Origin of the sequence: Paenibacillus sp. GYB003, from assembly GCF_036577625.1 — a bacterium.
GTDB lineage: Bacteria > Bacillota > Bacilli > Paenibacillales > NBRC-103111 > Paenibacillus_AB.
In genome coordinates this window covers 1-57671 of the sequence record NZ_JARBDC010000013.1, presented here as the reverse complement: position 1 = coordinate 57671, position 57671 = coordinate 1, and the positions used below count along the sequence as shown (strand labels likewise).

Below are 57671 nucleotides of genomic sequence, written 5' to 3'. Positions count from 1 at the left end.
TTTTATGTCGTCGCTTTTTTCGCGGCGGCCTCTTCGTACGGGCCCCTTTTTCAAATGCCGGCCGACCAATCGCGCTCCTTCTCGCATTTGTATTACGGCGCGATCGTCAGTCTGCTGCCGTACCTGGCTTTGGGCTTCCTTCTCGGGGCATTGGTTCAGGCGTACGGGGGACGGGCGAAAACGTTTTGGTTGACCGTACACGTCGTCGTGCTGGCTTTTGCGCTTGAAAAGGGCGCGGGGCTCTATTTGGCGAGCCTGATCGCCGATAGCGGATTTCCCGCTTCGTTTTACGGGAGAGGTTATCCGTCAAGCGGGATGAGATTGCTCTGCGAGGAGCTTCCGTATTATTGTCCGCCTTACGCCAACCTGTACGGAATCGGCGGTACGGTCGTTGGCGCGGCATCGTTCGCGGCGGGGGCGTATGCGGGGAAACGGCTGTCGGCAAGGTCGGCGGCTTGAAGCGCTTCGCGCGAAGGACCGATTATGGCAGAGGAGGGTCGCGGATGGCCACGATCGTCATGCACAAAAAGAGCGGGAAGAACGATGTGCTGATCGGTACCGGATACGGCGCCTACAAGTCGCAATTGCCCGGCTTGGTCGGAGGCGCGCTGTTTCCGCGGGAGGACGCGGGGGAAATACCGGCAGCGGCCGTCAGCGACCGCGAAGGAAACATCCTGTGGCTGTTGACGGAGGAGCTTGTCGTTACGGAAGTGGACGGGAAGCCGATCGGCTCCTATTTCGGGCCGGCATCCGCGGACGATCGGATTTCCGAACCGGATGCGTCGGAGGCGGCGGAGCTATGCCCCGGCTGCGGTCACCGGGTCGCGGCCGATACGAAGGAATGCCCGTCTTGCGGACTCGCGCTCATCGTCGAAGAAGTCCGCGACGATTCGTAAAAGGAGGGGGAACAAAATGACGACCCGACAGGACGATATTCGGATGCGCCGGACGGTTCCGATTTTGCGCATGTTCGACGCGGAGCTGACGAAGCAGTTTTATATCGGCTTCCTCGGCTTTCGGCTCGATTGGGAGCACCGGTTCGAGGACGGGCTGCCGCTTTACATGCAGCTGTCGTTCGGCGGCTGTACGCTGCACTTGTCCGAGCATTTCGGGGACGCCACGCCCGGCGCGGCCGTTCGCGTGGAAATATCCGGCATCGCCGCTTATCATGCCAAGCTGCTCGGGCAGTCGTACAAGTATGCGCGACCGGGCTTGGAGAAGACGCCGTGGAATACGACGGAGCTGTCCGTTCAGGACCCGGCGGGCAACCGGATTCATTTTTACGAGACGGACGAAGAACGGTAACCGGCTCGAGGACGTCCGCCGTCCGTAGGTAGGCCAGTCAACGTCCGCCTGCCCGAACGATAAAATCCGCATCGCTGCCGATGCGGATTTTCCGGTTTTCCACTATGCGCCGAAGGCGTTCAAACGATCGTTACGGCTGCACGTTGATAAACGGCGTGGCGCCGCCCGTTACGTTCGGCAGCTTGCCGTCCCACTTCTCGATCGCCTTCAGCTGCGCTTCGATCTGCCGCAGCGAGATGAGCTCCTGCGTCACTTCCTGCTTCTGCAGCCGGAGCGCCTCCGCTTGCGCCTGCGCCCGCGTAATTTCCTGCTCCTTCTCGATTTTGATCCGTTCCAGATCGAGCTTCGACTTGAGCGCCTGCTGCTCGGCGATTTGCTTCTGTTCGATGGCGCGGTCGAACTCCTCGGAAAATTTGAACTCGGTAATGTTGATGTCGTCGAGAATCATGTTGTACATGCCGAGCTTCGCCGCCAGCACTTCCTTCACCTTCGCGCTCACCTCCGAGCGCTTCGAGATCAGGTCTTCCGCCGTATATTGGGCGGTGACCGCCTTGAGCGACTCGCCGATCGCCGGGTCGACGATGCGGCTTCTGTACTCCATGCCGACATTTTGATACAAATTGTTGATCGTCGTTCCGTCCAAATGGTAGTTGACGGCAAGCGTCGTCGTGACCGTCTGCAGGTCGCGGCTGGCCGACACTTGATTCGATTCGGCTTTTTGCACGCGCACCTCGATCGGTACGACGGTTTGAATGAACGGCAGCTTGAAGTGCAGCCCTTCCTCGAGCACCTTCGGCTGTACCGCCCCCAGCTGGAGAATGACGCCGCGATGGCCGGCCTGCACGATCGTGAACGATTGGAAGGCGAGCAGTGCGACGACGATGACGACGACGAGACCGGTTACCCCTTTGGATATCAGCTTCGGATTCGGCGGACGTACGACTTTCGGTTCGGTCATGGGTCACGTTCCTTTCTGTACGATCTGTTCGGGTATGACACGTCTTACAGTACGGGATAAACGGGAAAAAGTTTCAATACGGGGCGAATCGGCGCCCAAACGGCAGAAATCCCGGACCATAAGTCCGGGATTGCCCGATTTCGACCGATTTGTTCGAAAAATTCGCCGATTCGGCCTGCAAAAGGCGCTCGGTTGAGCTCGCCGTCGTTATAGCCGGCAGCTATAGAGGCGATAGCCATCGCATATTTCCCCTATGTCATCCGAACCGATATACTGGCGAAAACGAAGTCAACCGGAGGGATCGCGATGACCGACGAACGCATCATTCAACAATTCGACGCCGCGGCTGCGGACTACGATTCGCAGCGGAGGAAGCTGATTCCATGCTTCGACGACTTTTACGGCATGGCCGTCTCCTGGGCGAGCGCGGCGACGGACGCTCCGCGAATAGCGGATTTGGGGGCGGGAACGGGACTGTTTGCCGGCATGGTCAAACGGAAATACCCCGACGCCCGCATAACGCTAATCGACGTCAGCGACAACATGATCGCGGAAGCGCGCGCCCGGTTCGGCGACGACCCGCTGGTCGATTGCATCGTCGCCGATTACACGAAGCACGAATTCGCCGGTCCGTACGATATCGTCCTTTCGTCGCTGTCGATTCATCATTTGACGCACCGCGACAAAAGAGAGTTGTTTCATGCCGTGCATCGCATGCTGACCGACGGAGGCGTCTTCGTCAACGCCGATCAGGCGGCCGGCGCAAGTCCGTTTTTCGACCGAAAATATGGGGACGACTGGCGGCGAGCCGTTCGCGCAAGCGGGCTGACGGCCGAAGCGGTCGAAGCGGCCGTCGAGCGGAGGAAGCTGGACCGGAACGCGACCGTAAACGATCAGCTTACCTGGCTCAGAGAGGCCGGCTTCGCCGAAACGGACTGCGTCTACAAGTACAACGAATTCGCGGTGTTTTACGCTCGCAAAGGATGTCTGTAGGCGTCCGCTTGCACGGCGTCAGCGCAATTCCATGCCGGTATTGCGCAGCCGGACCTCGTAATTGATCCGAATGTCCGTTTCGGGAAACTGCTTTTTCCAGTCCATCCGTTTCCATTCCGCCGGATGATGCGCCTTAATGTAGGAGCCGATGCCGAGGGTGTCCGTTTTGTATTCCCGCTGCAGCTTGCGGACCAGATTCGCCGTGTTCTCCTCCAAGTAGCGAACGGCGTCCCGCTCCAGCTGGCTGATCGTTTCCGGGTTCATCAAATCGGCGTCGAACGTTTTTTCCAGCAAATTGCTTTCGAGCCGGACCATAATCCGGACGACCGGCTTTCCGTCCCGGAACGTGATGCTTTTGCCGGAGCTGACGAGCTCGGTATTGATCGTCGCCAAATGGTCGGAATTGCCCTTGAACGGGAATACGATGTTTCCTCCGTCTTTTTTTTCCCGTACGCGCATGACCCGCCAAGTGTCCCGTTCGTCCAGCTTGCCGATCATCCGGTCGTCCAAAAACAAAGCGACTCCGCTCCACTTGATATCGTCCTTGTTCACCTGGACGTAGTTCAAGTAAGGCTCCCGCGAGCCTGTCGACAGGTCGATATAAAAGTCGCCGAGATTGACGTCCGGAATGCTGCCTTTCCGGGCTCCGTTTTCGATCAGCGTCATAATGAACACGGTCGGAATTTGCTCCAGCGTGGGAGTCGCTTCCAGCAGCTGACGGCCTTCGCCCTGGACGACGATCGGCCACAGCAAACGGCGAATTTGCGGATCGCGGCGGAACGGGTCGAGAATTTGGCTTACGCCGGATTTCGCGACGTCTTCTCCTATTGCGATAATGCGCGTATGTCCGTAAAACAGCTCCTGGTTGAGCCGTTTTTGCAAGTTTTGAAACGCGTCGACGACGGTCCATCCGGTAGCGGACATCGTCTTCACCGATTTTCCGCCGCCCCCGCCGCCGCCGCTGCCGAGACCCGAGCCGGCGATCCGGATCGGAATCGGAATTTGCACCGTCAGCAAAATCATGCCGGGGTGCTCGGCGGATTTGTCGATCGCGACGGCGACGACCGACGTTCGCTCCTCGATTTCTCTTCGGTCCCAGCAGCCCGCCGAGACAAGCGCCGCGGCGCACAGCAGGGCGACCAGGCGTATCGCCCGCAACGGTTTATTCATGAGGCCGATTCGCTTCCTTTCGGCTTCCGCCGGAATTCCCGCGCTGCTTGCGGAGCAGGGAGATCAGCAGCAGCAGGGCGGGCACGACGAAAGCGAGAATGATGCCGATCTGGCCGGACCATTTCTGGAATTCAAACAGCTTTTGGATGTTCGGAGGGATCAGCGAAAGCCAGTAAATGATCGGGAGCAGGCAGACGGCGATCCACCGGTGCGTCCGCAGCTTGAACGCCTGCCGGGCGACGATGGCCGTGGCGAAATACATGTTGCCGACGCTCGTAAATACGGCCGCGACCCATACGCCGAGAAAAGCCGACTCGAGTCTTTCCAGTATAAGCCCGGGCACTTCCGTCGTTTTGACGAGCTCGAGCGTAGGCCAGGCGAGCAGCTGCATTTCTTCGACGCCGAAGACGGATATGCCGGATACGACGATCAGGACGTAGATGAAGCTCGGAATCGCGATGCCGACCAGGCTCCCGGACATCCGCTTGTCGCTCAGCTCGGCTTTGGCGAAAAAGATGGCCATCATCTCGAACCCCAAATATGACGTGGACGTCGTATACATGCTTTTGAGCAGGCCGCCCCAATTGCCGTCGAAAACCGGCAGGAAATTGTCCAGTCTGGCGCTCTGCAGCGAAGACAGCGCGATGACCAGAACGGGAATGACGATGATGGGCAGCAATATTTCGTTGACGCGGGCGAGCACCTCCTCGTCGTACATGACGAACACGAAGGCGGTAATGAGCATCGACGAGATGATGACCTCCAGCGGCGTCTTCGTCAGTACGGTCGTAATGACGACTTCGCCGAACGTGCGCGCGACGAGCGCGGTCGACGTCCCCCAAAACAGAAATAACGCCAAAAAGATCGGAAAGCTGAGCAGCCGGCCGATCAGCGGACGGTTGGCGGGACCGAACACGCTCGCCGCGTATTCGACGATCGATTGGCCGGGATACCGGTTGGACAGCTTGACGATGATCGCCATGCCGACCATCGAAATCAGCCCGCCGCCGAGAGCGGCGAGCCAGGCGCTTTCTCCGGCCGCGTTCGCCGACTCCCGGGGGAGCGTGAGAACGCCTACGCCGATCAGCGTGCTGGCGATAATCGCGCTGGACTGCCGGTTGCTGATGAGAAACGTCTTACCGATCCCCGCCTTCGCCTTGCCGGCCTGCCGGTTGTTCTGCGCGTGCGTTCGATTGCTGTTGTCCGCCATGCTGTTGTCCGCCCTCCTCGTTTCCGGACGCGGGGCTGATGCGCCGCTTGTCCACCGTTTTCAAAAAAGTCGGCCGCTTTTTCATCCAGTGCAGCGGAGCGCGGACGAAGGCGTCCTTCAAATCGCCGAACCGGGACGGGGTCAATGGAGACAAATACGGCACCCCGAACGATTTCAGCGAGCACAAATGGATGATGATCAAAATGAGCAGCAGCATGATGCCGTACAGCCCGAACATCGCCGCCGCCACCATCATCGGAAAACGCAGCATGCGCAAGGCGATCGCGGCGCTGTAGCTCGGCGCGGCGAACGAGCCGATCGTCGTCAGGGCGACGATAATGACCATGATCGGGCTGACGATGCCGGCTTGCACGGCGGCTTGTCCGACGACGAGCGCCCCGACGATGCCGATCGTCGGACCGATCGGTCCGGGCAGCCGTACGCTCGCCTCGCGCAATATTTCCATCGTCACTTCCATCAGAAACGCTTCGACGATCGAAGGAAACGGAACCGTCGATCGTCCCGCCGCCATGGCGATGACGAGCCGGGACGGGATCATCTCCGGATGGAACGAGCTGAAGGCGATATAAAGCGACGGCAGCAGCAGCGCCATGACCATGCTGATGACGCGGATAAGCCGGATGAGCGTGCCGATCAAAAAGCGCTCGTAATAGTCTTCCGGACTATGGTAAAACTGCGAGAAGACGGCCGGGGCGATCAGCGCAAACGGCGTCCCGTCGCACAGAATGACCACTTTGCCCTCCAGCAGATTGGCGGTCGCCTTGTCGGGCCGTTCCGTATTTTGGATCAGCGGAAACGGCGTCCAATGGCTGTCCTCGATCAGCTGCTCCAAATAGCCGCTTTCCAGCGCCGCGTCGATTTCGATGGCCCGAAGCCGGGACGTCACCTCGTCGACGATTTGCGGATGAGCCACCCCTTCCACATAAGCGACGGCGATGTCGGTGTTCGTCCGCATCCCGACCGTCATATGGCGAATGCGCAGGTTCGGATCTTTCAGCCGTCGGCGAATTTGCGCCGTATTGATACAGAGCGTTTCGGTAAAGCCGTCGCGCGGGCCGCGGACGACCGATTCGGTGCGCGGCTCGTCGATGCCGCGGCGTTCCCAGCCTTTCGTATTCAGCAAGATGGCGGTATTCACGCAGTCGAGCAGCAGCGCGGAGTCGCCGGACAAAACGGTGCGCACGAGTTCGTTCAGCCGGTCGGTGCGGCTCGTCTCGCCTACCGGAATGCCGGTTTTCTCCAGCCACTCGTTTACCGACGTTTGTCCGTCGCCCTTGACCGGCAGCCGCTCCGACGACATGAGCGGCGCGATAATATTTTCATTTTGCGTCTCTTTGTCGCTCAGCCCGTCGAAATAAACGATCGCGGCTTTCATTTCGCCTTGGGCGACCAGAAAGCGGCGAATGACCAAATCGTCGCTGTCCCCGAACGTCGAACGGATGGCGCTCAAGTTCGTTTCCAAATCGGCGGTGAGCGGAAATTGTTCCAGGGCGGATACTTCCTGCTCGAAGCGGCGGTCCAGCTCGTCCTGGACCCGCTTCGCCCGTCTTCGCAGCAAGTCGGTAAGCGTCATCGTTTTGCGGAATTTGGAGCTCATGCCGAAGTCACCTCTGCTCTCTATGTTTCCCACAACAGGTAAAATATACGTAACACGGAAAGCAAAGAAGCCGCCCCGAACGTCGGAACGGCTTTCGATGCCTGTAGGCGAGCGTTTTTCGCGTCAATCGTTTTCGCCCGTTGGAGCGGGCAAAGCCGGCAGCAGCGCGACCAAAATGGCGTTTCCGTCGCGCGCCAGCCGTATCTCGGCGTATTTTGCCGTCAGCTGCGTCTCGGTCCCCGTCCCTTCCGGCACGAAATACGTTTCGATGCCGTATTCGATCCGGCTTCCCCGCCACTTGCCGTTCATGACCGCCTCGCCCGGCGAAAGCGGCTCGTTGCCTGCGTACAGCCGCTTAAACTCCGATGCGCCGGACGGGGAACGGCCCAAGACGACCGCGATCTTCGCGCCCTCACGGAGCGCATTGAATTCCGGCAGCGATGCCGGCGGCTCGGCAATCGCGTAGCGCAGCTCCACGTAATCGCCTTGCAGCAGCGAACGCGGGTCGCGGGGCAGCAGCTCCAGATAAATCGTTTGGCCGCTGGACAGGATCGCTTCGCTTCGCCCGATTTGCGCCGACAGGACGAGCAGCTGGGCGAGCACAATCGCCGTGACGCCCAGAAGCCGAAGGCGGTTGCGGATCGGCCGTTCAAGCGGTACCGTTTCTTTTTTCGTCAACCTGCGCTCCGCGAAAAAGGTGATCAGCAGGAGGAGGCAGCCGATGATCGCGAGGCTCCATGATTTGTGCAGCAGCTTCCAGGCGGTGTCGTAATACTTCCATGCGACGAACAGCCCGGCCAGTACGGCGGCGGCTTTATACGCCCGCGCATCTCCGGTTCGATGCGCCATGAAGATGCAAACGAGCAGAACGATCGCGTATAGGCCGTCGTAAGCGTAATGGCCGGCAACGAACGTCAAGACGAAGAAAACGAGCAGAAAGGCGTAATAGCCGCATTCTTTGATCGAGCGGCTCAACCCGGCGTCGCGGACGTAACGGTGAAGCCAGGAGACGGCCGGCATGACGACGGCAAGCATCGTCAGCGTCGTCTTCGCGTCGTCCGTCAGCATGTACAGCCACGCTCCGGCGATGACCGCGCTTCCCGCGAACCAAACCGCCCTTTCCGCTAAGCTGTTGCCGCAGCCGAAGACGTAAACGGTCGCCGCCGCGTAAATGGGCAGCAGCCACGTAAAATCGGCCGCGACCGCCGTACCGACCCCGACGCAAAGCCCGACGGCCAGCAGCGTGCAGCGGATGACCGGATTCGCCCGTTTCGCCGCGGCCATCCCGATCGTCGCCAGCAAACCGATGACGGTGAGCACGTACTCGAGATGGTCGAACCCGGAAACGAGCAGGACGAAGCCGATCAGCGTCACGGTGCCGATGATCGTGCCGATGGCGATGACGGTTACGGTCAGCGCCCGGACGACCATGCCGCGAACCGCGGTTCCGCCGCTCCCGGCGTCTTCCCGCTTCGCGTCGTCGGGGGCGAGCGAACCGACGTACCGGATCCACCGCGCTCCGCCCCAAACGAACAAGGCGACGAACAGCAGGCCGGAGACAAAAAACGACTCCGTCGCTTCGAAATGAACGAGCAGCTCTACATATTTCATAACCAGAAACGCCGACACGAGCAGCCCGGTCCAGAGCAAGTACGATTGATTCGCCGCGCGGATCAGCCGCCGGACGAGAACATAGACGAGCAGGGCGAAAACGGCGTCGAACAGCCCATAAACCGATTCGAACGCGAACGAGCTCGAAAGGACGATAACCGCGCCCATCATGACCGTATACGACAAAAAGGAAACGAGCGGCGACGAATACCGCTTCGCCTCGGTCAACAGCCAGACGATACCGTTCGCGATCGCCATGGCCGACAAAATGGCGACGACGGCGATTTCCGGATAGTCGCGGACGCCGACCGTCGGGAAAAACGCAAGCCAGTACGCCAAATGCGCCAGCGCGTAAGCGAGCGTATCGAACAGCCGGGAGCGGACCGCCGCCGCGAAAGTAGCCGCCGCCAAAAACCAGAGGACGAACAGGACGTAGCTGTCCGCGTGGGAATTGTACGTTTGTCCGATGACGGCAAGTCCGACTCCGAAAGCGGCGCAGCAGGCGAACAAGCTGAGCCGGCTTACGAATTGCCGGTTCGGGCGAACGGATAAGAGGACGTACAAGCCGTACGACGCCGCGATCAGCAGCATGATCGGACCGAACTTTTGCCATCGGTCCAGAACGCCCCAGTTCGAGGCGAAAAAATAGACGAGGGCGGCCAGCAGCGAACCGCAGCCGAGAGCGTAACCCGTATCGAAGTAAGCGTTTTTCGTCTTCATAGGCTCCTCCCGCCGAACCCGAAAAGTCGCAAAGCTCGGGTTCCATACTGCCATTGTACAGCATCGGCGATGCGCACCAAGTACTAATTTTTCGTAGTACCGTCCGGCTTCGGCGATCGATCGGGCTTGGCGGCGTCAAACGAACGAAGCAGGCCGCCCGAACGGACGCCTGCTACGTTATTTTTGCTCGGAGCCTGCTTCAATCGCCCAGCCAACCGCGCACGGTGCCGATCAGCTCGTGCTGCGAGCGGAAGCCGACGGCCTTGTTCACGGGCTGGCCGCCCCGGAACAGGACGAACGTCGGCGTGCCCATAATGCCGAGCCGTCCGGCCAGGCCGGGGTGGTCGTCGACATTCATGCTGGCGACGGCCAGCCGGTCGCCGAGCTCCCGCTCGAGCTGCTCCAGCGCGGGCTTGGCGGCTCTGCACGGGGGGCAATGCGGGGTGCCGAAATCGACCAGCACCGCTTCCCGTTCCTTTACGATTTGCGTCCAATTGTCATCCGTCATCGTGATCGACGCCATTCGGCAATGCTCCCTTCGCGCGCTCCTGCGCCGCGGCGTCCCGTTCCGTCAAAATCGAGCGGACCCGCTCCTCCAAATTGGACTTGATCCGTTCGAGCAGCCGAATTTGTTCGTCGAGCTCGGCGATTTTGCTTTCGTAAACGGGCAGCACGTCGCGGCAGAACGCTTCCTTGTTTTGCAGCACGCAATGCAAAAAGCCGGATATTTGCTCGGTCGTGAAGCCGAGGTTCAAATACAATTTGATCGTCTCCACCTGCTGGGGCGCAAACGGGCTGTATTCCCGATAGCCGTTGTCGCTCCTGACGGGCGACAGCAGCTTCTGCTGTTCGTAATACCGCAGCGAGCGCAAGCTGACGCCCGTCTTGCGGGACAATTCTCCGATTTTCATTCCCGGCCCTCCGCCATCAAGCTCGATTACGCGCTGTACGATTACTATAAACCGTGACATCAATGTCAGGGTCAAGGGGAAGTTTGCTATCATTGTAACCCGGATTTCGATCGGGCGCCATCGTCGTCGTATTGCTGTCGCCCGTAATCCAAAAGGTGTGGGACGCATAATGGGCCCGCCCGCCTTGACGGGGGAGGGCGAACCCGCTATAATCGGGGTATCCGAAGGCAAGGAGAGATTTTGATGTCGGTGAGCGTTCTTAACTAACAAATTCCATAGCGAGACTTTTTTTGACGACGACTCCAAAATGCCCCGAAACGGGACGTTTGTTTCGTTATGCCCGAAAAGTCTCATGGATTTGAGTTAAGAACAGCGGATATCATCCAACGCCTAGGCTATTATTATCTACGCGCCGAATCCGTGCTGTTTTCAGCACGGTTTTTTGTTTGCTTCGGCATGCGCGGATAATCGGATACGAAGGCAAGGAATGACGTTGTGCTCATTCTTTGCCTTCTTTTTTTTGTTGATTTCGACTTTAAAAGGAGCGATCGAAACGATGAACGAAACGTTGAACGAAACGACTTGGAACAGACTCGACTACGGCCGGATCAAGGCGGCCGTGGCGGAATACGCCGTATCGTACTTGGGGAAACAGCAGGTCGAACGTTTGGCCCCCATGGCGACGGTAAAAGCGGTTCGCGCCGCGCTGGACGAAACGGCGGAGGCGCTCGCGGTGCTGAACACCGGCGCCAGCGTGCCGATTCCGTCGCTGACCGGCATCGAGACGGTGCTGCAGCTGACCGGTACCGGATACGTGTTCGCCGAGCACGATTTCGCGAACATTCGGCTGTTTTTGCAAGGCTGCGCACAATTGAAGGCGTATATGGCGGCGAAAGCGCATGTCGCGCCGCATATCGCGTCCTACGCCGGCTCGATGCACGCGCTGGCCGGGCTTGCGCAGGAGATCGACCGCTGCATACGCAACGGGCAGGTGGCGGACGGAGCGAGCCGGGAGCTGCACAAAGTGCGCCGCAAGCTGGCCGCGAACGCGGAAAAAATCAAATCGCGCATGGACGCCTTGATGAGCAAATACAGGACGATCATGCAGGAACAGCTGTACAGCGTCCGTTCCGACCGGTACGTGCTGCCGATCAAAAAAGAGCACCGCAAACTCGTAAGCGGAACCGTGCTCGACGAATCGTCCAGCGGGCAAACCGTCTATATCGAACCGACCGAAATCGCGCATTTGCAGCACGAAAGCGCGGCGCTGCGGGCGGAGGAGGCGACGGAGGAAGCGAAGGTGCTGGCGATGCTGACGGGGCTGGTGGAGGAAGCCGATTTCGAGCTGCGGGTTAACGTCGAGACGATCGGGACGTACGATTTTATTTTCGCGAAGGCGAAATACGCGCTCGCCACGGGCGCCCGCAACGTCGGCATCAACGATCGCGGCCGCATCCGGCTGCGCAAAGCGTCGCATCCGCTGCTCGGCCCGGGTACGGTCCCGCTCGATTTCACGATCGGCGAGACGTTCAGCTCGCTCATCATCACGGGGCCGAATACCGGCGGCAAAACGATAACGCTGAAAACGGTCGGGCTGCTTACGCTCATGGCCGGGTCCGGACTGCTCGTACCGGCGGGCGAAGGGAGCGAGCTGTCCGTATTCGCGAACGTGGCCGCCGATATCGGCGACGGCCAAAGCATCGAGCAGTCGCTCAGCACGTTTTCGGCGCATATCCGCAACATGGTCGACATTTTGAAGACGGCGGACCGTTCCACGCTCGTGCTGCTCGACGAGCTGGCGTCCGGCACCGATCCCGGCGAAGGCGTCGGATTGTCGATCGCGATTTTGGAGGCGCTGCACGAACGGGGGGCGACCGTGGTGGCGACGACCCATTTCAACGAGATCAAGCATTTCGCCGCGAACGCGAGCGGCTTCGAAAACGCGCGGATGGAATTCGACGCGGAAACGCTGCAGCCGCTTTACCGGCTGCGCATCGGGGAGGCGGGGCAGAGCTATGCCTTGCTGATCGCGACGAAGCTGGGCATATCGCCGGATATTATCGAACGGTCGCGGCAGCTTACGTCGCGGAGAAGCGTTCGGGCCGATCCGGATGCGGAAACGGCCATCCGTGCCGACGGAGCGGAGGAAGCGGCGCATACGGCCGTTCATGCGATTCATGCGAATACGGCGGAAGCCGCGGGGCCGGGAACGGATGAGAGCGGCGAACAAGACTCGCGGGCTGAAGCGGCGGAAGACGGCCGGGAACGGCAGGCGGCAATCCCGGAGCGGCAAGAAGGGGAAAAGCCGGAGAAGGAGCCGGAGCAGACGGCGCGCGACGGGGAAACGGCGGACGTCCGGCCGACGGAGCGGCGGAAACGGTTCGAGCCGGGCGACTGCGTATATATCGCGCATATGGGCATAACCGGAATCGTCTACGCGCCGGAAGACGGCCGCGGGATGGTCGGCGTCATGGTCCGGAAGCAGAAGTGCAAAATCAACCATAAACGGCTTGCGCTTCATATTCCGAAACAGGAGCTGTATCCGGAAAACTACGACTTCGACATCGTGTTCGAAACGAAGAAGGACCGCAAGCTGAAAAAGCAGATGAGCAAGCGGCATGTCCAAGGCGCGCAAATCGTCAAAAAACCCGACTAACGTCCGCACGGCCGCAGGTCGGGCAGAAGGAACGGGCGGGTGCGGTTCGATTCCCGGCTGCGCCCGCCTTGCGGCGCGAAAGCCGGAGGGCAAGCCGACGGGCCGACGGGCCGGCGGGGCGCCGACGGCGACGAAAACGACGAAGCGGCCGGGCGTCACCGCGAGCCGCGCTGCGTGCGCGCTTCGGAGATGCGTGCGCGCTGCCTGTCAGCGAAGCAGCTCCGCCGTCTTTTGCGCCCATTCTTCGACGTAATGGTCGGTCGCCCACTGGGCCATGACGACCGTTTCTTTGGACTTCAGCTTGATCGTCAAGGCCGGCTCGCCGGTCAATCGGCCCGGGCTGCCGAAGACGAGCAGCAGCCCGTCGGTCGAAACGACGGTCATGTCTTTGTCCGGCGAAGAAAACGTGTCCGTCGCCCCCGGGAACCGGGTGCCGATATCGCTCCAGGTGCAGCACGGCTCGTCATGGTTGATAACCGATTTCGGCAGCTGGACGTCCAGCCGGCGGTAGCTTTCTTCAAGCCCGGCGGCGGGCGCTGCCCGGACGGCGCCGGCTTCGGCCGCCATCGCCACCCAGCGGCCTTCGCTTCGCGCGACGAACCAATCGCTCGAGCCGTATTCGGAAGGCAGAAGCTTCGTGCCGAGCGCCTCGTTCAGCGTCACCGGCCTGCGCTTCGCCGCCAGGTTCGGGATCGTCGTCGTCCAGGCGCGGGTTTTCGCGCTGGAACCGTTTCCGGCGAGAACCTCGCTCGTTTCTCCGATCGAGACGTATTCGTTGGCCGCAAACAATATTTTTTCGGCGTGAATCACCTTTTCGTTCGGATTGTCCTTGAACAGCCCCGGCCCGATCGTTCTCGCTTCGGCGGCCCGCTGCGCCGCGGGATGGGAGACGAAAAATTCGTAACGGTCCGTAACCGTTTCATAATGAAGCGGCTCGATTTTCCAAAAATCGCGCTTGTACGGCACGAGTATGCCGCTGCCTTGGGCGACCAGCGCCGGCCGCTCCTTGCGCGGGGCGATATACAGCGTCCGATACGACGTTTCCTTGTCGTCGGTGCGCAGGCCGATCAGCAGCCCGGAGGTGAACGACTGCTGATCGCCTTCGTCGGCGAAAGCGAGCGGCTGGGCGAGCTGGTTGGCCGGCTCGAGCTTCTCTTCCGGCAGCGCCGTCTTGGACGCCTCGTCGCCGACGAACAGAAATGCCGCGAAGGCGGCGATAACGACCGATACCGACAAGAAGGAACCGGCTACGTGAAGCCACGGCCTCGCGCATTTCGTTTGCATGTCCGCCCGTTCCTCGATCCGTTTGCGCAGCTCGTCCGTAAAGCCTCTGCGCTTCAACGGAGCGGAGGAAAGCTCGCGATCCAGTTCCGCTTCGAATTCGGCGTCAATCCGTTTCATCTCTCCCGCGCTCCTTCGCCTTCAAAATGTTGAGCCGAGCATGATGCAATCTCGACTTGACCGTTCCGACGCTAATGCCGAGCACGTCGGCGATTTCCTTCATCGACAGCTGGTGATGAGCGAACAAGATGAGAACTTCCCGATATTTCGGCGGCAGCTGCAGCACCTGCGTCCAGATGCTGCTTACGGTCATGTTTTCCATCGCTTCGTTTTCGGCGGAGCGATACGATCCGGCCGGCGATATCATGTCCATCAGGGTGACCTTGCGCCAAAACGCCGATCTTTTGTAATCGAATGCCGTATTGCGGGTTATCGTAAGAAGCCACGTTTTCACGGACGATTCGCCGCGAAACGACGTAAGCCTGCGGTATACTTTCAAAAAGACGTCCTGCGTAATGTCGTCCGCCAAATCCGGCTTGCGGCATATGCTGAACGCGTAATTCCATACGTCTTCGCCGTAAGCGGTCATCAGCTCGCGCAAAATCGCTTTCTGATCGGTCGTCTCGGCTATGTAACGCAAATAGTCGAATTTCTCGCTGGCGCCGGTTTCCACTTGTTTCACCTCTTTCATTAGACGGAACCTCCCCTTCGCCGGTTCAAAATCCGACCGATACCAATTTTATGCACTTTTTTATTATAACAGGGGGACACCGCCGTCGCATCGGAAAATGATGGTTTGCGTCGAAAATTTGCGGCCGCGCCCGATCCGCGTTGACGCGTTAAAGCTTCCCAGCGGCCTATTGCGCGAATCGCGCGAATCTTCTATAATCTCCCTAACATGCAAAAGCGATGACGGAGAAAAGTAAGCGGGAAACAGCCGAAACAGGGACGGGACGCCGACAGACTGAGAGCGCCCCGACGGCGAGTTCCGCCGAAGTTCGCTCCGGAGCAGGGCTTTGAAAGACGGACGACGCCCGGAACTTCCCGCGTCCGGTCCGTCCGCGTAGAGTGTCCCCGGCCGCACGCCGTTAACGTGCCTAGAGCGAGAACGACGTTCGGCCTGCCGGCGGCCGGCGTTATTCTAATAAGGGTGGTACCGCGGTTCCCCGTCCCTTCAAGGACGAGGAGCCTTTTTTGTCGTTGCTTGGCAAGACGACCATACGGATAATCGACGAGGAGAGAACATACGATGAGCGAAAACCGATTGGAGCAGCTTCGAGGGAAAATCGACGAACTGAACGACAAACTGCTGGAGCTTTTGACCGAAAGGGCGGAAGTCGGCCGACAAATCGGCCAAATCAAACGGAGTCAAGGATTGCCGCTGCACGATCCGGCCCGCGAAGAGGAGATGCTCGCCCGGCTTGCCGCCCGCGGCGAAGGGCTGCTGAGCGCGTCCGCCATCCGGCGGCTGTTCAAGGAAATTTTCCGGGCGACGCTCGAGGTGCAGCAGCCGGAGAAACAGAAGCAGCTGCTCGTCGCGCGCCGTAGCGGGCAGCCCGACACCGTCATCCGGATCGGCGGCACGGCGATCGGCGGGGCGGATTCCGTGCTCGTCGCCGGACCGTGCTCCGTGGAAAGCCCGGAGCAGGTCATGGAGGTCGCCGCCGCCTTGAAGCGGGCCGGCGTACCGGTCATCCGCGGCGGCGCGTTCAAGCCGCGCACGTCGCCGTACGATTTTCAGGGACTCGGCTTCGAAGGGCTGAAGCTGCTGAAGGAAGCCGCCGACGAGCACGGCCTGCTGACGGTCAGCGAAATCGTCACGCCGGCGCATCTCGAGGAAGCGGCCCGTTACGTCGATATTATCCAGATCGGCGCGCGCAACATGCAAAATTTCGAGCTGCTGAAGGCGGCCGGCGACATGCGCAAGCCGGTGCTGCTCAAGCGCGGGCTGGCGGCGACGATGGACGAATTTTTGAATGCGGCGGAGTACGTCGTCTCCCGCGGCAACACCCAAGTGATGCTGATCGAGCGGGGCATCCGCACGTACGAGAAATGGACGCGCAATACGCTGGACATATCCGCCGTTCCGCTGCTCAAACGGCTCAGCCATTTGCCGGTGCTGGTCGACGTCAGCCATTCGACCGGACGAAAGGACATTATGGCGCCGTGCGCCAAAGCCGCCTTGGCCGCCGGAGCGGACGGCGTCATGGTCGAGGTGCATCCGAACCCGCCGGCCGCTTTGTCGGACGCGGACCAGCAGCTCGATCTCGGGGAATTCGCGGAATTCGTCCGCGAGGTGAAGCAGTCCGGCGTGTTCCGGCAGACCGTCCCGACGGCGTGACGGCGGGGATTGTCATAGGGCCGGCGGCTTGCGTTGGAACAGGCCGATTTTCACCCATAAAATCGTCGGCTGCCATACGCCGGTTCGACTCAACGGGAAAAGTTCCCGTTAAATCGTCGGGAATCGTTCGCCGGTTCGAATGGGCCGGAAAAGCTCCCGTTAAATCGATGCCGCTCGGCGAAATACGCGATTTCGGCAAACATAGCGGGGAGTTTTCCCGTTAATGCGGCAAAAAGCGGGGAACCCCCGCAAATTAGCGGGAGGTTTTCCTTGAAATCATCGTTAGACTGAGCGGAACGACATCCGAACGGGCGTATGCGGGGCGGAACAAGCGAGTCCGACGTCACAACGTGACGCGGTCTTTCGTCAAAAACGCGGAAACGGCGACGAAAGCCGCTCCCGATACGGTCGAGCGGTCGCCGAGCGAGGCGAAGCGGATTTGCGCCTGCCGTCTGTGAAACGGCAGCGAGCGGGCGGCGACGACGCGCTCGACGGCGCTGCGGATCCACGGCTCGGCGAGCGTCATTTGATTGCCGATCAGGATGAGCTCGGGGTTGAACGTGTTGACGATGCCGGCGATGCCGATTCCGAGACTTTCGCCGACTTGGTGGAACAGCCGGATCGCTTCCGGCGCGTCCGCCCCGGCGAGCTCGACCAGCCTGTCGAACCGGTCGACGCCTAACGGCGCCGCCAGCTCGAGCGCGGCGCTTTCCGACGCGTACTGCTCCCAGCACCCTTTATTGCCGCAGCGGCACTTCTTGCCGTTCGTCTCGATCGTCGTATGTCCGATTTCGCCGGAGAAGCCGCCGGCGCCTTTCGCCAATCGGCCGCCGATGACGATGCCGGCGCCGATCCCGGTGCCGACGCTGAGGTAGACGATATCGGTCGCTTCCTTCCCGGCGCCGAACTGCAGCTCGCCGAGCGCCCCGGCGTTCGCCTCGTTGTCGACCATGACCGGAAAGCCGAGCCGTTCCTCGAGCAGCCGCTTCAGCTCGACGTTTTCCCACTCCAGATTCGGCGCGAACAGGACGGCGCCCCGATCGTCGACGATGCCGGCGACCCCGACTCCGGCGCCGACGACGCCGTACGGGCTGTCCGGCGCCTGCGCCGTCAAGGCGCGGACCGTTTCGACGATCGCGTCCAGCACGCTGTCGGCGTCGCTCCGATCGGGCTCGACCCGACGCTCGGCGATCGTCCGTCCGCCCAGATCGGTCAGCACGGCGAGGACGTACCGGACGCCGATGTCGATGCCGATCGCGTAGCCGGCCGAGCGGTTGAATACGAGCATGACCGGCTTCCGGCCGCCGCTCGACGTGCCGAGGCCGATTTCGTACACGAGCCGTTCGTCGATCAATTCGCTCACGAGCGCGGAGACGGTTCCCTTGTTGAGGCCGGTCATCTCCGACAATTGGGCGCGCGACAGCGGATGGCTCCGGATAATCGAGTCCAGTACGATCGATTTGTTTATTTTTTTGACGAGATGTTGATCCCCTGTCGTTTGCAACGAGAAAACCTCACTTTTTGTACATGCGATAAACTAATGGTTCCAGTGTAGTCGACCGGAACTTTTTTTTCAACTTCGATCGGTCATTGCCGTGCAACGGACGAATCGATTTTTTTTGTCGAAACTTAGTTTAACCGATGTACAAAGTGGCGGGCGTCTGCTATGATGGGGCTATCGAAGCAGTCATTCCATACGAGGAGGTTTGCCCCGTGTCTTATTTTCCCAACGTGCCGCAGATCGAATACGAAGGAGCGCGGTCGAACAACGAATTCGCGTTCAAGCATTACGAGCCCGAGCGGATCGTCGCCGGCAAAACGATGAAGGAGCATTTGCGCTTTGCGGTCGCCTATTGGCATACGCTGACGACGGGCGGCGCCGATCCGTTCGGGACGGGCACGGCGATCCGGAGCTGGGACCGCTTTACCGGCATGGATCTCGCCAAAGCGCGGGTCGAAGCGGCCTTCGAGCTGATCGTCAAGCTGAAGGTGCCGTATTTTTGCTTCCACGACCGCGACATTGCGCCGGAAGGCGATACGCTGCGCGAAACGAACCGCAATCTCGACACGATCGTGGCGCTGATCAAGGAGCATATGAAGTCGACCGGCGTGAAGCTGCTGTGGAATACGGCGAACATGTTCACGCATCCCCGGTTCGTTCATGGGGCGGGAACGACGAACAACGCCGATGTATACGCTTACGCGGCGGCGCAAATCAAGAAAGGGCTGGAGGTCGGCAAAGAGCTCGGCGCGGAAAACTACGTGTTTTGGGGCGGCCGCGAAGGGTACGAGACGCTGCTCAATACCGACATGGCGCTGGAGCTGGACAATTTGGCCCGCCTGTATCGGATGGCGATCGATTACGCCGACGAAATCGGCTTCGACGCCCAGTTTCTGATCGAGCCGAAGCCGAAGGAGCCGACGAAGCATCAGTACGATTTCGACGCCGCCACGACGATCGCCTTCCTGCAGCATTACGGTCTGAAGGACCGGTTCAAGCTGAACCTGGAGGCGAATCACGCCACGCTGGCCGGCCATACGTTCGAGCACGAGCTGCGCGTGGCGCGCATGCACGGACTGCTCGGCTCGCTGGACGCGAACCAGGGCGACATGCTGCTCGGCTGGGACACGGACGAATTCCCGACCGATTTGTACGCCACGACGCTGACGATGTACGAGGTGCTGCAAAACGGCGGGCTCGGCAAAGGCGGCATCAATTTCGACGCGAAGGTGCGGCGCGCTTCGTTCGAGCCGGAAGATTTGTTCCACGCGCATATCGCCGGCATGGACGCATACGCGAAAGGGCTGAAGGTAGCGGCCAGACTGATCGAGGACCGCGTCTTCGAGAATGCGATCGAACGCCGGTACGCGAGCTTCAGGGAAGGCATCGGCAAGGAGATCGTGGAAGGCAAGGCGACACTGGCCGCTCTGGAGCGATATGCGCTGCAAAACGACGCGATCGTCAACGCATCCGGTCGCCAGGAGCGTCTGAAGGCGGTATTGAACGACTATTTGCTGTCGGAGTAAGCGTGCCGGAACGAACGGACGCATAATCGGAAGGAGATTGCGCGCGGATGCAATACGTCATTGGGATCGATTTGGGCACGAGCGCCGTCAAGGCGCTGCTGCTCGACCGGGAAGGCCGCGTTTGCGGCGAAGCGTCGGAGCACTACCCGCTCATTCAGGAGAAGCCCGGCTATAACGAGCAGGACCCCGAGCTGTGGGTGACGGCGACGATCGCCGCTTTGCGCTCGCTCGTACGGGGGGCGGGCGTCGATCCGCGCGAAGTCGGGGGGATCGGCTTCTCCGGCCAAATGCACGGGCTCGTGCTGCTGGACGCGCAGCGAAAGACGCTGCGGAACGCGATATTGTGGAACGATACGCGCACGACGGAGCAGTGCCGCGAAATCGAGGCGAAGCTGGGCGAGCGCTTGCTCGCCGTCGCCCGAAACCGCGCGCTCGAAGGGTTCACGCTGCCGAAGCTGCTTTGGGTGAAGCATTGCGAGCCGGAGCTGTTCGCCAAGGCGGACGTGTTCGTGCTGCCGAAAGATTACGTGCGCTACCGGCTTACGGGCCATATCGCGACCGACTATTCCGACGCGGCGGGCACGCTGCTGCTGGACGTGACGGGCAAGCGGTGGAGCGGCGAAATCGCCGGAGCGTTCGGCCTCGCCGAGTCGCTTTGCCCGCCGCTCGTCGAATCGCACGCGAAGGTCGGCACGCTGCTGCCCGCCGTCGCCGCCGCGACGGGATTGCCGGAGACGGTCGGCGTATTCGCCGGCGGAGCCGACAACGCGTGCGGGGCGATCGGCGCCGGCATATTGTCCGCGGGCGAAACGCTATGCAGCATCGGCACGTCCGGCGTCGTCCTGTCGTACGTGGAAGGCGGCGGCGAAGCCGATTACGGCGGCAGGCTGCATGTTTTCAATCACGGCAAACAAGACGCGTTTTACGCGATGGGCGTGACGCTCGCGGCCGGCTACAGCCTTACGTGGTTTAAGGAAACGTTCGCGCCGGGCGTCCCGTTCGAAGAGCTGTTGAAAGGACTGGAGGAGACGGAACCCGGCGCGGGCGGGCTGCTGTTCGCCCCGTACCTCGTCGGCGAGCGCACGCCGCACGCGGATGCGCTTATTCGCGCCAGCTTCGTCGGCATGGACGCCTCGCACCGGCTGCCGCATTTTACGCGGGCCGTGGTGGAGGGCATTACGTTTTCGCTCAAGCAGTCGCTCGACATTTTGCGAAGCGCCGGCCACGAAGTGCGCTCGCTCGTCTCGATCGGCGGAGGCGCGAAAAACGACCGTTGGCTGCAAATGCAGGCCGACATTTTCGGAGCCGACATTCGCCGGCTCGAAAGCGAGCAGGGCCCGGCGCTCGGCGCGGCGATGCTGGCCGCGTACGGCTGCGGCCTGTTCGCTTCGCTTGCGGAATGCGCGTCGGCGTTTATCAAGCGCAGCGGGACGTACCGTCCGCGCCCCGAGCAATCGGCGCGCTACGCCGGCTTGTTCGACGTGTACGGGCGCGTCTACGAGCAGACGAAGCCGCTGAGCGAATCGCTTTCCGCGTTTCGCGCCCGTTGATCCGCCGCTATCGGTTCCATTTTCCCGAAACAAGGAGGAGGCACCCGCGATGAACGAAGTTCGTATCGGCATGGTCGGCTACAAATTTATGGGGAAAGCGCACAGCCACGCATATCGCGATATTCCGATGTTTTTTCCGGATGCGCCGCGGCCCGTCATGAAACTGATCTGCGGGCGAAACGAGGAAGGCGTACGGCGGGCGGCCCGGCAGTTCGGCTGGGAGGAAGCGGTTACCGACTGGCGGGAGCTCGTCCGCCGCGACGATATCGATCTCGTCGACATTAACGCGCCGAGCGACGCGCACAAAGAAATCGCCCTGGCGGCGGCGGAGGCGGGCAAGCATCTGTTTTGCGAGAAGCCGCTCGCGCTGACGCTGGCGGACGCGAGACAAATGCTCGCGGCGGCGGAAGCGGCCGGGGTGAAGCATATGATCGGCTTCAATTACCGGTTCGCGCCGGCGGTGCGGCTGGCGAAGAAGCTGATCGACGAAGGCCGGCTCGGGCGCATTTACCATTTTCGCGCCGCGTTTTTGCAGGATTGGATCATCGACCCCGACTTTCCGCTCGTCTGGCGGCTGGACAAAAACGTCGCGGGCTCGGGCGCCCACGGCGATCTCGGCGCGCATCTGATCGACATGGCGCGCTATCTCGTCGGAGAGATGACGGAAGTGATCGGGATGAGCGAGACGTTCGTCAAGGAGCGGCCGCTGCCGGGCTCGATGACGGGACTCAGCGCGACCGGCGGGACGGGCGGGGCGAAGGGGCCGGTGACGGTCGACGACGCGACGCTGTTCATGGCCCGGTTCGCGTGCGGCGCGCTCGGCAGCTTCGAGGCGACCCGCTTCGCCGGCGGCCACCGCTGCACGAATTCGTTCGAGGTGAACGGCAGCCTCGGCAGCGTCAAGTTCGACTTCGAGCGGATGAACGAGCTGCACGTTTACTTCGCCGGCGACGACGCCGACGTGCAGGGGTTCCGCCGCGTGCTGGCGACCGACCCCGCCCACGCCTATGCCGACGCGTGGTGGCCCCCGGGCCATACGATCGGCTACGAGCATACGTTCATCCACGAGACGGTGGAATTATTGGAAGCGCTGCAGGAAAATCGTCAGCCTGTGCCGAATTTCCACGACGGCGTTCAATGTCAGGCCGTTTTGGAAGCCGTGGAGCGCTCGATCGAGCAGAAGCGCTGGGTACGGCCGGACGATCTGTGAGGGAGGTGCCGCGTTTATGACGAAAGCGAAGCAGGCGTTGATCGTATGGGGCGGCTGGCTCGGACACGAGCCGGAGCAGGTCGCGGCAATATTTCGCGACGTGCTGGAGAGCGAAGGGTTCGCGGTCGAAGTGTCCGATACGCTGCAATCGTTCGCCGATGCGGAGAAGCTGAAACGTCTCGACCTGATCGTGCCGGTATGGACGATGGGCCAGATCGAGCAGGAGCTGGCGAGAAACGTGTCGGCGGCCGTGCAGAGCGGCGTCGGCCTCGCCGGCTGCCACGGCGGCATGTGCGACGCGTTCCGCACGAACGTCGACTGGCAGTTTATGACCGGCGGGCAGTGGGTCGCCCACCCCGGCAACGACGGCGTCGAGTATACGGTGCGGATCAAGCGCAGCTCCAGCCCGATTTTGCAAGGCATCGACGACTTTACGGTCAAAACCGAGCAGTATTACTTGCACGTCGATCCGGCCGTCGAGGTGCTGGCGACGACCCGCTTTCCGGTCGTGCCCGGACCGCATTCGCTCAACAAGGCGGTCGATATGCCGGTCGTCTGGACGAAGCGGTGGGGCGTCGGCCGCGTCTACTATTGCTCGCTCGGCCACAAAGCCGACATTATCGACATGCCGCAGGTGAAGCTGATGATGCGGCGCGGCTTTTTGTGGGCGGCGGAAGGCAAACGCTTCGCGGAGGCGGAGCAAGCGGCCGCGAACGGCGCCGGAGCCGCGGGCTACACCGGCATGGCGGACAGCCAACAATAAGGGCGGAGGGGACCCGTAATATGGAAAAGGTGAAGGTAGGCATTATCGGCTGCGGCAACATCAGCGCCATCTATTTCAAAAACTGCAAGCTGTACCGCGGACTCGAGGTCGTGGCGTGCGCCGACCTGGACGTCGGCCGCGCGCAGGCGCGCGCCGAGGAATTCGGCGTACCGAAAAGCTGCTCCGTCGACGAGCTGCTCGCCGATCCGGAAATCGCCATGGTCATCAACCTGACGATTCCGGCGGCGCATGCCGAAGTGTGCCGGAAGGCGCTGCTCGCCGGCAAGCACGTCTACGTGGAGAAGCCGCTTTCCGTCACGCGGGAAGACGGGCGGGGCTTGCTCGAGCTGGCGAAGGAGAAAAACCTGCGCGTCGGCTGCGCGCCGGATACGTTTCTCGGCGGCGGCATTCAGACGTGCATCAAGCTGATCCGCGACGGCTGGATCGGCGAGCCGCTGGCGGCGACCGCGTTCATGATGTCGCGCGGGCCGGAAGGATGGCATCCGGACCCGGTCTTTTTCTATAAAACCGGCGGCGGCCCGATGTTCGACATGGGACCGTATTACTTGACCGCCCTCGTCGCCATGCTCGGCCCGATCGCGAAGGTGGCCGGCATGACGAAAACGAGCTTCCCCGAGCGGCGCATTACGAGCCAGGCCAAATACGGCGAAATGATTCAGGTGGACATCCCGACCCATATCGCCGGCCTGCTCGAATTCGAATCCGGCGCCGTCGGAACGATCATCACGAGCTTCGACGTGATGGGCGGCGCCAATTTGCCGCGGATCGAAATATACGGCAGCGCGGGAACGCTCAGCGTCCCGGATCCGAACACGTTCGGCGGTCCGGTGCGGTTCCGGCGCATCGGCGCCAAAGAGTGGGGCGACATTCCGCTGACGCACGGCTTCGCCGAAAACAGCCGCAGCGTCGGGGCGCTCGACATGGCGCTCGCAATCGCCGAAAACCGGCCGCACCGGGCGAGCGGCGAGCTGGCGTTCCATGTGCTCGACGCGATGCACGGCTTCCATGACGCGGCGAACGAAGGGCGGCATTACGAGATGAAGAGCAAATGCGCTTCGCCCGAGCCGATGCCGATGGACGCGGACAGCACCTGGGTGTAAAGCGGACAATTCCATAACAGCGGCAAGCGCGATCCCCGGTCCCGCCATTGCGGAGGAACCGGGGATCGCGCTTGCTTGCGGCGTGCCGCGAGATCTACATCGCGCTTTTCACCGAATAGACGACCATGCCGATTAGATACGAAATGCCGGTTGCGCTCACGAATTCGTTGACGTAATAAGCGTGCCGCAGGGCAAGCCCGAACTGCTTCTCCTTGCCGAGCGACTTCAGCTTGTCCATATACTGCTCCTTGCGTCCTTTGTACGACCGAAGCATGAACGCGCAGAAAAAAACGCCCCATAACAAGGCGGCAACGAATACCATCGACCATGCCGCGTTGAAATATCCGATCAAAATGCCGGCTACGATATGAATTTTCAAAGCTTTGGCTGCCCCCCGGATGCTGGAATACGTTCATTATAGCATGCGCGGCGGACGCTTCGCACGATTGCGCCCGACCGGCGACCTTCGGCATCCGCCTTTATAAATTATCGGTAAAAAAAATGGGCGGCAGGCAGGGATTCGCGCGTTTATGTCTAACTATTGTCACAATGCGACGATTCCTAACAAATAGAGGGATGACGTTCTAATGCCAAAAAGCTCGAGCTATACCGGGAATATGTACAAAGCTCTGTTGGCGTCGTTTATGAGCTGGACGAGCGACGGTATTGTTATCGTCGATTTGGAAGGAAAAGTAATCGATGTCAATCGGGCGTTCGAGACGCTGCACGGCTGGTCGAGGGATGAGATTATCGGCGCGACGATGCCGATGACGCCGCCTCATCTGCTGGAAGAATCGCGAGAGCTGCATCGAAGAGTGCTGTCCGGTAGTTATGTAAACGGTTACGAGACGATGAAGCTGCGGAAGGACGGAAGCCTGTTCCACGCCAGCGTGACGCTGTCGCCCGTGATGGACGACGATGGAAACGTCGTGGCGCTCGTCGGCGTGGAGCGGGACATCACGCGGCAAAAAATAACGGAGAAGCACTTGTCGGAAAGCGAGGAACGGTATCGCCAGCTCGTGCAGTTTTCGCCCGAGCCGATCGTCGCGCTCGACGATTACGACGTATTTTACGCGAATCCCGCCGCTGCCGGGCTGCTCGGCGCGCCGTCGGCCGAGTCGTTGAAGGGGAGATGCTTTCTCGACTTTATCGGGGGAGGGCGCCCGATCGATCTGGCCGCTTATATCGAGCAGCTGCTCGCCGGCGAATCGCCGTCCGATACGATAGTCATGAAGCTGATCCGGCTCGATCGTTCGCTGATCGAGGTCGAAGCGAAAGTCGTTCCGATCGTGACCCGTAGCGGCTCATCCGTGCAGCTGCTGCTGCGCGAAGCGACGAACCCGAGAAGGCAGTCTTTGCCGGAAACGGAGCCGCTGTACGAATGCTTGGTCGAAAACGCCATGACCGGCGTTTACTTGTATCAGGACCATAAAATGGTGTACGCCAATCCGTACTTTACCGCCATGTTCGGCTATACCGGCGAGGAGGCGATGCAGGCGACGCTGGAGACGTTCATCTACGCCGAAGATCAGGCCGGCTTGCAGGAAATCGCTTTGCAAACGTTGGAGGGACGGCTGTCCACGTACCCGTTTTCCGTCAGAGGCGTAAAGAAGAACGGGAGTCTCGTTCACCTGGAAGGTCTTTTCACCTGCACGACGTACCGTGGAAAGCCGTCGCTGCTCGGCACGTTCCAGGACGTCACGTACAAGATCGAGGTCGAGGAAGCGCTTCGCGAAAGCGCCGGGCGGTACCAGAGGCTGATCAAATTTTTGCCGGAGCCGATCGTCGTCAGCGACGAGGGCGTTCTGATCTACGTCAACAAATCGGCGATGAAGCTGTTCCGCGCCGCTTCGGAATCGGATTTGATCGGCAAAAGCCTGTTCCAGTTCATTCACCCGGATCATGGCAAGTCGGCGAAAAAGATGTGGCGGAAAGTGATGCAGACGGACGAGCCGTCCTCGTTCCGGGAGTATCCGATCATTTGCTGCGACGACCAGCTGATCGAGGCGGAAATATCGTGCATCCGCATCCATCATTATATGGGCAAGACGGTCACGCTGACCGTTCTCCGCGACATTACCGACCGCAAGCGGGCCGAGGAAATGATGATCCGCTCGGAAAAGCTGTCGATGCTCGGACAGCTGGCGGCGAGCCTCGCCCACGAAATCCGCAACCCGCTTACGTCGCTCAAAGGATTTACGCAGCTGCTGAAATCCCGAACGAAGGAAGACACGTTTTACTACGATACGATGCTGGCGGAGCTGGAGCGGATCAACCTGATCGTAAGCGACTTTATGACGCTCGCGAAGCCGCAAATGTCGCAATTCGGCTACAGCAGCGTAACCGGCATGCTCGACCACGTTGTCTCGGTGCTGAACCATCAGGCCGTCATGATGAACGTCAACCTCGTGTCGAAAGCGGGCAAGGCGCTGCCGGACATTTACTGCGACGAAAATCAGCTGAAGCAGGTGTTCATCAACCTGATCAAAAACGCGATCGAAGCGATGCCGGGCGGCGGAAACGTCGTCATTACCGCCGAACCGCTCGGCTGCGAGCACGTCAGCATCAAAATCAAAGATCAGGGCGAAGGCATCCCCGAGACGATCGTAAGCAAGCTCGGCGAGCCGTTCTTGACGACGAAGACGAACGGAACGGGACTCGGGCTGATGATCAGCTATCGGATCGTCGAGCAGCATCACGGGACGCTGACGATCAACAGCGCGGAAAAGAAAGGGACGACGATCGAGCTGAAGCTTCCGGTCAAAGGGGAGCAGTCGAATCGGGTGCAAGCCGCATGCATATCGTAAAAAAAATCGTCCGCGATTCGCGGACAAGACAAAAGCTTCCGCTCCGCGGGCCGATTCGGCGCCCCGGGAACGGAAGCTTTTTGGTTTACGCGCAGGCGGCGAGCCCGCGGACGATCGCGGTTACGAATCGACGCTCACGTAAGATCCGGCGATATAGCGCAGCGAGTCGTCGCCGTAATAGTAATACGTGATAAGCACCCGGCCGTCCTCCAGCTGCGCCGCGCTCGTATAGCCGATATCGCCGCCGAGCCCGTCGTCCCGGACGACCGTCTCCTCGGCCGCATCGATGTTCGCGCATTCCGGATCGAGCGCGATGGCGCGCACCCCGAACGGCTGATGCCGGTAGCCGTAAGAGAGCAGGACGCGGTCGTCCTTCAGTCTCAGCAGATGGAACGGGCTCGGCGAGAAAATGTCATGCTTCGCCGGCTCGCTCCACGTCAGCCCGCCGTCGGCCGATTCCGCGGTGAACAGGGGAGACGCTTTCTCGCCGGGCTCCCGCAGCTTTTTCAGGCTGCGCGTAAACAGGACCAGCTTGCCCGACGGCGTCCGGTAAAGGTTCGGCTCGTGAAAATGGTACCCGTCCGCCGCGGGAATCGTCGCCAGCTCCGACCAGGTCGCCCCGCGATCGGTCGTGCGCGCAACGACGACGTCGAACGTGTCGCCTCGTTTGCCGTACAGCGGCGCCAATACCGAGCCGTCCGGAAGCTGGACGCAGTTTCCGCGAATCGCCATATCCGCGATCGGAAACGGGATCGGACGGTCCCACGACCGGCCGTTGTCGGTCGACCGGAGCGAGAAGCAGCCGACATTCCGGGCCGCCCAACGGTCGTACACGTTGTGCCAAATGCCGGTATCCCGGGCGGGGGCATCCTCCTTGTCGTACACCTTCCACATGAAGCAGGTGGCGAGCAGGCTGCCGTCGTTCAATACATTGAGGCACGGGTCCTGGACGCCGTAAAAAAAATCGTCGTACAGCACGCTCGCTTCGCCGCTCCAGCGGTCTCCGTCCGCCGAGCGGATTGTAACCGCTTTCGAGGAAGGGTCGACATGGGTAACGCTGCCCAGGGCGCTCCGGTCCGGCGCCTGCCGGAAGCCGAGCAGGAAGGAGCCGTCCGCGAGGCGGACGATGCTCGGAAACGAGTTGTACCGGCCGTCCTTGTACAGGACGTCGTGCTTCAATACGCGTATCGTCGGCATGAAACGATTTCCCCTTTCGGATGAAACGAATTCGGAACGATTGATTCCAGCGCCCGCGCATCGGGCGGGGCGATAAGTCGTCTTCGTGATTACTATACCATAATTTGTATGGCGGAAGTTCGAATTTTTGAATACAATGTCTCGCATTGCGAGAAATTTTAGCTGCGATATCGCTGCCGTCAAAATCGTCTTACGGCATTTCCGAGCAAGTCCGTCAGCCTATGACGGGTAAACCGGCGCCTTGACCGCGAGTTCGTTCCGGCCGCTTCGTTTCGACACGGTTTCGCCCGATTCGCGCGTTCCTCTCATATTTTTCCGATAAATTGGGAATATTACTCAAATCAGCGATCGTATGATCTATCGGATTAAGGGGGACTCATGATTCCAACAGTCGAGCAATTGGAACAACAAGCGCGTGAGCTGGCTCTTATTCATCATCCCGGTCAACCTTCCGCCCTTTCGACCGCGTCGATGTGGCGGTCGTTTCGCCGCAATCTGGATTCGCTGCGGCAGTTCGCGTCCGAGCTGAAGCGGATCGAGCCGTCCGCCCTGCAGCCGGCCGAGCAATGGCTGCTCGATCACGCCGATTTCATCGAGGCGGAAGCGTTCACGGTGCGGACGGCGCTGGCGAAACGGGCGGCGCGCCGGCTGCCCCGGCTGCTGCCGGGGACGGAGCCGCGGGTCCAGGCGCTCTGCTCGGAATTTTTGACGCTGACGGACGGCGTTTTGGACGAAGAGGCGCTCGTGCGTTTTTTGCTCGCGTACCAGGAGATCGCCGTGCTGACGATCGCGGAGACCGGCGCCGTTCCGCTGACGATGCGCATGGCGGCCGTCGGCAAGCTGGCGCAGCTGATGCGCGATATCCGCGAAAGACGGCGCGCGTTCGCCGAAGTCGACAAGCTGCTGGAGCCGTTCGAGAACGGCGGACGCAAGCCGGACGCCGGCAGGCTGAAGGAGGCGCTGGACGCGGCCGGCCATACGATTCCGCTGTCCGCTCCGGTCATCGTTCATTTGGTCGGCCGGCTGAACGAATGGGCCGACGAGGCGGGCGAGGTTCGCAGCTGGCTGCTGTGCAAGCTCGATAACGGCGCGGAGAGCCTGAACCGGATTACGCTGTACGAACACCAGCTGCAGGCGTCCTACGAATGGATGGCCGGCAATTTGATCCAGGCGCTGCGTACGCTGACCCGCGCCCGGTGGGACGCTTCGTTCGGAAAAGTATGCGTCGTCGAGCGGACGCTGGCCGAAGAGGCCGCGGGCACGTATGCGCGGATGGACCCGACGAGCCGCGGCACGCTTCGCGCGCAAGTCGAACGGCTGTCGCGGAAGTACGGCATGCCGGAAAACGTCGTCGCGGAGCAGGCCGTCCGGCTGGCGGACCGGCATTTCGCCGAACGTCCGGGCGCGGAGGACGGCAGGGGGAGCGAGAACGCCGCCGGTCGGGGCGAGGAGCTGCCGGCGCGTACGTGCTTTGCCGCCTACTACTTGCTTGAGCCCGCCGGACGGCGGCTGCTGCTCCGTACGCTTCGCGAGTGCGGCCGGCCGAAGCGGACGTCGGCGCTGACGATCGCGCGCACCGAGGCCGGGGCGTACGTAACCTTCATGGCGGCGCTGTTCGCCGGTTTGCTCGCGCTGACCGTACTCGGCGCAGCCTCGGCCGGCGGCCTTCCCGGCATCGGCGCATGGATCGCCGCCGCGGCCGCGCTGGCGATACCGGTCAGCGAATGGACGGTGGCGATCGTACACGGCTTGATCGGACGTCTGTTTACGGGGCGGCCGCTGCTTCGCTACGATTATTCGAGCGGCATCGACGCCGACGCGGCGACGATCACGGTCATCCCGGTCATCTGGTCGAATCCCGAAGAAGCGGAGCAGATGGCGGACCGGCTGGAGCTGCATTATTTGGCGACGATGGACCCGAACGTCGCCTACGCGCTGCTCGGCGATTTCCCGGACGCCGCCGCCGAACGCGACGCGGCGGACGGGCCGATCGTCGAGGCGGCGCGACGCCGCATCGAGCGGCTCAACCGGACGTACGGCGATCCGGCTACCGGGAAAGGGCCGTTTTATTTGTTTCAGCGCGCCCGCCGATGGAACGATTCGGAGCAAGTGTGGATGGGCTGGGAGCGAAAACGCGGCAAGCTTGTCGAATTCGTGGAGCTGCTGCGCGGGAGCGAAGCGACGAGCTATTCGTGCATCGTGGGCGACTGCGCGAATTTGTCTCGCTTCCGCTACGTCATCACGCTCGACGCGGATACGGAGCTGCCGATCGGCGCGGCTCAGCGCATGATCGGCACGATGCATCTGCCGTTCAACCGGGCCCGGCTGAACGAGGCGGGGACGCGCGTGGCGGAAGGCTACGGTGTGCTGCAGCCGCGGGTCGGCATCAGCTACGAAGCCGTATCGGCTTCGCGGCTTGCCAAGCTGTGGTCGGGCAAGCCCGGCATCGATCCGTATGCGTTCGCGATATCGGACCCGTACCAGGACGCGTTCGGCCAAGGCATTTTTACCGGCAAGGGCATATTCGACGTCGATGCGTTTCGGCAAGTGCTGAACGACCGCATTCCGGACAACCGGGTGCTCAGCCACGACTTGCTGGAGGGCGGCTTCCTCCGGGGCGGGCTGCTGTCGGATATCGAAGTGGTCGACGGGCATCCGGCGACGTTTCAATCGTACCAGCGCCGGCTGCACCGGTGGGTGCGCGGCGACTGGCAGCTGCTGTGCTGGCTCGCCCCGAAGATGTCCGACCGCTGCGGCAGTCCGCGGCCGGTCGATCTGTCGCTGCTCACCCGCTGGCAAATCGTCGACAACATGCGGCGCAGTCTGCTGCAGCCCGCCTTGTTCGCGCTGCTGCTCGTCGGCGCGCTTCTGTCCGGCGGCGCGGGCATCGCCCTGTCGGCGATCGCGCTGGTTACGCTCGGCTTGACGGTCGTGCGCTGCCTGCTTGCGCCGGTGCGGCTCGCGCGTTCGCCGCTGTCGATCGTGACGGCGTTCGGCCAATCGCTCGTGCTGCTCGTCACGCTGCCGTACCAGGCGGTCGTCATGGCCGACGCGATCGCGCGCACGCTGTACCGGCTGACGGTAAGCAAGAAGAAGCTGCTCGAATGGACGAGCTCGGCGGAGGTCGAGCGGCGCAGCAGCGCCGGATCGCGGTCGGCCATCATGGGCTTTCGCGGCGGGGCTCTGTGCGCGCTTCTGTTCGCCGCGGCCGCTCTGGCGGCGACGCCGGCCGGCTTGCGCTGGACGTCGCTCGCGCTGGCCGTCCTGTGGCTGCTGGCGCCCGTCGCCGTGCGCTGGCTGAACGGCGCCCCCGCTACGGAGCGGAGCGAGCTGACGGAGGCGGACCGCGAACGGCTTCGCGAATTGGCGCGGCACATTTGGCAATATTACGAGGATTTCGCCGGGGCGGAAGACCGCTTCCTGCCGCCGGACAACGTGCAGATCGAACCGCCGAACGGCGTCGCGCACCGGACGTCGCCGACCAATATCGGCTTGATGCTTGCCTGTACGCTGTCCGCCCGCGATTTCGGATTTATCGATACGGCGGGCATGCTGGACCGGATCGAGCGCACGATCGCCACGATCGAGAAGATGGAGAAATGGTCCGGCCATTTGTACAACTGGTACGATACGCGAACGCTCGAGCCGCTGCCGCCCGTATACGTGTCCACGGTCGATTCCGGCAACTTCATCGCCTATTTGATCGCGCTGAAGCAGGGCGTTCTGGAATGGGGCGAACGGGACGGCGAGCGGGACGGCAAGCTTCGGGTCCGGGCCGGGGCGCTGGCGGACCGGATCGAGGCGATCGTCCGCGGGACGGATTTCCGCCCGCTGTACGACGAAAGCGCGCAGCTGTTCGCGCTCGGCTATCACGTGGGGCTGAACCGCCGGGAAGCGATCTTGTACGACTTGCTCGCTTCGGAGGCGAGACAGGCGAGCTTTTTGGCGATCGCCTTCGGTCAAGCGCCGGTATCGCACTGGTTCAAGCTCGGGAGAGCGATGGTTCGCGCCGGCCGCCGGCCGACGCTGCTGTCGTGGTCCGGGACGATGTTCGAATATTTGATGCCTTCGCTGCTCATGCGCACGTACCGGCATACCGTATGGGACGCCGCTTACCGCGGAGTCGTACGGAAGCAGATCGAGTACGCCCGGCTGCGCGGGGTGCCGTTCGGCATTTCCGAGTCCGGCTATTACGCGTTCGACTATGCGATGAATTACCAATACCGCGCGTTCGGCGTACCCGGTCTCGGATTTCAGCGGGGGCTCGAAAACGATCTCGTGCTGGCTCCGTACGCGGCGATCATGGCGCTCCCGTTCGAGCCGCGCGAATCGCTTGCGTCGCTGCGGCGGATGGAGGCGATGGGCGCCCGGGGCGCGTACGGCTTTTACGAGGCGATCGACGCTACCGCCGCCCGGATGCCGGCCGACCGCGGCCATGTCGTCGTGCGCAGCTTTATGGCGCATCATCTCGGCATGAGCCAGCTGACGCTCGGCAACATGCTGCTGCCCCGCTCGATGATCGACCGGTTCCACGCGGACAAACGGGTGCAGGCCGCCGAGCTGCTGCTCCAGGAACGGCTGCCCGACAAGCCGGCGATCATCAAGCATACCGCCGCGCCATATCGGGAGCGCGCGAAGGAGCCGCTTCTCGGAACCCGCGTTCCGCTGCACGAATACAGGCAGCTTGCCGAGGCTCCGGAGACGTGCGTGCTGTCGAGCGGCACGTTTACGACGGTCGTTACCGAAAGCGGGGGCGGCTTCAGCCGCTGGGAAGGGAACGCCGTTTCGCGCTGGCACGAAGATCCGGTCGCGGAGACGCCCGGCAGCTGCTTGTACATTCGCGATTTGTCCGCCGAAACGGTTTGGTCGCCCGCATTCGAGCCTTGCCGGAAGCCGGCGGACGAGAGCGGGGCGCAGTTTTCGCTGGACAAGGCGGTCTTTACGCGGCGCGACGGGGCGATCGCCACGGAGCTGGAAATTTGCGTGCCGCCGGGCCGGAACTGCGAGCTTCGCCGGCTGTCCATCACGAACGGCGGCGACGAGGCGCGGGTGTTCGAGGTGACGTCGTATACGGAGATCGCGCTGGCTCCCCCGGCGGCGGACGACGCTCACCCGGCGTTCAGCAAGCTGTTCGTGCAGACGGAGTATGACGAGCAGGGCGAGCAGCTGCTTGCGTACCGGCGGCCGCGGGACGGCAAGGAGCGGGCGAAATGGACGGTGCATCGCCTGTCCGCCGGCTGCCGGACGATCGGTCCCGTCGAGTTCGATACGAGCCGCTCCGGCTTTATCGGGCGGGGACACACGCTGGCCGCCCCGGCCGGCTTGTCGCTCCGGCTTTCCGGAACGACGGGCGCGGTGCTCGATCCCGCGTTCGTCATGCGGCGGCGCGTTTCCGTCGGGCCGGGCGAGACGGTCAAGCTGTTCGCGGTGACCGGCGCGGCGTACAGCCGCGAAGAAGCGCTCGCCGCGGCGGCCGAGCTGTGCGGCGAGACGCAGGCGGAGCAGGCGTTTCAGCTCGCATGGACGCACAGCCGCATCGATTTGCGGCATCAGCATATTAGCGCCCTCGAGGCGGCCGAATTCCACCGGATGGCCGGCCGTCTGCTCTACGAGGCGCCGCTGCGCAAAGAGCGGGTAGCGGCGATCGCCGCGAATACGGCCGGCCAATCCGGACTTTGGCCGCTCGGCATATCCGGCGACCTGCCGATCGCGCTCGTCAGGCTGCAGGACAAAAGCCAAATGCCGTTTGCGCTCAAGGCGCTTGCCGGCCATACGTATTTGCGCAAAAAAGGAATCGGCTTCGATCTCGTTTTCCTGATCGAGACGGCCGGGGGCTATTACCAGGACGTTCTGGACGCGCTGCGCCGCGCCGTCGATCAGACGAACGAAGCGGTCCCCGCGCCCGGCGGCGTCTACCCGGTCATGGCCGACTCGCTGACGGCGGAGCAGGCGAATTTGCTCGCCGCCGTCGCCCGGCTGACGCTGCGCGCGGACGGGCCGAGCTTCAAGGCGCAGCTCGCCGTCCGTCCGGCCCGGCGCGGCCGCTCCGCCGCATCCGGCGATGCGCGGCCGGCGGGCGAGCTGCCGACGATCGAAGGGCTGCCGCCGGAGTTCCGGCTTCGTCCCGAACCGGAATCGGCTTCTGTGCCGGATGCGGGAACGGAAACGGGAATGCGTACGCGCGGTGGAGCCGGAACAGGGGACGGCGATAGGGTAGGCGGGAAGGAAGAAGCCGCGCCTCCCGCCCGCGCGGGCGTGTTCGATTCGGCCGCGGGCACGAACCCGGACGCGCTGCTGCTGTACAACGGATGGGGCGGCTTCGCCCCGGACGGGCGCGAATACCGGATCTTGATGCGGGACGGCAGCTATTTGTCCGCGCCATGGAGCAACGTGATGGCGAATCCGCATTTCGGCACCCTCGTCACCGAGCTCGGCACCGGCTATACGTGGTGGCGCAACAGCCGGGAGTTCAAGCTGACGCCGTGGTCGAACGACCCGGTGCTCGACACGCCGGGCGAAGCTTGCTACATCCGGGACGAAGCCGGCGGCGACGTATGGACCGCTTCCCCGGCTCCTGCGCTCGGCCAAGGCGCGTTCGAGGCGGCTCACGGCTTCGGCTATACGCGGTTTACGCGGCATACGAGGGGCATCCGGCACGAGATGACCGTTTTCGTGCACAAGGAGGATCCGCTCAAAGTGATCGCCCTCGAGCTGGAAAATACGGGCTCCGCGCCGCGCACCTTGTCCGTCGCCTATTACTGCGGCTGGGTGCTCGGCGTCAGCCGGAAAGCGAACGCTCCGTACATCGTCGCCGAATGGGATGCGGAGACGAACTCGCTGCTCGCCGCGAATCGGTACCAGGAAACGTTCCGCGACGCGGTCGCATTCCTGCACATGCACGCCGATTCGCCGGACGGCGGAAGCGGACCGCTGCCGGACGAGCCGGCGCCGCGGGTGACGTTTACGGCGGACCGCGCCGAGTTTATCGGCCGTACCGGCTCGATCGCTTTGCCCAACGGCATGCGGCGGGACAAGCTGTCGAACGCGGACGGCGCGTTCGCGGACAGCTGCGGCGTCGTCCGGATGAGATTGACCGTTCCGCCGGGGGCCGTCCGCAAAGCGTACGTGCTCCTCGGCGCGAGCGATTCCAAGGAAGCGGCGCTCGAGCTCGTGCGCCGTCACTCGACGGGCGAAAGCTGCGACGCCGCGCTCGCGGACGTGAAACGGTTTTGGTCCCGCACGCTCGGCCAGATCGAGGCGGAGACGCCGAGCCGAGAGCTGAACGTCCTGCTGAACGGCTGGCTGCTGTACCAGGCGCTGTCGTGCCGGATGTGGGCGCGGACCGCCTTTTACCAGGCCGGGGGCGCGTACGGCTTCCGCGACCAGCTGCAAGATTCGCTCGCGCTGCTGCATACGGCCCCCGAGCTGACGCGCCGTCAAATTTTGCTGCATGCGGCGCATCAATACGTCGAGGGCGACGTTCAGCATTGGTGGCACGAAGAAACCGGCCGGGGCATCCGGACGCGCTATACGGACGATCTGCTGTGGCTGCCGTACGCCGTCTCCCGGTACGTCGTTCATACCGGAGACGCCGATATATTGACGCAGATCGCGCCGTTTATCGCCAGCGAGGAGCTGGCGGACGACGAGCACGAACGGTACGAGGAAACCGTTATTTCCCCGGAGTCGGCGTCGATTTACGAGCATTGCGTGCGCGCGATCGAACGGGCGTCGCGGCTCGGGGAGCACGGCCTGCCGCTGATGGGCATCGGCGACTGGAACGACGGCATGAACTCGGTCGGCGACGAAGGCAAAGGCGAAAGCGTATGGCTCGGCTGGTTTTTATGCGACGTGCTCCGCAAGTTTGCGGACATGTGCGAGCTGAAAGGAGACGCGGGCCGCGCCGAGCTGTACCGGGAGCGGGCCAAGTCGATCGGGGAGGCGGCGAACAAGCACGCGTGGGACGGCGGATGGTACCGGCGCGCCTATACCGACGAGGGAGCGTGGCTCGGCACCGTCGAAGGCGACGAATGCCGCATCGACGCGATCGCGCAATCGTGGTCGGTATTGTCCGACGCCGCCCCGCTGGAACGGGCGAAGCAGGCGATGCAATCGTTCGACCGCGAGCTGGTCGACCGGACTTTGTCCGTCGCGCGGCTGCTGACGCCTCCGTTCGACCGGACCGAGCCGAGTCCGGGCTATATTCAAGGCTATCCGCCGGGCATCCGGGAAAACGGCGCGCAGTATACGCACGGCGTCATCTGGAGCATTATCGCCTGGAGCAAGCTGGGCGACGGGGATAAAGCGTACGAGCTGTTCCAGATGCTGAACCCGCTCAACCACGCCCGCAGCCCTTCGGAAGTGCGCCAATACGCCGGAGAGCCGTACGTCATGGCGGCCGACGTATACACGCGGGAGCCGGTGGCGGGCAGAGCGGGATGGACATGGTATACCGGCGCCTCCGGCTGGATGTATCAGGCGGGCGTCGAATGGATTCTCGGATTGCGCCGCGAAGCCGACAAGCTGTACGTCCGTCCGACCGTGCCGCGCGACTGGCCGTCCTTCACGGTGCGGTACCGGTTCGGCGAGTCGTCGTACCGGATTACGGTGCTGGCGGCGGGGAGCGATGCGCCCGGAGGAAGCTCCGGGAGCGTAACGGTCGACGGCTCGACGATCGAGCCGGAGGAGGGCGGCGAGCCGTACGTGCCGCTCGTCGACGACGGACGGGAACACGAGGTTACCGTCACGCTGCCGAACGCGCGCTCGGGGGCGACGGTGAACGTATAGCAGGTAGGAGGCAGCAAAACAGGGGAGCGCCGAACGGGCGCTCCCCTGTTTGCCGTTCGCCGGCGGAGGGAGCGGCCCGGATAGTGCGCGAAAGAGCACGACCGTCCGCACAGCGAAGGAGCGGATATAGTGCTCGTAGGAGCACTATCTGCGCGAAGGCGCCGCCGTCGGCGGTAGTGGCGGCGGACGCGTTTCTTCCGGATTGCCCTTTTCGAAAAGCGATTTATCGAAGCGCCCTTCCTTCCCGGACGGACGCTATTTTTCCCCCGTACAGGCACGGCTGGGCGCGCGCCCACATACACTGTTACTAACTCTTCATAAGGGGTGACAGAAGTGCCCGGATTTTTTGCCACCATCGCGTTATTCATTAAGGAATTAATGCTCCTCGTCTCGTACGTCAAGAACAACGCCTTCCCCCAGCCGCTTACGGAAGAGGAAGAAATGAAGCATTTGAAGCTGATGGAGGCCGGAGACGCGCACTCCCGAAATTTGCTCATCGAACATAATTTGCGTCTCGTCGCCCATATCGTCAAAAAGTTCGACAATACGGGAGAAGATTTGGAGGATTTGATCTCGATCGGCACGATCGGCTTGATTAAGGCGATCGAATCGTTCTCCCCCGATAAAGGGACGAAGCTGGCGACGTTCGCGGCGCGCTGCATCGAGAACGAAATATTGATGCACCTGCGTTCGCTGAAAAAAACGCGCAAGGACGTATCGCTGCACGATCCGATCGGCACGGACAAAGAGGGCAACGAAATTACGCTCATCGATATTCTCGGCACCGAAGCCGACGATGTCGTGGACAAAGTGCAGCTGAAAATCGAAAAGTCGAAAATTTATAAAAATCTCGACATACTGGACGACCGGGAAAAAGAGGTCGTCGTCGGCCGGTTCGGCCTGGAGCACGGCGGGGAGGAGCGGACGCAGCGGGAAATCGCCAAGGAGCTCGGCATTTCGCGCTCGTACGTATCTCGCATCGAGAAGCGGGCGCTGATGAAGCTGTATCACGAATTTTATAAGGCGAAACGGTAAGCGGCGGTAAGGAGCTTGCACAAGGAAGGAATGGTACTCGCCTGCCGGTGCCCGGCGGCGGAAAGGCGAGAAAGCCGACAGGCCTGGCGGCAAACATTTGCTGCCGGGCCTTTTTTTGACCATATTTATGTTACCCGACAAGGCCGCGATCGGCTTGCCGAAACAGTTATGTTTTTACACGGAAAAGGAATCCATGGTAAATTAGACTTTGGGAGGAGCCGTTGCCTAAAAGGCGGGACTTCAACTATCAAAGCTTGCTGGAACGGAAGGGATCTTGGATCATGGCCATGTTGAAGAAAATGTCGTTGGATGCACTCGGAAGAAACGATCCCTGTTTATGCGGCAGCGGGAATAAATTCAAAAAGTGCTGTTTGAATAAGCCGGAATCCGAACGCAGACTGCATTTTGAAGATATGAATACGCCGCGGGTAAACGATTGGTTTTTTCACTATCATCCTTTACAGGAACTAACGGCCGCAATGCTTTTGCATGCCGATTTGACAATGCCCGAACTTCAAAAGTTGGCAAGCTCTATGACACGAAAGATGATCACGAGAGGAGAAGAGGAGGAAAAACAAATCCGAGCGGAACAAAACCCGCTTGTATTAATGGAGAAATTAAGTCATGGCACGGATGTCATCAATTATCCGTTAGTGGTCGACCGATTGCTCGAATACGAAGGACAAGTTACCCCTTTCGTCATTCAAAAGTTGCGGGATACGGATGAGGATGTCTTTATCGAGCAAGGAGTTCGCTATCTGAATCGAGTTGCCGATTTTCCGCTTAACGAAATCGTCGAGTTGGCGGAAAAGGCGAAATCTCCTTATGTCCGCAGCTCGCTCTGCGTTCTGCTTGGAATAAAGGGAAGCGAAGCCGTGTTGCCGACCGTATGGCGGCAATACCATTTGTTGCGAATGCAATATCCGTCGGAAAGCTACATGCAAGGTCCGCTTTATGGCTTATACGAATACGGGTATAGATTCGGTTTGCTTAAGGAAGGGGATCGGTAATCGTCATTCCCGAACCGCGCGTTCGAACGTCCGTTTCGACCGGAACGGGAGCATTGCACTGTCGCTTGATGCGGCCTGCCGTAAGGACGGGCCGTCTTTTCTTTTTTCGCAAGCGATATTCATGTTTGTTGTACGCAGCGGGCTTTATCCGAAAACGAGAATGCGAAATGGCGATTTTTGGGCGAATGAGCAGTTGACTTTTTAAACTGTCATCAATATAATAACAGTAAGCAAACGGAAAGGGGCGCATAGGGTGAACAGCGAATTTACGATTGCGGTGCACAGCCTCGTGTACTTGGCGTACAGACCGGATCGGATGGCAACCAGCGATACGATCGCCCGCAATGTGAATACCCACCCGTCGCGATTGCGCAAAGTGATGAGCTGTTTGCGGAAACAAGGCTTCGTGTCGACGAAGGAAGGAACGGGCGGCGGCTTCATTTTGGTCCGCAGCCCCGAGACGGTGACGCTGGCCGAGCTGTACGTCGCGACGTCCATCGGTTCGCTGAAGCCGACGTGGTGCTCCGGCAGCTCGGACGAATCGTGCATGATCGCCTGCCATATGTCCGAGGTGATGGACGACATTTTCGGCGAGGCCGAGCAGCAGCTGCTCCATCATTTGCGGCGTATGACCATTAGCGACGTGCTCGAGCGTGTAAGAGAGGCTCAGAAGCAGAAAGCGTAAGTTGTTGCAATAAATCTGTTATCAAAATGATGACAGATAAGCCGTATCGGCAAGGAGGCTGAAGCAAATGGATGCGATCGTACTTCTCAAAGAGGGCGACTGGGTCAGCGGCACGACCGCCCAGGACGAAAAGTTTATCGGGTTTGTGGAATCGGTCGGCGCCGGCGGAACGGTGCACGTGTACGTAACGCAAAGCGACCGCGAAGCGGCGGTCGGCACTACCGTCGAAACGAAGACGGCCAAAGCGAAAAAGCTGCCGGACTATGTTCCGTCCGCCAAATCGCAGCTGCGCGACTTGATCGAGCTGGCGCTCGCCACGCACGACAAGGAATGGTTCGAGTCGCTGAGCGCCATGCTCGTCTCGGCCGGTCCGGATCGGTCCGTACCGGATACCGAGCGTCGCCCGGGCCGGATGATCACCCCGAGATTTTAATTCGCAGGCAACGTCGTTAAAGCGACTAATAGATAAATAAAGGAGTGGATTCGGATGGCAATCGTTAATGTTTCGGATGCCGAGTTTCAAAATACGGTCCGTGAAGGGCTGGTGCTCGTCGACTTTTGGGCGCCTTGGTGCGGACCTTGCAAAATCATCGCCCCCATTTTGGAGGAGCTCAGCGGCAGCATCGGCGATGCCGTTACGATCGCCAAGGTGAACGTGGACGACAATCCGGAGTCGGCCGGCCGATACGGAATTATGAGCATCCCGACGCTGAAATTGTTCAAGGACGGCGTCGACGTCGCGACATACGTCGGCGTTCGTCCGCTCGCCGAGCTGGAGGCAGCCGTTAAAGCCCATTTGTGAAAAAAGGCGGCCTTTTTCGATCGGTAAAAGCAGGATGAAGGAAGTCCCCGCAGCATAATGGCGGTGGCTTCCTTTTTTTGCGCGTATTGGGATGTAACGAATTTCAGTATCGTTATTTGCCGAAAAATGGACGGTTATCGCGCGTAACGAATCGAGACGGTCTTATTTCGCGGAAATAGGCGCTTTCTAACGCGCGGATGGCCCTATAGCGATACGACGGTTCGTTAAATCGGTCAGCGGGTGAAATCGGCATAAATAAGGTTGCCTCGATTCGTTAGCCCCCCAGGCGAACCCCGCCCTCGGCTTTCCGGGCATCAACCCGCAACCGCGCCGTCCGTCCGGTCCGGATCGGTTCCTTTCGTCTCTTTGCCGAACGCGAGCAGGACTAACGCCCCGATCACGATCGCCGCGAAAAATACGTAAAACACCGCCGCAATGCCCGTGCCCCGGGCGACGAGCGCCCCGACGAGGAACGGCCCGATCACGCCGCCGACCCGTCCGAACGAGCTGGCGAAACCGACGCCGGTCGAGCGGATCGAGGTCGGATACAGCTCGGGCGTGTACGCATACATGGCGCCCCATGCCCCGAGATTGAAAAACGACAAGCAGACGCCCGCGCCGACGATGCCGCCGATCGTTTCCGCGCTTCCGAACCATAGAGCGCTGGCGGCCGTCAGCAGCAGGTAGGCGACGAGCACGAATTTTCGGCCGAACGTTTCGATCAAATAAGCGGCCGTAAAATAGCCGGGAAGCTGGGCGAGCGTCATGACGAGCACGTACCCGAAGCTTTTGACGAGATCGAACCCTTTCATCACGATGACGGTAGGCAGCCACAGAAACATGCCGTAGTACGAGAAAACGACGGCAAACCACAAGATCCACAGCGTCACGGTCGACGTCCGGTAGGCGGGCGACCAAACCGAGGCGAACCGTTCGCCGAACGACGGCTTCCTGCCGCGTTGGTTCAAATAACGCGGAGAATCTTCGACGGCCCTTCGCAAATAGAAGGCGTACAGCGCCGGCAGCGCGCCGATGACGAATGCCGTCCGCCAGCCGTACTGCGGGATGACGAAGTAGGCGATCAGCGCCGAGGCGATCCAGCCGGCCGCCCAGAAGCTTTCGAGCAGCACGACGGTACGGCCCCGATCCCGGGCCGGAACCGACTCGGAGACTAATGTCGAAGCGACCGGAAGCTCGCCGCCGAGGCCGAACCCGGCGAAAAACCGGAGCACGCACAGCATCGCGAAGCTGCCGGCCAGCGCGGACAATCCGCTCGCGGCGGAGAACAGGACGAGCGTCCATAGGAGGACGGCGCGACGGCCGTATTGGTCGGCCAGCGAGCCGGCGACGGCGGCGCCGACGACCATGCCGATCGAATTGATCGCCGTCAGCAGCCCGATCTGCTGCGAACCGAGATTCCATTCCAGGGCGAGAGCGGCGACGATAAACGAGAGCATGCCGACGTCCATGGCGTCGAACAGCCAGCTGATTCCCGTGCTCAGCAGCAATTTGCGCCGATTGTTTTCGCGCGGCGGCGTAAAGGAATGCATCGTATCGACCTTCGTTTCGTGAAATGTTCGATTAGTATTTGCCAAAAGTTCCGTTCCGATGCCATCACCGTTTAGTGAGCGGAAAATGACTTCTGCATCGGCGACGACTGTGGTACGATCAAGGTAATGTGCCAATAATTGGGGGTCGGGCGATGCTGCATCTCGTACGAAAGCTTATCATCCGCGACATCATGAACGGTCCCGGGCATCCGCTGCTCATCCGGCCGCCGCGGACGCGGCTGCTGGTCCGGCTGCTCCGGCATTGGGTCGGACTGTTCTTCGTCGTGCTTCTGTCGTTCGGCTTCCTGATCATGATCAGCATGCCGCTGCTCGTATTTTTGTCGTTTTCGTACTATTTGTTATCGAGAGATTGGCGGGGGCACGGTTATTCGCTCGCGCTGCTCCATCTGCTGACGTCCGCCGTTTGGATCGGTTCCGTCCTGGGGGCGGGTCCGCTGCGTTCGTTGATCGGCGCCAATCTCATGTAACGATCGAGACAAGGAGGGACCGACATGACCACGGAACGCGAATGGAGCTTGCTTTATCCGGAAGGAGCCGCGCCCCGGAGCCCGGAAAACCCGACCGCGGACTTGGACGTCGCCGCGGCGCTGTCCGCGGAGACGCTGTTCGGCGAAATGCGGAAGCGGTTCAAATTCAAGCCGAACCAGAAGCATCCGCTCGTCTATTTGACCGACGATATCGACGTCATCCGGTATCGGCTCGACGTCGTGGAGGACGTCTTGAACCATGAGCCGCTGTATCGATTTTTGGAAAAGCTGCTGCCGGACCTGGAAGATATTCAGGAGCTGCACATGCTGCACGTCGAACGGGGCGACGATTTGTTCGACCAGCTGACGAGCGTGTCCGAAATCGAGCTGTACGTCGGCTTGATCGACAAGCTGTACGATTTTTTCCGGCAGCATGAAGGCGTTTATTCGTCCGCGGCCTTGAAAGCGTTTGCCGCGAATGTCAAGCGCATTCGCGAAAGCGAGTCCTACGGCGCGCTGAAGGCGGAGCACGCGAAAATGGCCAAAAGCATCCGCAGCATCAAAAGCTTCACGATCGGCGTCAATTTGGACGCGAAGCTGAGGCCGGCCGAAGCCGGCGTCGTGGCGATTCATACCGAGCCGTTCCGGTCGGGTCATCTGATCGACAAGCTGCTTCGGGTCGATTTCGGCGATGACGGGTACACGTGCCTGGCTCCGCTCGAAGCCGTCGGCAAAGGGCTTGCCCCGGAGCAAATCGCCGCATTTCGCGCAGCGGTCGGCGGCACGCTCCATACGGTGCTGAAATCGTCGCTCAAAAGCTGGAGGCCGGCGATCCGCGCGTATACGAAAGCGAATACGAAATGGTGCATCGGTCTGGCGGACGAAATCCGCTTCCTGCTCGGCGGGGTATCGCTGCTCCGAAGGCTGCTGGAAAGCGGCGTGCCGGTCTGCAAGCCCGAGGCCGTCTCGAAGGAAAGCAAGACGTTTACCGTAGGCGGGCTGTACAATCCGGTCACGGCGCTGCGGCTGCAGCAAAGCCCGGAGACCGGGGGGCCGGGCGATCGCGTCGTGCTGAACGAAATGCAGTTCGACGAAGACGGCATGATCTATATTTTGACCGGACCGAACCAGGGCGGCAAAACGGTGTTCGTGCAGGCGGTCGGGATCGCCCAGCTGCTGTTCCAGCTCGGCTTGTTCGTTCCGGCGTTTTCGGCGGTCATCAGTCCGGTCGATCGCATTTTCGCCCATTTTCCGGATAAAGAGGATAAAGTCCGGGGCGGCCGGTTCGCGGACGAGTGCCGGCGAATGATGCATATTTGCGAGCGATTGACCGAGCACAGCTTGCTGCTGATGGACGAGACGTTTTCCGGCACGAGCGCCGCGGAAGCGACGGTTATCGCGGAGCAGGTGCTGCTCGGCCTGCGCGAAGCGGGATGCCGCGTGCTGTTCGCCACCCATCTGCACGACTTGGCGCGCAGCATCGATCGGCTGAACGAACGGAACGACGAGCCGGACCGGTGCCGGATCGACAGCCTGACCGCCGAGGCGGAGACGGACGATCTGACGGCGACCCGCAGCTACAAAATCAGCCGGTCGAGGCCGAAAGGACAAAGCTACGCCCGCGATATCGCGGAGAAATACGGCTTGACGTACGAGCGGCTCATCCGGTCGCTCGGGAAGCGGAATATGCAATAATCTTAAAATCGTACAAATCCGACGCGCAACAAGTTCGGATTGTCCATCCCGTTTCGACGGCCGATTCGGTACGATGGAACGGAGTGGGCCGAATGCCTTCCGCAAGTACGATCTAGGGGGAACTGATCCGTATGTATAATCGATTGATGCCGGCTCCGAAAAACGGCGGGTTTCGGATGGACGGCTATTGGGTATGGTGCGGCTCGGCCGTGAAGGGCGAGGACGGCCGCTTCCACCTGTTCGCCTCGCGCTGGCCGAAAACGCTGCCGATGCACCCCGGCTGGCTCGTCCGGTCGGAAATCGTGCGCGCCGTCTCCGACCGGCCGGAAGGCCCGTACGAGTTCCAGGAGGTCGTGCTGCCCGCGAGGAGAGCGGAATATTGGGACGGGCGCAGCACGCACAATCCGCATATCGTCAAATTCGGCGACCGCTATTTGCTCTATTATATGGGCTCGACCCATCCGCTTCCCGATCCGGTTCCGGGCGACGGCTACGGGCTGTCCGACCCGAGATGCATCGTCGCGCGGGCCAACAAGCGGATCGGATTGGCCGTCTCGTCCAGCGTGTTCGGCCCTTGGAAGCGGCTGGATGCGCCGATTCTGAACACGCGCCCCGGCAAATTCGACAGCTTCCTTACGTCCAACCCGGCTCCCTGCGTCCACGACGACGGTTCCGTTCTGCTTATATACAAGGCGCGCCGCTACGAGGGCAATACGCTCGGCGGCATGACGATCGGGGCGGCGGCCGCGGATCATTACGAAGGACCTTACCGGGTCGTGAGCGAAGGACCGATTTTTCCGCCGGAGCGGTTTCATTTGGAGGACCCGTTCGTCTGGAAAACGGAAAATGGCTACGAGCTGATCGCCAAAGATATGGACGGCAACCTGTGCGGCGAAAAATACGGAGGCATTCACGCCTGCTCCCCGGACGGCCGGGATTGGCGGCTGTGTCCCGAACCGCGCGCCTATTCGCGAACGATCCGCTGGGACGACGGCACCGTTCAGACGCTCGGCAACATGGAGCGGCCGTTTTTGCTGTTCCAGGACGGCAGGCCGACGCATTTGTTCGCGGCCGTGTCGGACGGGAAGACCGGATTTTCCGACGCCGACCATACGTGGAACATCGTCATCCCGATTGCGGACGAGGCATGAACGGTTCGCGTGAAAGAGCCGTCTCTAGCGATTCGATCGCCCGAGTCGGCTTTTTTTCGTTTCAAAGGGGGGTTACGTCGCTTCGGTGCCTCCGCTTCGGCGAAGCGAATTTCCCGCCTGATATAAAATCATTCTATAGGTGTTGCTGGAAATTCCGATTTTCTTTATTGCAGGAAACGGCGATATAATCGGGTCATCAACTTGTTACTGGCGGGAGGTTTTCCAGATGGCCGGAAGTTCGTTCGGGGAACGGTTTCGCGTCACGACGTTCGGAGAATCGCACGGCGAGTCCGTCGGCGTCGTCATCGACGGCGTGACTCCGGGCGTCGAGCTGTGCGAAGCCGACATTCAGGCGCAGATGGACCGCAGAAAGCCCGGACAGTCGTCCGTCACGACGCCGCGCAAAGAGTCCGACAAGGTTCATATCGTCTCGGGCGTGTTCGAAGGCAAAACGACCGGAACGCCGGTCGCGGTCATTTTGCACAATCACGATATGCGGCCGGCCGCCTACGACGACATCAAGCATTCGTTTCGTCCGGGGCACGCCGACTTTACGTATCTTCGCAAATACGGCATCCGCGATTACCGGGGAAGCGGCCGGGCGTCGGGCAGGGAAACGGCCGGGCGGGTGGCGGCGGGAGCGGTTGCCCGAAAGCTGCTGGCGCACAGAGGCGTTACCGTCGTCGCCTATACGAAGGCGGTCGGCGGAATCGAATGCCGCACGTTCGCGGAAGACGAAATCGAGCGCAACGCGGTCAGAGCTTGCGATCCGGTGGCCGCCCGCGCGATGATCGAGAAAATCGAGCGATTGGCGGAAATCGGGGACAGCTGCGGCGGCGTCGTGGAATGCGTCGTTCGCGGAGTCGCGCCGGGAATCGGCGAGCCGGTGTTCGACAAGCTCGACGCCGAACTGGCGAAAGCGATGCTGTCGATCGGGGCGGTCAAGGGGATCGAGTTCGGCGCCGGATTCGCCGCGGCGGACATGCTCGGCAGCGAGCATAACGATCCGATGGACGCGTCCGGCTTCGTCAGCAACAATGCCGGCGGCATTATCGGCGGGATCAGCACGGGGCAGGATATCGTGTTCCGGCTGGCGGTGAAGCCGACGTCGTCGATTTCCGTGCCGCAGCGCACGGTCCGCGAGAGCGGCGAAGAGCAGACGATCGAGACGCGGGGCCGGCACGATCCGTGCATCTGTCCGCGCATCGTCCCGGTCGTCGAAGCGATGGCTTGCCTTGTGCTCGAAGACCATTATAAGCGTCAGGCCGCTTTGCACGCTTAAACGAAGAGGCCCGGGGTGCGCCGAGTCAAGACGAAACGAGTACGCCGCCTTACGTTACTGGACTTTGGTCCAGTGCAAAAATAAACCGCAGAACGAGGATCGCCCTTGCGCAAATATGGTAAGATGGAAGCAACGAAAACGACAAAGGAGCTTGTTCGATGAAAATCAGGGCGATTTTGGGAGCGGTTCTCATGCTTCTGGGCGCGTACATGTTTTTGAACCGCGGCGGGACGTTCGGACCGGGCGAAATATTCGCTTACTTCTGGCCGAGCCTGTTCGTGATTCCGCTCGGGCTGTTTTTCCATTGGCTGTATTTCGGGATGGTCGGCCGCAAAGGGATCGGGCTGCTCATACCCGGAGGCATATTGCTGACGGCCGGCATGGTGTGCCAGATCGCGATGCTGACGGGCGGCTGGGGCTATATGTGGCCCGGATTCATTTTCGCGGTCGCCGTCGGGCTGTTCGAATTTTATTGGCTCGGCAGCCGGAACAAATGGCTGCTCATACCGATCAACATTTTGACCGTGCTGTCGATTTTGTTTTTCATCATCTTTTCCGCAGGATCGATGCTCGGCCACTTGTCGGGCCAACCGATCGTCGCCGTGGCGGTCCTGCTGGCGGGCGCGTTATTGCTCGTCGGGCGAAAGAAGCAAGCTTGACCGTAATCAAGAAAGCGGTCGGACCGGAGAGTGCCCGGTTCGGCCGCTTTTTCGTTTTTCATCCCAACGCCGCCCTAATTGCCCCCGGCCGGGCTCCCCGCGAACGATTCCGCGGCGAACGCGATATAGTACGCCAAGCCGGTTTGCCGGTCTTCGAATATCGAACGGTGAAAATCGTCGCTTACGAAAAATCGCGCCTGCGCCGCGAACGATTCGGCGGTCGTCGGATGCCCGTTTTCGTTCAGCGCTGCGATATGCGCCTTCACCAGACGACGGACCCTCTCGTCGTCATGCTTCAGTCCGTCCCGCAAAGACGCCGCCATCCCGTCCATAAAGCGGATCGCTTCCCGCGCCTGCCCATTGAGCGATTCCGCATCGACGGGTGCTTCTTCCGTCATATCGTAGCCGTACGCATCCTTGACGTACTGCCGCTGTCCGGCCAGCGCTTCGTTCCATTCGTCTTCGGAAAAGCCCCGGAACATGTCGCCTCGCTCCATCGGTTCGCCCGCGGCGGCCGCAGCGATCGACGCCTCGATCGTTTCGGTCAGCCGCTCCAGCCTCCGTTTTCGCTCCAGCAGCAAGCTCCTTTGCTCGGATAAAATCGCCAGCCGGTCCGGCTCCGCATCCAGCAGCCGTTTGATCCGCTCCAGCGGGAAATCGAGCTCCCTGTAAAATAAAATTTGCTGCAGCCGCTCCAGCTCCTTCATCCCGTAAAGCCGGTAACCGGCATCGCTGACTTGCGCCGGCGGCAGCAGACCGATTTTATGATAATGGTGCAGCGTCTTGATCGTAACGTTCGACAGCTCCGACATTTCTTTCACCGTATACATTGTCATACCCGCTCCTTTCTCGCTCCTAACGGTACAACCTCCCGTTAGGTCAAAGTCAAGCTTTTTTCGGTTTATGCGGCTCCGGTTGACTCTCCCGCCGGAGGAGGGCTTACGATCGTTGTCGGAACGTTCATTGCTAACCGGAAAGGAGCTTCACGGATGCATTCGCCTTTACAGTCGCTTCGCAATCGATTTATTCGCAGCGCGCTCGTCTCCCAGCTATTTTCGCAAATCGCCATATGGGTGCGCAACTTCGCCGTTCTCCTGTTCATTATGGAGAAAACCGGGGGAGACGCGTTCGCCGTTTCGATGATTTCGGTCGCGGAATATGCGCCGATCTTTTTGTTTTCGTTTATCGGCGGCGTATTCGCGGACCGGTGGCGGCCGAAACGGACGGTCGTCGCCTGCGATCTGCTCAGCGCGTTGTCGGTGGCGGTCGTCCTCGTCGCGTTGAAAAGCGGGGCGTGGGAGGCGGCGTTCGCGGCTACGCTATGCTCGGCCGTTGCGTCCCAATTCGCGCAGCCGGCCGGCATGAAGCTGTTCAAAATGCATGTTGCGGACGACGAGGCGCAATCGGCGATGTCGATCCTGCAGACGACGGTCGCCGTCTTTACCGTGCTCGGACCGGTTGCCGGCACATTCGTTTACCGGCAGTGGGGCATCGACGTCGCGATCGCGTTGACCGGTCTGCTGTTCGTACTGTCGGCCGCCGCGATGACGGCGATACCTCCGGACCGGGCAGCGGACGTCGATCCGGAAGCGCAGGGTCGTTCGCTGCTGCAGGACATGCGGGACGGCATTCGCTACGTCGCCCGTCATCGCAAGCTGCTGCCGCTCAGTCTCTGCTTCGCGACGGTCGGGCTCGGCGTCGGATTGATTGCGCCGCTCGGCGTTTTCGTCGTGACGGAACGGCTCGGCCTGCCGCCGGAAGCTTTGCCGTGGACGACGATTCCGTACGGGCTCGGCGAATTGATCGGCGGCGCCGCGACGTTCGCTTTGGCCGCCAAAGTGTCGCCTCTGACGATGCTGGCGGCCGGGCTGCTCGCCAACGCCGCCGGAATCGCCGTGTCCGGCTTGTCCGGAACGCTCTGGCTCACGATGGCGGCGCAATTCGCGCTCGCGCTGTTCCAACCGGCGATATTCGTCGGCAACAACGCCCTCGTCATGAAGCACGCGGACGAAGCGTACGTCGGACGGGTTACCGGCATTCGCACGCCGCTTATGACGGGAGCGATGGTCGTCATGATGAGCGTGTCCGGCGTTTTAAAGGAATCGCTTACGCTTGTCGGGACGTACGCGCTGGCCGGATCGTGCTTTGCCGCCGGATTCGTCTTGTTGCTGCCGCTGTTCGGGGACAAACCCGCGAGAAAACGATAGACAAACGTCGCGGATTAAAATATATTTTATATAGTATATATAATGTATTTTTAATCCATCGCAAAGCGAGGTCATCCTATGCGCAAGTTGAAGAGAGCCGTTCATCTCGACTTCCACACGATGCCCAATGTCGCCGATTTCGCCGCGGGCTTCGACGCCCGTACGTTCGCCCGCACGCTGAAAGATGCGAAAGTCGACTTCATCAACGTGTTCGCGAAATGCAACCTCGGCTTCGCCTACTACCCGACCGAAATCGGCGTTCCGTACCCGTACATGGAGGGCGACATGCTCGGCGAGACGGTGGCGGAATGCCGGAAGGAAGGAATCGGCGTAGCCGCGTATTTCAACATCGGCCTCGATCACGAGATGGCCCGGAAGCATCGGGACTGGTCGGTCGTGAACAAGGAAGGTCAAGTGATCTGGGGAGACCGGACGGGCAACTTTTTTCGGCTCATGTGCCTTAACTCGGGTTACCGGGACTACGCGCTCGGCATGATCCGGGAAGTCGCGGAGCGGTATCCGGTCGACGGCGTCTTCCTCGATTGCCTCGTCTTCAATCCGTGCTACGGCAACGAATGCCAGGAGCTGCTGCAGGCGAGCGGCCGCGACCCGCTCGATCATCGGGAGGTCGAATCGTTCACGCGGCAGACGGTCATCGACTTTTGCCGGGACGTCAAGACGATCGTCGGTAACGATCGGCTGCTGCTGCCGAACGGCCTCGGGCACGTTCATAGCGAAGGGATCGGCACCCATATCGAAATCGAATGCTTGCCCGGGGCGTGGGGCTACGACTATTTCGCGGCCCAGGCGGCTTACGCCCGTACGCTCGGCAAGCAGGTGCTTTACATGACCGGGCGGTTTCACGCCAACTGGGGCGATTTCGGCGGGCTGAAACGGAAGGCGTCGCTCGAATACGATTGCTGGGACGCGCTGATGAACGGCATCGGGACGTCGGTCGGCGATCATATGCATCCGCGCGACGGTCTCGATCCGGCGGTGTACCGGCTTATCGGAGACGTGTACGCGGACGTGGAAAAGCTGGAGCCGTGGACCGACGGAGCGGCCGCCGTTGCCGACATCGCCGTCGTCCTGCCGGAAGGAAGCGACCTCGGCGCGAACAATCCGCGGTTTCCGATCGGGCATCGGGTGCTGTACGCGGCGGCGCGCATGCTCGGCGAGTTGAAGTATACGTTCGATATCGTCGAAGAGCGGGGCGATTTTTCGGCATACCGGCTGATCGTGCTTCCCGACGAGATCGCCGTCACCGACACGTTGAAGGATAAGCTGGAGCGCCATCTGGCGGCGGGCGGAGGCATCGTCAGCACCGGCTTCTCCGGCTTGGATCCGGAGCGGACCGGCTTTTCGATCGACCGCTGGCGGATGGACTATTTGGGTCCCGATCCGCGCAACGTTTCGTACTACACGATGCTGGAGCGGTCGGAGCGGTTCGACCCCGATTTCCGATACGCGGCTTACAAGCAGGGGATATGGATGAAGGGAAGGGCGGATGCGACCGAAATCGCCTCCGATTGGGACGCATACTCCGACAAGCATTGGGACGGCTTCCACGGCTACTTTTACACGCCTCCCGCGCGTCGTTCCGGCCGGGCGGCCGCCCTGCGCTCGGGACCGGTTATCCAGATCGCGCACCGGCTGTTCCTAAGCTACGAGCAGCACGCCTATCCCGAAGACAAATATTTGCTGGATCATTGCATCCGCCAGCTGCTGCCCGAGCCGCTCGTCCGCTGCGAACGAATTCCGTCCACGGCGCGCGTCGGCGTCACCCGCAAAGACGGGTTCGACCTCGTTCACGTCAAGACGACGTACCCGGAGCTGCGCGGCAAGTACAACGTCATCGAGGAGCATAACGTCGTGACCGGAGGCGTCGTCAGCTTGCGGGGAACGGGGGCGAAGCGCGTCTATACGGCGCCGGACCGGACGCCGCTGCCGTTCGACGTCGCGGACGGATATACGCGCATCCGGCTGCCGGACGTATGCGGCTATGCGATGATCGTAGTCGAACGGTGAGAATCAAACGCGCAGCGGACCCCAAGCTCGGGGTCCGCTGCCGTTTACGTGATGCGCATAGGTTGCGGCGGCGAAAACCACAAACCGGATCGGCCGGTCAGCTGCTGTTTCCGCCGAGCAGCTCCTGCATCTTCGAGAGCAGCCGGTTCCAGTCGACCGGCTTCGTGTCGAAATCGTCGCAGCCCGCCTGCAGCGCGCGTTCCTTGTCGCCGGACATCGCGTGCGCGGTCAGCGCGATGACGGGAATGCGCCGCGTCGCGTCGCTTTGCTTGATGCGCCTCGTCGCTTCCCAGCCGTCGATTTCCGGCAAGCTCAAATCCATCAATATGAGATCGGGCTGCTCGCGCTCCGCCATCTCGATCCCCTGGCGGCCGTCGATCGCCTCCAGCACTTCGTAGCCTTTGCGGATCAAGCGCCGGCTCAGCATATCCCGGTTCATTTCGTTGTCTTCCACGAGCAATATTTTCGTCATCGGCGATCCCTCGTCATTCGTTATCGTTTACAACCGCGATGCCCCTCATACGTAAACTTCCTCCAGCAAATTTAAAAACGCGTCCACCACGCGGGGATCGAAATGGGTCGCGCTTCGGCTGCGAATTTCCGCGACGGCCGCTTCTTTCGACCATGCTTCTTTGTAGGGGCGGGCATGCGTCAGCGCGTCGTAAAAATCGGCGATCGCTACGATTCGTCCGGCGATCGGGATCTGTTCACCGCGCAGGCCGCTCGGATAGCCGGCGCCGTCCCAACGCTCGTGGTGGGTAAGGGCGATCACTCTCGCCACCTGAAGCACCGGGAACAGGCTGCCTTCGAGAATGCGGGCGCCGATGTCGGTATGCGATTTCATATGCTCGAACTCGTCTTCGGTGAACCGGCCCGGCTTCAGCAAAATATGGTCGGGAATCCCGATTTTGCCGATGTCGTGCAGCGGGGCGGCCCTCTCGATCAGCTCGGCGTCGCTTTCCGGCATGCCGAGCTCGCGGGCAAGCCGGCCGGATAGCGCGCCTACGCGCCGCGTATGGTGTCCCGTCACGTCGTCGCGGTATTCCGAGCTGCGGCCGAGCAGCTCCAATATTTCCAGCTGAGCGTTTTCCAGCTCCATCGTCCGCTGCTTGACGCGCTGCTCGAGACGTTCGTTCGACTGCTGCAGCTGGAGATGGAGGTGACGCGTTTTTAACAAGTTCGTAATGCGCAAAACGACTTCCGTTCGGTCGAACGGCTTCGTCAAAAAATCGTTGGCGCCGTCGAGAAGCGCCTTTTGCTTCGCTTCGTTCGATACGTCGGCGGTTAAGACGAGTATGGGCAAATAGTGCTGCTCCGTAATTTTCCCGCGCAGCAGCTTCAATGCGGTAAAGCCGTCCATCACCGGCATATGCAGATCGAGCAGCACGATATCGGGCTCGAATTCGTCGAACAGCGCTTCGAGCGAGAGCGGGTCGGTCGTGGAGCGGCAGCGGGAGAAGCCGGCGCGGTGCAAAATGCGCTCCAGCAACCCGATGTTGTATTCCTGGTCGTCTACGATGAGAAATTTGGCTTCTTTGATCCATGCATCGTTCATAGTAAGAAGTGCTCCTTACGGTCCGGTCCTTCCGGACGGGGATGAATCGTACGATCGGACGATCGATCGGTGCGAATGCGCAAGCCGAATAGGCAAAAAGGCTTTAGTTATAAAGAACCATATCCCGATCGAATTCATGGTAGCGCATGGCAAAGTTTGGAGTCAACAACCGCCGTGCGATCGTATGCGCGCCGTAAAGCCTTCAACCTGTCCGGTTCGCCGTCAAGCTCGTTCCCGTGCAAGAATGGCTGCGAATCGTAAAAAAGGTGTCGATTTTCGGAGGGCGGCAAAAAGGGGAGGGGCGTCCGCAACGGATCGCCGTGTCGAACGGCGCGGTCGCCTCCCGAATGCAGGGAAAGCGAGCCGCCGTGAGGCGCATCGTACCCGAGTCGAGCGAAAAGCGCCGGCTCCGGCCGGCTTCAAAAAAAAAGCTCCGCTCCCAAGGACAAGGGAACGGAGCATGTATCGCCATTTTATAAGAGCGACCGGAAACGTTCGATGACGTGATACGTCAAGTAATTGGCGTTATGAAAATTATACGCGCCGTTGATCGCCGTTCTCGAGGCGAAACGGATGTCGTCCCCGTGGAACATCCAATCGATATATTGGAAGCCGACCTTTTTGCTGTCTTCCGGCCAGCCGTTATGCTCGTAATCCAAAATATCGCGGACGATCGTCCACTGTTCCAGGTCGTCCGAGCAGACAAGCGTCAGCACGTTTCGCTGGGAGATGTTCGGGCTCGTCACCCGGCTGACCAATGACCAGTATTTGCGGGAGACGTCGTCGAAGTGGACGGTGAATTTGGACAAATTTCCGTAAAACGGTACGACCTTGTAGAAGCGGAGCGGCTGCTCGGGCCGGTCGGCATCCGCTTCGAGCATGATCGCCCGCCCGTGGCTCGGCGTGCCGCCGTTCGTCTGATAGCGGAGCAGGTTGACGAGCTTGCCGTCCGGCGTTACGACCGCGTTGCCCTCGAGCAGGCCGGCGCGCGAGCCGCCGACGACCGTGCCCGGCCAATCGGGATCGTACGGAAGAAACGGCATGATCGTCCAACGGGACGCGTCGAGCAAATCGGCGTCCGCCGGCACCGACACGAGTCCCGAACGATGCGAGCCGGTCGTCCACGAGCCGTAGTCGATGCCGGTCCACAGCCTGCCTTTATGCTCGATGACCGGCATCGGCGCTTTATGCGGTCCGCCGGTTTCCCGGCTTCCCGCCGCGATCAGCTCGGAAGGCGGGCTCCACGTTTCGCCCCCGTCGTCCGAAGCGCCGATCAGCAGCGCCCCGTACTCGGTGCTCGTCGCCAGCATAAACAGCCGGCCGCGATGCACAAACAGCTTCCCCCAAAAACAGGGGTACAAAAAATTGACGAACCGCCATGTCGCCCCGTCGTCGACGGAACGAAACAGAAGCGACGTATTTTGCCCCTCGTTGCCCCAAAATACGTCGTGCGAGGCCAGCATCGAGCCGTCCGGCAAACGGACGATCGACGGGCTCGCCGGAGATCGGCCCGAGAAGCCGTACACGTAGTCGTCGGGATGAATGTAGTTGACGACGGTGCCGGGGACGACGCCCGGTCGAAACAGGCGAACCGGACTAATGACCGTGTCGGCTCCCGCGGCCGGATGTACGCGCTCGATCCATACTTCGTAATCCGCCCCGTTGTCGAGTCCGTCTACGGTTGCCGTCCCGGCCGAGCCCGATAGCGGGAGGCGTACGGATTCGGCACCGCCGCGCGGCCGGTATTCGAGCGCATACTGCCACGGGCCGCCGCTTTCGGCTTCGAAATCGGTCCAGTCCAACGTAAGCGTGCCGTCGCCCGGAGCGAGGCGCATCATGTGCAGCGGACCGTAGGGGGCTTCGGATCCGGTCGCGGCTTTGTACAGCTGCCGCGGGTCTTTGACGTTCCATTTCGTTTGCACGGCTTGTGTCATGCGAACGATCTCCCTTCGTCTATGCGTTCTATAATGGTGAACGATGTTCAATATTTCTACCGATAGCATAACGGATGGAAGCGCTGTTATCAACCTTTTTTTCGCGAAGTTCGAAAAGGTTGCCTTGAGGGCGCACTTATTTTAAGATGAAAGGGATAACGGTCGCCGAGCAAGCACGTCCTGCGCCGGCGTCCCAAGAAGATGAGGCGGATCAGATGGCGGAAGAAGTCAAAGTGAAATCGTTGTATAAAGCGCTGCGCATTTTGGACTGTTTTACGGTCGACAGTCCGGAGCTCGGCATTACCGAAATAAGCGAACAGCTGGGATTGTACAAAAGCAATGTGCACAACATCGTCGATACGTTCGTCAAAGCCGGCTATTTGGAGCAAAATCCGGACAACGAGAAATACCGGCTCGGCTTCAAGCTGCTGGAGCTCGGCAACGTCATTTCGAGCAATATGAACATACGCAGACTGACGCTGCCTTATATGCAGGAGCTGTCCGATTTCGCGAACGAAACCGTTTATTTGGGCATGCCGAGCGACACCGAGGTCATTTACCTCGACTCCGCCTCGCCCAAAAATCAGCTGTCGACGAGATCGATGCTCGGCGTCAAAGCGCCGCTTTACTGCACCGGCATCGGCAAGGCGATGCTAGCTTTTTTGCCGGCCGAGACGACGAAGGCGGTGTGCGCCAAAGGGCTCAAAAAATATACCGACCAAACGATTACGGACAAAAACGCGCTGGCCGCGGAGCTGGAGGCGATCCGGCAGCGCGGCTATTCGATCGACAACATGGAGCACGAATACGGCATCAAATGCGTCGGCATGCCGATCCTGAACAAGAAAAAGCAGGTCGTCGCCGGCATCAGCGTATCCGGTCCGTCGCTCCGGTTCGGCGAGGATAAAATCGGCGAATATGCGGCGAAGCTGCGGGAAATCGTCCGTTCGATCGAAGAGAAAGTATAGGTCGGGACAAGCTCGGGCCGGGCAAAAAAAGGGTTGTAATCGTCCGGACGATATACTATGATGGAATGGAATGAGTCGGAACGTTGTTCTTGAATGGAGAACGAATGATTCCTTCTTTTTTTGGTCAATTGGAAGAACGTCGTTCTAAATTATAGAACAAACATCGATGGGGAGAGAGGAACGAAGCATGAATCAATCGATTGCCGATGGCGTTTGGCCGACGATGATCACTCCGTATACGTCCGGCGGCGACATCGATTATGCGACTTTGGGGCTGCTGGTGGACTGGTATATCGAACGCGGGGTGCACGGGTTGTTCGCCGTTTGCCAATCCAGCGAAATGTTCAAGCTTTCGCTCGAGGAACGGGTCGGCATCGCCCGTTTCGTCAAGGAGAAGGCGGCGGGGCGCGTTCAAGTGATCGCCTCCGGCCATATTTCCGATTCGCCGGAGCAACAGATCGAGGAGCTGAAGGCGATCGCGGCGACCGGCGTCGATGCCGTCGTACTCGTCTGCAACCGGCTCGCCCGCGAGGACGAAGGGGAGGACGTATGGCGCAGCAACGCCGTGCGTTTGTTGGAAGCATTGCCGGATACGGCGTTCGGCATTTACGAATGCCCGTACCCTTACAAGCGGCTGTTGTCCCCCGAGCTGCTCGGCTGGTGCGCCGGCACGGGACGATTCCGCTTTTTGAAAGATACGTGCTGCGATCTGCGGCAAATCGAGGCGAAGCTCGAAGCGGTCGCCGGCACCGAGCTGAAGCTGTTCAACGCCAATTCGACGACGCTGCTCGATTCGCTGCGGATGGGGGCGGCCGGATTCAGCGGCGTGATGGCGAATTTCCATCCCGAGCTGTACGTGCGTTTGACCGAGCGTTGGCGGAAGGACCCGGAGGCGGAACGGCTGCAATCGTTTTTGACCGTCGCCTCGCTGATCGAGCTGCAGAATTATCCGGTCAACGCCAAATACCATTTGCAGCGGCTCGGCCTGCCGATTTCGACCCGCTGCCGGACGAAGGACGACGCGGGGCTGAAGGAGAATCATCGGATCGAAGTCGAGCATCTGGAACGGCTCGCCGGGACGATTCGCCGCGATTTGCTGCAGGTTTAACGGGCCGGCGCTCGAAGCGAGCCGGGAGCCTGGCGGCGGCCGCGGGCAGGCATATGCCGATGCGGGGGGCAAGTTGCGAGCTATAGCGAGCCGGTGCGGAAGCGGCGGGCGTGCGGAAATCGGTTCCGCCGAGCAAATAGCGTTCCTTTGAGTTACTACTTAGGTACCCCTTTTCAAATTCTGGAAACTTGGTTAATAAGGAAGTAGCCAAGTCTAGGCGGGAAAGGGGCACTCCTCATTGAAATTCACACAGGAGCAAGTATTACAAATCAGCAAAG

Annotated in this window: 45 protein-coding genes (1 of these 45 running past the window's edge); 27 read left to right on the top strand and 18 right to left on the bottom strand. The window is 61.0% G+C overall.

Going from position 1 to position 57671, the window contains the following annotated elements; translation table 11 throughout:
- The 3 genes in view from PV407_RS07785 to PV407_RS07775 are tightly spaced (at most 44 nt apart) and all read left to right on the top strand, a layout consistent with a single transcriptional unit that may run on beyond the window.
- A protein-coding gene (locus PV407_RS07785; RefSeq protein ID WP_332089344.1) for a hypothetical protein crosses the window boundary here: on the top strand, nucleotides 1-459 show its 3' portion. Its footprint begins 69 nt before the window's first position; 459 of the gene's 528 nt are visible here — the last part of the coding sequence; its start codon lies beyond the left edge, outside the window; the stop codon is at nucleotides 457-459.
- Nucleotides 460-503: 44 nt separating this feature from the next.
- The gene (locus tag PV407_RS07780) at nucleotides 504-896 is read left to right on the top strand and encodes a hypothetical protein (protein WP_332089343.1); all 393 of its coding nucleotides are present in this window, start codon (nucleotides 504-506) and stop codon (nucleotides 894-896) included.
- A gap of 16 nt (nucleotides 897-912) precedes the next feature.
- Nucleotides 913-1305, top strand: a complete 393-nt coding sequence (locus tag PV407_RS07775; protein ID WP_332089342.1) for a glyoxalase superfamily protein — start codon at nucleotides 913-915, stop codon at nucleotides 1303-1305.
- Nucleotides 1306-1435: 130 nt separating this feature from the next.
- On the opposite strand, the gene PV407_RS07770 is transcribed toward PV407_RS07775, so the two are convergent.
- The gene (locus tag PV407_RS07770) at nucleotides 1436-2263 is read right to left on the bottom strand and encodes a prohibitin family protein (RefSeq protein ID WP_332089341.1); all 828 of its coding nucleotides are present in this window, start codon (nucleotides 2261-2263) and stop codon (nucleotides 1436-1438) included.
- A 44-nt stretch (nucleotides 2264-2307) separates the two neighbouring features.
- Nucleotides 2308-2502: a hypothetical protein gene (locus PV407_RS07765; protein ID WP_332089340.1), complete on the bottom strand. Its 195-nt coding sequence runs from the start codon at nucleotides 2500-2502 to the stop codon at nucleotides 2308-2310.
- Between the two features lie 67 nt (nucleotides 2503-2569).
- Here PV407_RS07765 and PV407_RS07760 point away from each other — a divergent pair, with 67 nt between their 5' ends.
- On the top strand, nucleotides 2570-3256 hold the full coding sequence (locus PV407_RS07760) for a class I SAM-dependent methyltransferase (protein ID WP_332089339.1): 687 nt from the start codon (nucleotides 2570-2572) through the stop codon (nucleotides 3254-3256).
- An 18-nt stretch (nucleotides 3257-3274) separates the two neighbouring features.
- Here the strand turns inward: PV407_RS07760 and PV407_RS07755 are convergent, their stop codons facing one another.
- From PV407_RS07755 to PV407_RS07730, 6 genes are all read right to left on the bottom strand, one after another.
- A complete protein-coding gene (locus tag PV407_RS07755; protein WP_332089338.1) occupies nucleotides 3275-4426 on the bottom strand; it encodes a Ger(x)C family spore germination protein in 1152 nt (383 codons plus the stop codon).
- A complete protein-coding gene (locus tag PV407_RS07750) occupies nucleotides 4419-5636 on the bottom strand; it encodes a GerAB/ArcD/ProY family transporter (protein ID WP_332089337.1) in 1218 nt (405 codons plus the stop codon). The genes PV407_RS07755 and PV407_RS07750 overlap by 8 nt, the downstream gene beginning before the upstream one ends.
- The gene (locus PV407_RS07745; protein ID WP_332089335.1) at nucleotides 5563-7254 is read right to left on the bottom strand and encodes a spore germination protein; all 1692 of its coding nucleotides are present in this window, start codon (nucleotides 7252-7254) and stop codon (nucleotides 5563-5565) included. Before PV407_RS07745 ends, PV407_RS07750 begins: the two co-directional genes overlap by 74 nt.
- A gap of 123 nt (nucleotides 7255-7377) precedes the next feature.
- Nucleotides 7378-9585 (bottom strand): GDYXXLXY domain-containing protein, encoded by a 2208-nt coding sequence (locus PV407_RS07740; protein WP_332089334.1) that lies wholly within the window; start codon nucleotides 9583-9585, stop codon nucleotides 7378-7380.
- 199 nt (nucleotides 9586-9784) lie between these two features.
- Nucleotides 9785-10108 carry a thioredoxin family protein gene (locus PV407_RS07735; RefSeq protein WP_332089333.1) on the bottom strand — a complete coding sequence of 108 codons (324 nt, stop codon included), beginning with the start codon at nucleotides 10106-10108 and terminating at the stop codon, nucleotides 9785-9787.
- Nucleotides 10083-10496, bottom strand: a complete 414-nt coding sequence (locus PV407_RS07730) for a MerR family transcriptional regulator (protein WP_332089332.1) — start codon at nucleotides 10494-10496, stop codon at nucleotides 10083-10085. The genes PV407_RS07735 and PV407_RS07730 overlap by 26 nt, the downstream gene beginning before the upstream one ends.
- 568 nt (nucleotides 10497-11064) lie before the next feature.
- Between PV407_RS07730 and PV407_RS07725 the strand changes: the two genes are divergently transcribed.
- Nucleotides 11065-13152 carry an endonuclease MutS2 gene (locus tag PV407_RS07725; RefSeq protein WP_442951636.1) on the top strand — a complete coding sequence of 696 codons (2088 nt, stop codon included), beginning with the start codon at nucleotides 11065-11067 and terminating at the stop codon, nucleotides 13150-13152.
- A 207-nt stretch (nucleotides 13153-13359) separates the two neighbouring features.
- On the opposite strand, the gene PV407_RS07720 is transcribed toward PV407_RS07725, so the two are convergent.
- Both PV407_RS07720 and PV407_RS07715 read right to left on the bottom strand, forming a co-directional pair.
- Nucleotides 13360-14553 (bottom strand): hypothetical protein, encoded by a 1194-nt coding sequence (locus tag PV407_RS07720; RefSeq protein ID WP_332089330.1) that lies wholly within the window; start codon nucleotides 14551-14553, stop codon nucleotides 13360-13362.
- On the bottom strand, nucleotides 14540-15124 hold the full coding sequence (locus tag PV407_RS07715) for an RNA polymerase sigma factor (RefSeq protein ID WP_332089329.1): 585 nt from the start codon (nucleotides 15122-15124) through the stop codon (nucleotides 14540-14542). The genes PV407_RS07720 and PV407_RS07715 overlap by 14 nt, the downstream gene beginning before the upstream one ends.
- 558 nt (nucleotides 15125-15682) lie before the next feature.
- Between PV407_RS07715 and PV407_RS07710 the strand changes: the two genes are divergently transcribed.
- Nucleotides 15683-16774, top strand: coding sequence for a bifunctional 3-deoxy-7-phosphoheptulonate synthase/chorismate mutase (locus PV407_RS07710; protein ID WP_332089328.1), 1092 nt, complete (start codon nucleotides 15683-15685; stop codon nucleotides 16772-16774).
- A gap of 343 nt (nucleotides 16775-17117) precedes the next feature.
- Here PV407_RS07710 and PV407_RS07705 read toward each other — a convergent pair whose 3' ends face one another.
- Nucleotides 17118-18278 carry an ROK family transcriptional regulator gene (locus PV407_RS07705; protein ID WP_332089327.1) on the bottom strand — a complete coding sequence of 387 codons (1161 nt, stop codon included), beginning with the start codon at nucleotides 18276-18278 and terminating at the stop codon, nucleotides 17118-17120.
- A 209-nt stretch (nucleotides 18279-18487) separates the two neighbouring features.
- On the opposite strand from PV407_RS07705, the gene xylA reads away from it, so the two are divergent.
- The 5 genes from xylA to PV407_RS07680 are packed head-to-tail and all read left to right on the top strand — an operon-like array spanning nucleotide 18488 to nucleotide 24445.
- Nucleotides 18488-19801 (top strand): xylose isomerase, encoded by a 1314-nt coding sequence (gene xylA / locus PV407_RS07700; RefSeq protein WP_332089326.1) that lies wholly within the window; start codon nucleotides 18488-18490, stop codon nucleotides 19799-19801.
- A 47-nt stretch (nucleotides 19802-19848) separates the two neighbouring features.
- Nucleotides 19849-21351 (top strand): xylulokinase, encoded by a 1503-nt coding sequence (xylB, locus tag PV407_RS07695; RefSeq protein WP_332089325.1) that lies wholly within the window; start codon nucleotides 19849-19851, stop codon nucleotides 21349-21351.
- A 49-nt stretch (nucleotides 21352-21400) separates the two neighbouring features.
- Nucleotides 21401-22561: a Gfo/Idh/MocA family protein gene (locus PV407_RS07690; RefSeq protein WP_332089324.1), complete on the top strand. Its 1161-nt coding sequence runs from the start codon at nucleotides 21401-21403 to the stop codon at nucleotides 22559-22561.
- Nucleotides 22562-22577: 16 nt separating this feature from the next.
- Nucleotides 22578-23324, top strand: coding sequence for a ThuA domain-containing protein (locus PV407_RS07685; protein WP_332089323.1), 747 nt, complete (start codon nucleotides 22578-22580; stop codon nucleotides 23322-23324).
- A gap of 20 nt (nucleotides 23325-23344) precedes the next feature.
- Nucleotides 23345-24445 (top strand): Gfo/Idh/MocA family protein, encoded by a 1101-nt coding sequence (locus tag PV407_RS07680; protein ID WP_332089322.1) that lies wholly within the window; start codon nucleotides 23345-23347, stop codon nucleotides 24443-24445.
- A 94-nt stretch (nucleotides 24446-24539) separates the two neighbouring features.
- Here the strand turns inward: PV407_RS07680 and PV407_RS07675 are convergent, their stop codons facing one another.
- Entirely contained in the window at nucleotides 24540-24824 is a 285-nt protein-coding gene (locus tag PV407_RS07675; protein WP_332089321.1) for a hypothetical protein, read from the bottom strand.
- Between the two features lie 208 nt (nucleotides 24825-25032).
- Here PV407_RS07675 and PV407_RS07670 point away from each other — a divergent pair, with 208 nt between their 5' ends.
- Entirely contained in the window at nucleotides 25033-27252 is a 2220-nt protein-coding gene (locus PV407_RS07670; RefSeq protein WP_332089320.1) for a PAS domain S-box protein, read from the top strand.
- Between the two features lie 120 nt (nucleotides 27253-27372).
- Here the strand turns inward: PV407_RS07670 and PV407_RS07665 are convergent, their stop codons facing one another.
- Nucleotides 27373-28449 carry a sialidase family protein gene (locus tag PV407_RS07665; RefSeq protein ID WP_332089319.1) on the bottom strand — a complete coding sequence of 359 codons (1077 nt, stop codon included), beginning with the start codon at nucleotides 28447-28449 and terminating at the stop codon, nucleotides 27373-27375.
- Nucleotides 28450-28827: 378 nt separating this feature from the next.
- Here PV407_RS07665 and PV407_RS07660 point away from each other — a divergent pair, with 378 nt between their 5' ends.
- From PV407_RS07660 to trxA, 6 genes are all read left to right on the top strand, one after another.
- A complete protein-coding gene (locus PV407_RS07660; RefSeq protein ID WP_332089318.1) occupies nucleotides 28828-37236 on the top strand; it encodes a GH36-type glycosyl hydrolase domain-containing protein in 8409 nt (2802 codons plus the stop codon).
- A 333-nt stretch (nucleotides 37237-37569) separates the two neighbouring features.
- Complete coding sequence (sigK, locus tag PV407_RS07655) at nucleotides 37570-38271, top strand: RNA polymerase sporulation sigma factor SigK (RefSeq protein WP_332089317.1); 702 nt, start codon at nucleotides 37570-37572, stop codon at nucleotides 38269-38271.
- A gap of 281 nt (nucleotides 38272-38552) precedes the next feature.
- Nucleotides 38553-39281 carry a YecA family protein gene (locus PV407_RS07650; RefSeq protein WP_332089316.1) on the top strand — a complete coding sequence of 243 codons (729 nt, stop codon included), beginning with the start codon at nucleotides 38553-38555 and terminating at the stop codon, nucleotides 39279-39281.
- Between the two features lie 253 nt (nucleotides 39282-39534).
- On the top strand, nucleotides 39535-39966 hold the full coding sequence (locus PV407_RS07645; RefSeq protein WP_332089315.1) for an RrF2 family transcriptional regulator: 432 nt from the start codon (nucleotides 39535-39537) through the stop codon (nucleotides 39964-39966).
- A 67-nt stretch (nucleotides 39967-40033) separates the two neighbouring features.
- Nucleotides 40034-40399, top strand: a complete 366-nt coding sequence (locus tag PV407_RS07640) for an IDEAL domain-containing protein (RefSeq protein ID WP_332089314.1) — start codon at nucleotides 40034-40036, stop codon at nucleotides 40397-40399.
- A 54-nt stretch (nucleotides 40400-40453) separates the two neighbouring features.
- The gene (gene trxA, locus PV407_RS07635) at nucleotides 40454-40768 is read left to right on the top strand and encodes a thioredoxin (RefSeq protein ID WP_332089313.1); all 315 of its coding nucleotides are present in this window, start codon (nucleotides 40454-40456) and stop codon (nucleotides 40766-40768) included.
- 314 nt (nucleotides 40769-41082) lie between these two features.
- On the opposite strand, the gene PV407_RS07630 is transcribed toward trxA, so the two are convergent.
- Complete coding sequence (locus PV407_RS07630; RefSeq protein WP_332089312.1) at nucleotides 41083-42318, bottom strand: MFS transporter; 1236 nt, start codon at nucleotides 42316-42318, stop codon at nucleotides 41083-41085.
- 152 nt (nucleotides 42319-42470) lie between these two features.
- Between PV407_RS07630 and PV407_RS07625 the strand changes: the two genes are divergently transcribed.
- The 5 genes from PV407_RS07625 to PV407_RS07605 all read left to right on the top strand — a co-directional run bounded on the left by PV407_RS07625 (nucleotide 42471) and on the right by PV407_RS07605 (nucleotide 47593).
- Nucleotides 42471-42806, top strand: a complete 336-nt coding sequence (locus PV407_RS07625) for a hypothetical protein (protein WP_332089311.1) — start codon at nucleotides 42471-42473, stop codon at nucleotides 42804-42806.
- Nucleotides 42807-42830: 24 nt separating this feature from the next.
- Complete coding sequence (locus PV407_RS07620) at nucleotides 42831-44501, top strand: MutS-related protein (RefSeq protein WP_332089310.1); 1671 nt, start codon at nucleotides 42831-42833, stop codon at nucleotides 44499-44501.
- Nucleotides 44502-44632: 131 nt separating this feature from the next.
- On the top strand, nucleotides 44633-45652 hold the full coding sequence (locus PV407_RS07615) for a glycoside hydrolase family protein (RefSeq protein WP_332089309.1): 1020 nt from the start codon (nucleotides 44633-44635) through the stop codon (nucleotides 45650-45652).
- A 226-nt stretch (nucleotides 45653-45878) separates the two neighbouring features.
- On the top strand, nucleotides 45879-46934 hold the full coding sequence (gene aroC, locus PV407_RS07610; RefSeq protein ID WP_332089308.1) for a chorismate synthase: 1056 nt from the start codon (nucleotides 45879-45881) through the stop codon (nucleotides 46932-46934).
- 158 nt (nucleotides 46935-47092) lie between these two features.
- On the top strand, nucleotides 47093-47593 hold the full coding sequence (locus PV407_RS07605) for a hypothetical protein (RefSeq protein ID WP_332089307.1): 501 nt from the start codon (nucleotides 47093-47095) through the stop codon (nucleotides 47591-47593).
- A gap of 74 nt (nucleotides 47594-47667) precedes the next feature.
- On the opposite strand, the gene PV407_RS07600 is transcribed toward PV407_RS07605, so the two are convergent.
- On the bottom strand, nucleotides 47668-48429 hold the full coding sequence (locus tag PV407_RS07600; RefSeq protein ID WP_332089306.1) for a MerR family transcriptional regulator: 762 nt from the start codon (nucleotides 48427-48429) through the stop codon (nucleotides 47668-47670).
- A 153-nt stretch (nucleotides 48430-48582) separates the two neighbouring features.
- On the opposite strand from PV407_RS07600, the gene PV407_RS07595 reads away from it, so the two are divergent.
- Nucleotides 48583-49800, top strand: a complete 1218-nt coding sequence (locus tag PV407_RS07595; protein ID WP_332089305.1) for an MFS transporter — start codon at nucleotides 48583-48585, stop codon at nucleotides 49798-49800.
- A gap of 78 nt (nucleotides 49801-49878) precedes the next feature.
- A complete protein-coding gene (locus PV407_RS07590; protein ID WP_332089304.1) occupies nucleotides 49879-51828 on the top strand; it encodes an alpha-amylase family protein in 1950 nt (649 codons plus the stop codon).
- Nucleotides 51829-51925: 97 nt separating this feature from the next.
- Here the strand turns inward: PV407_RS07590 and PV407_RS07585 are convergent, their stop codons facing one another.
- The 3 genes from PV407_RS07585 to PV407_RS07575 form a co-directional block, all read right to left on the bottom strand.
- Nucleotides 51926-52300 (bottom strand): response regulator, encoded by a 375-nt coding sequence (locus tag PV407_RS07585; RefSeq protein ID WP_332089303.1) that lies wholly within the window; start codon nucleotides 52298-52300, stop codon nucleotides 51926-51928.
- A gap of 45 nt (nucleotides 52301-52345) precedes the next feature.
- Complete coding sequence (locus tag PV407_RS07580; protein WP_332089302.1) at nucleotides 52346-53383, bottom strand: HD domain-containing phosphohydrolase; 1038 nt, start codon at nucleotides 53381-53383, stop codon at nucleotides 52346-52348.
- A gap of 473 nt (nucleotides 53384-53856) precedes the next feature.
- A complete protein-coding gene (locus tag PV407_RS07575) occupies nucleotides 53857-55317 on the bottom strand; it encodes a fibronectin type III domain-containing protein (RefSeq protein ID WP_332089301.1) in 1461 nt (486 codons plus the stop codon).
- A 215-nt stretch (nucleotides 55318-55532) separates the two neighbouring features.
- On the opposite strand from PV407_RS07575, the gene PV407_RS07570 reads away from it, so the two are divergent.
- Together PV407_RS07570 and PV407_RS07565 are read left to right on the top strand one after the other, a co-directional pair.
- The gene (locus PV407_RS07570) at nucleotides 55533-56285 is read left to right on the top strand and encodes an IclR family transcriptional regulator (RefSeq protein WP_332089299.1); all 753 of its coding nucleotides are present in this window, start codon (nucleotides 55533-55535) and stop codon (nucleotides 56283-56285) included.
- Nucleotides 56286-56472: 187 nt separating this feature from the next.
- A complete protein-coding gene (locus PV407_RS07565) occupies nucleotides 56473-57393 on the top strand; it encodes a dihydrodipicolinate synthase family protein (RefSeq protein WP_332089298.1) in 921 nt (306 codons plus the stop codon).
- Nucleotides 57394-57671: the final 278 nt, after the last annotated feature.

Bases quoted from the DNA above. Each gene is read 5' to 3' on its own strand.
- trxA (WP_332089313.1), top strand. From the start codon at position 40,454: ATGGCAATCGTTAATGTTTCGGATGCCGAGTTTCAAAATACGGTCCGT.
- PV407_RS07715 (WP_332089329.1), bottom strand. From the start codon at position 15,124: ATGAAAGAGGTGAAACAAGTGGAAACCGGCGCCAGCGAGAAATTCGAC.
- xylB (WP_332089325.1), top strand. From the start codon at position 19,849: ATGCAATACGTCATTGGGATCGATTTGGGCACGAGCGCCGTCAAGGCG.
- PV407_RS07735 (WP_332089333.1), bottom strand. From the start codon at position 10,108: ATGGCGTCGATCACGATGACGGATGACAATTGGACGCAAATCGTAAAG.
- PV407_RS07690 (WP_332089324.1), top strand. From the start codon at position 21,401: ATGAACGAAGTTCGTATCGGCATGGTCGGCTACAAATTTATGGGGAAA.
- PV407_RS07775 (WP_332089342.1), top strand. From the start codon at position 913: ATGACGACCCGACAGGACGATATTCGGATGCGCCGGACGGTTCCGATT.
- PV407_RS07760 (WP_332089339.1), top strand. From the start codon at position 2,570: ATGACCGACGAACGCATCATTCAACAATTCGACGCCGCGGCTGCGGAC.
- PV407_RS07585 (WP_332089303.1), bottom strand. From the start codon at position 52,300: ATGACGAAAATATTGCTCGTGGAAGACAACGAAATGAACCGGGATATG.
- PV407_RS07660 (WP_332089318.1), top strand. From the start codon at position 28,828: ATGATTCCAACAGTCGAGCAATTGGAACAACAAGCGCGTGAGCTGGCT.
- PV407_RS07620 (WP_332089310.1), top strand. From the start codon at position 42,831: ATGACCACGGAACGCGAATGGAGCTTGCTTTATCCGGAAGGAGCCGCG.
- PV407_RS07745 (WP_332089335.1), bottom strand. From the start codon at position 7,254: ATGAGCTCCAAATTCCGCAAAACGATGACGCTTACCGACTTGCTGCGA.
- PV407_RS07605 (WP_332089307.1), top strand. From the start codon at position 47,093: ATGAAAATCAGGGCGATTTTGGGAGCGGTTCTCATGCTTCTGGGCGCG.
- PV407_RS07615 (WP_332089309.1), top strand. From the start codon at position 44,633: ATGTATAATCGATTGATGCCGGCTCCGAAAAACGGCGGGTTTCGGATG.
- aroC (WP_332089308.1), top strand. From the start codon at position 45,879: ATGGCCGGAAGTTCGTTCGGGGAACGGTTTCGCGTCACGACGTTCGGA.
- PV407_RS07740 (WP_332089334.1), bottom strand. From the start codon at position 9,585: ATGAAGACGAAAAACGCTTACTTCGATACGGGTTACGCTCTCGGCTGC.
- PV407_RS07575 (WP_332089301.1), bottom strand. From the start codon at position 55,317: ATGACACAAGCCGTGCAAACGAAATGGAACGTCAAAGACCCGCGGCAG.
- PV407_RS07580 (WP_332089302.1), bottom strand. From the start codon at position 53,383: ATGAACGATGCATGGATCAAAGAAGCCAAATTTCTCATCGTAGACGAC.
- PV407_RS07600 (WP_332089306.1), bottom strand. From the start codon at position 48,429: ATGACAATGTATACGGTGAAAGAAATGTCGGAGCTGTCGAACGTTACG.
- PV407_RS07650 (WP_332089316.1), top strand. From the start codon at position 38,553: ATGGCCATGTTGAAGAAAATGTCGTTGGATGCACTCGGAAGAAACGAT.
- PV407_RS07565 (WP_332089298.1), top strand. From the start codon at position 56,473: ATGAATCAATCGATTGCCGATGGCGTTTGGCCGACGATGATCACTCCG.
- PV407_RS07680 (WP_332089322.1), top strand. From the start codon at position 23,345: ATGGAAAAGGTGAAGGTAGGCATTATCGGCTGCGGCAACATCAGCGCC.
- PV407_RS07720 (WP_332089330.1), bottom strand. From the start codon at position 14,553: ATGAAACGGATTGACGCCGAATTCGAAGCGGAACTGGATCGCGAGCTT.
- PV407_RS07625 (WP_332089311.1), top strand. From the start codon at position 42,471: ATGCTGCATCTCGTACGAAAGCTTATCATCCGCGACATCATGAACGGT.
- PV407_RS07730 (WP_332089332.1), bottom strand. From the start codon at position 10,496: ATGAAAATCGGAGAATTGTCCCGCAAGACGGGCGTCAGCTTGCGCTCG.
- PV407_RS07755 (WP_332089338.1), bottom strand. From the start codon at position 4,426: ATGAATAAACCGTTGCGGGCGATACGCCTGGTCGCCCTGCTGTGCGCC.
- PV407_RS07665 (WP_332089319.1), bottom strand. From the start codon at position 28,449: ATGCCGACGATACGCGTATTGAAGCACGACGTCCTGTACAAGGACGGC.
- PV407_RS07595 (WP_332089305.1), top strand. From the start codon at position 48,583: ATGCATTCGCCTTTACAGTCGCTTCGCAATCGATTTATTCGCAGCGCG.
- PV407_RS07750 (WP_332089337.1), bottom strand. From the start codon at position 5,636: ATGGCGGACAACAGCAATCGAACGCACGCGCAGAACAACCGGCAGGCC.
- PV407_RS07630 (WP_332089312.1), bottom strand. From the start codon at position 42,318: ATGCATTCCTTTACGCCGCCGCGCGAAAACAATCGGCGCAAATTGCTG.
- PV407_RS07710 (WP_332089328.1), top strand. From the start codon at position 15,683: ATGAGCGAAAACCGATTGGAGCAGCTTCGAGGGAAAATCGACGAACTG.
- PV407_RS07685 (WP_332089323.1), top strand. From the start codon at position 22,578: ATGACGAAAGCGAAGCAGGCGTTGATCGTATGGGGCGGCTGGCTCGGA.
- PV407_RS07765 (WP_332089340.1), bottom strand. From the start codon at position 2,502: ATGGCTATCGCCTCTATAGCTGCCGGCTATAACGACGGCGAGCTCAAC.
- PV407_RS07780 (WP_332089343.1), top strand. From the start codon at position 504: ATGGCCACGATCGTCATGCACAAAAAGAGCGGGAAGAACGATGTGCTG.
- PV407_RS07670 (WP_332089320.1), top strand. From the start codon at position 25,033: ATGCCAAAAAGCTCGAGCTATACCGGGAATATGTACAAAGCTCTGTTG.
- PV407_RS07590 (WP_332089304.1), top strand. From the start codon at position 49,879: ATGCGCAAGTTGAAGAGAGCCGTTCATCTCGACTTCCACACGATGCCC.
- PV407_RS07640 (WP_332089314.1), top strand. From the start codon at position 40,034: ATGGATGCGATCGTACTTCTCAAAGAGGGCGACTGGGTCAGCGGCACG.
- PV407_RS07570 (WP_332089299.1), top strand. From the start codon at position 55,533: ATGGCGGAAGAAGTCAAAGTGAAATCGTTGTATAAAGCGCTGCGCATT.
- PV407_RS07770 (WP_332089341.1), bottom strand. From the start codon at position 2,263: ATGACCGAACCGAAAGTCGTACGTCCGCCGAATCCGAAGCTGATATCC.